This window comes from Undibacterium sp. Tian12W, assembly GCF_049339405.1.
GTDB lineage: Bacteria > Pseudomonadota > Gammaproteobacteria > Burkholderiales > Burkholderiaceae_D > Undibacterium.
This window is the reverse complement of the sequence record NZ_JBMPPK010000003.1, coordinates 1-57671: the sequence shown is the minus strand read 5'-3', so window position 1 is coordinate 57671 and position 57671 is coordinate 1. Positions and strand designations below refer to the sequence as shown.

Below are 57671 nucleotides of genomic sequence, written 5' to 3'. Positions count from 1 at the left end.
GCGCTGCGGTCTATCCAGCGGAAATCTTTTTCCATGACCTTGTGGCCGATCAGGCTGCCTATCCAGTAATTGATAGAGTTACCTGTGATAGACGCTATCACCAGCAAGGCGATCAGCACCCAGACATTGATGGGCGAATCAGGCGCAGCGCACAGCGCGCCGGCGATGAACAGCAGTGAATCCCCAGGCAAGAAAGGGAAAACAACAAAGGCCGTTTCACAAAATACGATGGCGAACAAAATGACATACACCAGTGCACCATACTTTGTAACGAAACTGCCCAGCATTTTATCGACATGTAAAATAATGTCGAGGAGTTGCATAAAATCCATTATTGTCCCAGGGTCTAGATAGTCTGTACATAAAGCCGCCGCAATCATACACCAGACGGCAATGTCTGCGACGCCTGACAGGTATAATCATGGCATGAATTCGAACCCTGCTACCCATCGCCCCATCCTGGCCCTGCCCGACAACCTGATTTCCCAGATCGCCGCAGGCGAAGTCGTGGAAAGGCCCTCTGCCGTTGTCAAGGAAGTGCTGGAAAACGCCCTTGATGCCGGTGCCAGCAATGTCGTCATCCGTCTGGAAGAAGGCGGCGTCAAGCGCATTGCCATCACCGACAATGGCCGCGGCATACCGCCAGACCAGTTGACGCTGGCCGTGGCCCGCCATGCCACCTCCAAGATCGCCAACCTTGATGAGCTTGAACATGTTGCCACTCTGGGCTTTCGTGGCGAGGCGCTGGCCTCCATCGCCTCGGTATCGCTGCTGACGCTGACCACCCGCACCTCCGATGCACCACACGCCTGGCAGATAGAAAACGGCAAGGTCTCACCCGCATCCGGCGCACAAGGCACGACGGTGGATGTGCAAGATCTGTATTACAACACCCCGGCCAGGCGCAAGTTTTTAAAGTCTGAGCAGACAGAATTTGGCCATTGCGCCGAGATAGTGCGCCGTATCGCCCTGGCCAGACCCGATGTCTCGTTTTCACTTAGCCACAATGGCAAGGCCGTAGATCACTGGAATGTCAGCGCCATCGACAAACGCAGTGCGCAGATTTTGGGGGATGCATTCTCGAATGCCCGCCTGTCCCTCGATGAAAGCGCTGGCCCCTTGCGCATACATGGCTTTGTCGGCCTGCCGACAGCATCCAAAGCCCGCGCCGATGCCCAGTTCTTTTACGTCAATGGCCGCTTCGTGCGCGACAAGTTGCTGACGCATGCCGTGCGCGCTGCTTATCAGGACGTTTTGCATGGTGACCGTTATCCATCCTATGTACTGGGGCTGGATCTGGACCCGGCACTGGTGGATGTGAATGTACACCCATCGAAGATAGAAGTACGCTTCCGTGATAGTCGCTCTGTACATCAGTTTGTTTTCCACGCCGTCAGCCGCGCCCTGGCTCAAACATCGGCGACGGCATTTGGTACTGTGCCCGGCCCGATGTCTGCTGGCTCAGGCATCGCTACACCAAATGGTGGAGGTACGCCTTGGATATCCGGTGAGCAAACCACATTTGCGTCGCAGTTTGCCAATCCATCGCCCTATGGTGGTGGGGGTACTGCTGGCGGGAGCGGCTACGGTAATGCCTACCAAAACCCCTACCGCCCACAGCCCAATGGCGGCGTCACCCAAAGCATGGAAAGCTATGGCGCTTTCTTCCGCCCCAATGCCAATGGCGCAGGCGTCAATGAGGCCGGTGCCAGCTATGCACCCGCCAATCAGGTCGCCAACAGCCTGCCAGATGATGATTACCCATTAGGATTCGCCCTCGCCCAGTTGCACGGCGTGTATGTGCTGGCACAAAACAGCAAGGGTCTGGTACTGGTAGACATGCATGCCGCCCATGAACGCATACTCTACGAACAATTAAAAAACGCGCTTGATGAAAACAGCATGCCAGTACAACCCATGCTGATCCCCATTACCTTCTTTGCCGATGCAGTAGAAGTAGGCACAGTAGAAGAACATCAGGACACACTCAAGGCGCTAGGCTTTGACATGGCCGCCATCTCTCCAACCACGCTGGCCGTACGTGCCGTACCAGCGCTCCTTAAGAATGCCGATGCCCAGTCACTGGCACGCGACGTCTTGCGTGAAGTGCGTGAATTTGGCGGCTCACGGGTTTTGATAGACAGGCGCAATGAATTGCTGGGCACCCTGGCCTGCCACACCGCCGTGCGCGCCAACCGCAGCCTGACTGTGCCAGAAATGAATGCCCTGCTGCGCCAGATGGAACATACAGAACGCTCAGACCAGTGCAACCATGGCCGCCCAACCTGGGTGCAACTGGGTTTGAATGATCTCGACAAGATGTTCTTGCGTGGACAGTGATGTGACTAAAAACGTGATCAATAGCGTGCAAACATCCAAAGCAAGCATGAACCAGCCAGCCCAGGCCATCGCCCAGTTTTCGACAGCGCCGCTGTTCTTTTTGATTGCCGCATTCCTGATGCTGCAACCGCTATCGACTGACCTGTACCTGGCGTCCCTGCCCAGTCTGGCGGCAGTGTTTGATGTGCCTGCCTCTACAGTGCAACTGACGCTGTCCATCTTTGTGGCAGGCTTTGGTGGCGCGCAACTGGTCATAGGCCCACTGTCTGACCGCTTTGGCCGCCGCCCCGTCGTCATCGCCGGGCTCAGCCTCTATCTGCTCGCCAGCCTCTTGTGTGGCGCATCGCAAAGCATGGGCATGCTGATTATTGCGCGTTTCCTGCAGGCCCTGGGCTGCTGCTCTGCCGTCATCATTGCGCGAGCCATCGTGCGCGATGCCTATGACCCGCAAGACAGCATCAAGGTCATTTCCAAGGCCAGTAGCTGGGTATCTGCCGCGCCTTTGCTCGGCCCTATCCTGGGTTCATTCCTGCAAGTCAATCTGGGCTGGCGTGCAGCATTCTTTGTGCATGCCCTGCTGGCAGCAGCCTTGCTCATCATGGTCATCTTGCTCCTGCCAGAAACCAATCTGTATAAAGATGCCAGGGCCACCAATGTCAGCGGCTTGCTGCGCAATTACCGCATCGTGCTGGGTGCGCCGGTGTTCTGGGTATATGCATTGCCGGGTGCTTTGTCGTATGGTTCCATCTTTGTGTTTATCTCTGGCGCATCTTTTGTGCTGATCAAGGTATTGCTTCTGCCGACAGCCTGGTTTGGTTATTGTTTTGCCTTTGGCGTATCCGGCTACCTCAGCGGCACCGTGGTCTGCCGCCGCCTGCATGCACGCTTTGGCACCAAAATCACCATGCGCATAGGCAGCAGCCTGTCTCTCGCTGCTGGCGCGACTTTTCTGGCAATGACACTGGCAGGCGTACAGCACTGGACCATGATACCGCCCATCATGTTCATGACCATGGGTGCGCATGGCATCAACTTCCCTATTTCGCAATCCAATTCTGTATCGCCCTTCCCGCAACAGGCCGGCACTGCGGCTGGCCTCATGGGGGCGCTGTATATGCTGGTCGCCTTTATCGTTGGCAGCATCGTTGGTGCCACGCATAATGGCACGGTCTATCCACTTGCCATCATCGCCTGCAGCATGGGCAGCCTCATTTTTATCGCCGCCCGCGCTTTACCAGCATTGATCCCGGCAGAACAACCCGTATGAATATCTCAATTAATAAAGTCATCGCCATCATGGGGCCTACCGCCTCAGGCAAAACTGCTGCCGCGCTGGAAATTGCGCGCCACCACCCGGCAGAAATCATCTCCGTCGATTCTGCCCTGGTTTACCGCGACATGAACATAGGTACGGCCAAACCCAATGCAGCAGAACTGGCCGCAGTACCCCACCACCTCATCGACATCATCGACCCGGCAGAATCCTATTCAGTCGCGCAGTTTCGCAAGGACACACAAAGACTGGTCACAGAGATACAAGCCAGGGGCAAGCTGCCCCTGCTGGTAGGCGGCACCATGATGTATTTCAAAGCCCTGATGGATGGCCTTGACGACCTGCCAGGCGCAGACCCTGCCATACGCGCAGAACTTGATGCAGAAGCCGCCCGCATAGGCGTACCCGGCCTGCACGCCAGACTGGCAACGCTGGACCCCGAAACCGCAGCAAGACTCAAACCACAAGACAGCCAGCGCATACAACGCGCCCTCGAAATCATCGCCATCACCGGCCAGCCCATGTCCGCCCTGCTGGCCAAACAGGAACGCGCCGCCCCGCCCTTCGAAATGCACGCAATCTCGCTGGAACCATCAGAACGCAGCGTACTCCACCAACGCATCGCCCTGCGCTTTGACACCATGCTCCAACAAGGCTTTATCGATGAAGTCAAAGCCCTAAAACAAAGACCAGACCTGCACGCCAACCTGCCATCCATACGCTGCGTAGGCTACCGCCAGGCCTGGGATTATCTCGATGGAATAACCACCCTACCTGAAATGCGCGAACTAGGCATCATCGCCACCCGGCAACTCGCCAAACGCCAGGTCACCTGGCTAAGATCCATGCCAAACCGCATCATCATCGACTGCCTCGCAGCCGATGCCCAGGCACAGATCATGGACAGCGTCAGGCAAGCATTGGCAAGCCCAGAGTGAACCCAGCCAAGTTCACTACAAGCGTTGCTGGGACTGTCGGTGCCAACCTCATTTTTAACAATACGCAGCCTAATTCAGACACAAAACCAGAAATGCTTTGCTTTTTAAGCAAAAATAGCCGCAGTTTCCATCAAAATCTGGTTTTGCATATTGACAGTCAAAAGCCAAACTGACATAATCGCAGGCTTCTTGGTGATATAGCTCAGTTGGTTAGAGCACAGCACTCATAATGCTGGGGTCGGTGGTTCAAGTCCACCTATCACCACCAGAATTTCATCCTTGGACATCCAAAGATGTACAAAAACCCGCTACTAGCCCAGTGCTTTAGCGGGTTTTTTGTCTTCTAAGCGTTTTTTACGTTTATTGACATCCAATTTCTTTGACGGTACTTTTGACAGTACTTTCCCATACCGCCAAAGCAGATACCGTCAAAATGCCTAAACTAGCTCTCCCACTCACTGACATCCAAGTGCGCAATGCCAAATCTAAGGAAAAGCCATACAAACTCACTGATGGTGGTGGGCTTTATCTACTGGTCAACACTGATGGTGCAAGATATTGGCGAATGGACTATAGATTTGCCGAAGTGCGCAGGACATTGGCATTTGGGAAATATCCACAAATATCTCTTGCCGAGGCTCGCGATAAGCGAACTGGAGCCAGAAAATCAATTGATGCTGGAATTGATCCAAACCATGCAAAGCGTATTGAGAAAATTATAAAAACCAAGGCATCAGCAAATACGTTTGAAATTGTTGCTCGTGAATGGCATGCGAACAGAAAAGATCAATGGCAACCCAGGACTGCAAAAAATACTCTGCATAGATTAGAAAAAGATGTTTTCCCTTATATCGGAAGCTACCCAATAGCCGACATCAAATCTCCTGTAATGCTAGACGTTTTACGACGAATAGAAAGCCGTGGAGCAATAGATATGGCTAAGCGTCAACGAATAACCTGCAAACAAATATTTGACTATGCGACTTATACTGGCAAAACAGAGTTCAATCCAATACCTTCGTTAAGTCGCGCATTGAAACCAACTGCCAGAGGACACCACGCAGCCATAACACCAGATGAACTTCCAGCATTTATCCAAGAGTTTGAAAAAATTGAAGGAAGAATGTTTGTGCCAACAAGGGTAATGTTCAGATTGATGATGATGATCTTTGTTCGCACCAGCGAACTCACTACGACAGAATGGTCTGAAATAGACTTAGAGAATGAAAGCTGGGTCATTCCATGGTGCAGAATGAAAATGGGGAAAAAGAAGTTAAATCCGCGCAAGGTGGATCATCATGTGTTTTTACCAAAACAAGGTTGGGAGCTTTTACGCGAGTTGCACGTAATCACGGGCAGAAACAAGTATCTTTTCCCAAATCAACGTGATCACGAAAAACCTGCAACAAACTTCGGCATACTTGCTGCAATCAAACGCATGGGCTATAGCGGCAAGATGACAGGTCACGGGTTTAGATCACTTGCGATGGGCGTAATCAAAGAACGATTGAATTATCGCCATGAAGTTGTAGATCGCCAATTGTCACATGCTTCTGGAGATACCTATGGTGAAGCGTATGATCGCGCAATGTTTCTTGATGAACGCAAAATCATGATGCAGCAATACGCAGACTACCTTGATGCCGCTGGAAAGAAAAATGTCATCTTAGGTAAATTCTCAAGGGCTGCGTAATCTTGAATATGTCTAATTAACGAGTGCAAACGCTGACGGAAAAATTGAAATTAATTTCAATTAATTTGCGGTTTTCTTCAAAACTTGCCAGACCCCTTCTTAGCAAAGTAATCTTTGTCCCGTACCGTTTATTGGAAAACGGTTACGTCCAAGAAGAGGTTTTAAATGACGCAGCAATCAATACTCCGTTTACCAGATGTAATGAAGCGTACAGGGCTATCGCGCTCAAGTATTTACAATGCAATCAAGGCAGGAACCTTCCCGCAGTCTGTATCGCTGGGCGCGCGCGCAGTAGGTTGGTTTTCAAATTTAGTTGATGAATGGATCGCTGCCAGAACAAGCAATGCGATGCAAACAGTCGCATCAAATTCACCGACATGCATTGTGAAGCGACGTAGTCGATAATTATTCCAAAAGTAGTAGTGAAATAAAAAATGCTGGCTAAGTCCTAACCATTTGTCATGAACATTGGCGGCACCAGCATTAACTCAAGCAACCGAACCTGCTACACAGCGCACGATATCTAACAGCGCGCAGGACTAATTCAAATTCCATATTTCTTTGAGCAGCAGCACTACTGCATGGATTACTACCATCGCGGCCAGCTACCGCTTTATTCATTGCAAGCCAGAGAAAGTATAGGTTTCGGCAAAACGTACACAATTCTAATGGCGCGGTCTATTAGAAGGCTAAGTGTACATAAAGATAGGAATGGTAATGTGGGTACAAGAACTAGCTTGTTCATTGATTGGTTAACACAAACTATGAAAATTGAAAGAACTGACCAACAAGAGGTGCGAGAACGATTAATGGAACTAGCAATTGCCGGAGTCGTACTCAGGCCTGATAAAGAATTCAGTGAACTCACTAAATCTTACAAGTACGCGTACCGCATTCCTTTTGGGGAAGGTAAATTTTGCAATATACAAATTGATCCTCGCAAGCCTACGGCGCGTTTTATGAGAATAGAATGGAATCCATCAGCCGCATTGGGAGTATGTCCAAATCCATTTGAAAGAATTTTTCAATGTTTGCGATACTGTATTCCTTCATTCACGATTGATCACATTATGAAGGCGACGGTTACTCGAATTGATTTGTCCTTGAATTTGCGCAGAGTATCAATGGAGTCGCTACTTGTTCATACCATATTGAGAAAATCGGTATCAGGTAAGTACTGTCATCACAAAGAAGAATATCAAAAAAATGGGAAATTGCACTCGATTGAAATAGGCAAGACCAACGGCGATCAGTATCTATTAATTTACAATAAGAATTACGAGCGGGAATGTAAGCAAATTGAAGGAAATCCGCACAGAACTACTTCATCCAATGCCAACACAAGGGCGAACAGAATAAAAGCGGATTGGACGCGATTTGAGCTTAGATTACGTAAGCTTGGCACCTTGGAAAGAATTCATTGCGAAGAAAATCCCTTTGAGGCATATACCGTAATCAATTTCATTAATTGCGGACAGATAAGAAACGATCATATCTGGCACTTCTTCATTGATTCCTGCAAGCTTAGGGGTGCGCAAGCTACCTTATCTTTAATCACCAATCGTCGCGAGCGAAAAAAATTTGCTGACTCACTAAAATCTGCAAATCCACCTGACTGGTGGAATGCCGCAGATATTTGGTCTGAGTTTCCTGACGCGCTCAGAAGGATACTTTTAACGTCGTCGAATTCTCTGGGTTTGCATACAGTTGATCAGGCAGGCGATCAGGAAAATATTGGACTTCAAGGCAATGCGTATCGACGAAGAGAGATTTCCTCCTAATCCTATTAAACATCGAATTTTGAATTATTTGCGAATACTTGCAAGAGATCGGTCATTTGCAATCAATTGCAATATAATCGTTAGTGCGATTTTCCTTTATTTAGTGGAGCAAGAGATAGTCAATTTTTTGTGAACAACTAAATTCAAATTGTACTAATCAAATTTTTCTTAATAGTGTTTCAGCTCAGGCACTTAATGCACATAGTAAAACACAGATATTTTTGCAAAGCGTACTAACCGAAAGACATCACATGCGAATTACTGATATTGCCATTCCTGAAAATGGGTGCATGCAAATCCTCGGAGAAGACCTAGGTATTAAGTCAGCATTGGGGATGCCACGTCTGGGACAATTAGTAGTATTGGCAGGTGCCAACGGCGCAGGTAAATCTAGATTGCTTTCACTAATACGCAAACTTGGTAACTACTATGGAAGTATGCGAGGGTCGAGAGAACTCCTTGCCCATATGAGTAGTCAAGAGGAACAAGTTACTTACTATGAGAACGTCATCAAAAAATATGAAGAAGATTTACGAGATGACCCGACACGCGAGGGAATTGCCGAGCAAATTAGTTTAAACAAAAGCAACCTTGAACAGTTAAAGGTAAATATTGCTGCTGCAAAGGCTGATCTGTCGAAAATGAAGTGGTTTGTCAAGGAGCCAGTTGATGCTGGGGTTGTGCCAGTTTCTTTTGTTCCCACTACATCGACTATAAAAAATGCTAAAACTTTTTCACCTGAACAATTGGAACTGTATACCCATCTTTGCGTTAAGCCAGGGCAAGGCGACACAAGCGAGACCGTTCCTAGCTATCTTCTGCATACAATGCGCAGAGCACGTAACTCCAAGCTCGCTAAACTTGAAGGCACATCGGAACTTGCTGATGAAGAGGCCATAAAAGCAGGTGTGACTTTAGAAAAATTAATCACATTATTATTGGGAGAGAACGCCAATCTTAAGATTGATAGGGACGATAATATTACGATATTCGGGCGATATGATTTCTCTATCGCACTTAGCGACGGGCAAAAAGTATTATTAATATTGGCCGTGCAATTACATGCGCAAAAAACTGATTTAGCAAACGCATTAATATTTTTAGACGAACCAGAAAATCACTTACATCCCGCAGTGTTAAATCAAGTTATAGATGTGCTGTTGTCAGAAGTAAGTGCGGGACAAATATGGATCGCAACTCACTCTGTACCACTTATCGCGAGATTGCTGTCCAATGACCCAGCATGTGTTTGGTTTATGAAGGACGGGATGATTTCACACGCAGGCAAGAAGCCAGAATTGGTATTAAAAGGCTTGTTGGGGGATGAGCAAGAGATTTCCAGATTACGCGACTTTACCGATCTTCCTGCAAAAATGGCGGCAAACAGGTATGCCGCCGAATGCTTATTAGACCCTGCTATTGTTACCGCAAGAACTGGGGATAAACAGCAAGTTCAAATGGTCGAAGCAATAAATGACAGCACATCTGATGTGAAACTACGGGTGCTGGATTTTGGTGCCGGGCAAGGCCGATTGCTTGCTGCGCTGCGTGACGCAGGAAAACTTGATTGTGTTGACTACATCGCTTTTGATATTGAGGGTAGCAGTAACGCTATATGCCAGAGAGAAATAGAAGCGGCGTATGGCATAGCAGAAGTTGAGAGACGTTTTTTCACTGACATTGCTGATGTTATTACGAAATGGAGTGAGGTCGATATCGTAATTATGTGCAATGTCTTTCACGAGATACCACCCGAAAAATGGCTGCATGAGATTGGTTCCGAATCGAGGTTACTTGAACTTATCAAGTCAGATGGATACCTTCTAATTGTCGAAGACCAGCGCATCCCAGTCGGAGAGAATGCGCATGATTACGGATTTCTCGTTTTCAACACTTTGCAATTTCAAAAACTGTTTAGTTTCAAGGGTGATGTCAAGGAAAGCTTATACAAGAAATATGATGCCGACTTGGGAGTTGATGGCAAAGCTGGACGACTTCTAGCACATCGCTTTGCAAGGAGTCTGGTGAGTCAGATAACAGCGGCAAGTCAGAAAGAAGCTATAGCCGATCTCTTTAAGACGGCTGGTAATGAAATGGCAAAGCTAAGGAATAAAGCTAAGAAAGAAACGCCTTCATTTCAGGAAGGTCAGTTGCATGCGTTCTGGATGACACAATATGCAAATGCAACTTTATGGTTGCAAGATCAAGGTGTGATCGAATTTAAATGAAGCGAATCGTCACAATGATGTAGGTGAAGGCACTTATATTTTTGAACGCTCAAGTGCAGTCTGATATTTTTTTATAAAATCAGTCGGATTGATTTCTAGCGCTAGTGCCACGTCGAGAAACTCCGGGAAATCCAAACGTCGTTCCCCACGCTCATACTTTGAAACAAACGACTGATTTTTGCTGAGCTTAGCAGCGATGTCTGATTGGAGCATACCTTTCTCCAACCGTATCGCGGTCAACATTTCCCGGAACAGTTTATATCTTGAGTCATGTATTGGATTTGGCATCTCGCCATTCTGAAACCCAATTTAGACTATCCCAAAACCCACTACGGGTTATTTGTTGGTAAAATACAATGGAATACGAGCATGCTCTTGTAACACACCACAATCTTCCCTTATGGCAACCAAATGACTATTTTGCACTTAGATCACATAGCAGCGCGCAAGATCATTAGCGAGCAGCAAGGCGCGCAATGCACGCGCTGGTTTAAAGGCTATACACGTCCAACCCATGCTGGTTGGTATCAAGTGAAGTCTGGTGACATCCCAAATTCAGCACGCTATTGGAACGGCACGCGCTGGATGCTCTGTTCAGGCAGTTCAAAAAAAGAAGATGTATCTTCGTTCCAGAACTGGATTTGGCGAGGACTGAAGAAACAATCGGCTTTCTAGTCATCGGTAACTTCTACTTTATCTACCCAATTACTTGATAACTTACCTACGAGGGATAACTTATGCATTTAAATAGAATTTCATCGCTGACGGTATTGGCTACGATCTTCAGTATTACTGGCTGCGCGACTTCTTCAATTAGCCATGATGCCGCCAAAGCAGTTCCTGCTGACAGGATATTCTTAACACCCACCATTACAGAGAAGGACAACGCAAAAATCATTGTAGTGAGGGATACGGGCTTTACAGGGGGTGGTGTTTTTCAACATCTATATATTGATGGCAAAGAAGCTGCGCGCTTAAATCCCGGCGAGAAAGCGGAATTCATATTACCCCCAGGAGATCATATTTTGGGCGCAATTCCAACCAATGCATTCGGTCAGGCTTCACTAAATACCATTGATCAAAAATTGGAGTCTGGGAAGAGATATTTTTATCGGATACAAACAGATGGCAATTCATTTCGCACTGTAGTACAGCGCTATCTACCAATGGCGGATAGTGGCAATTAAATACAAAACACTCTCATCATAAAAGAATTGTGTTTTTCAAGTGATCTACTGACAGAGCAAATTTTCTGTGATGATAAATTTAAAAAAATAACTCAAAAGAATCGAGTACTTATTTTTGCGAAAGCAAGAATTGCATTAAGCTTTTTTTCTATTACCATCAAAGAATCTTTGTTCTCATAACCAGCAAAAAACATGGCACCACCGTAGCTAGTAGGATTCAATTCCTTATACTCGTGCCATGCTTCATCAAACGCTTTTTTCTCTTTACCAGCCACAAACGGAGAAAAGTTAGCTACTGCGGCTGCCATAACTTCAAAGTTACTGTTCAACAACCCACTCACATCCGGTGCATCATGAGTAGAATTATGCAGCCTTGCTGCCTCTATTCTTGCAAGAGCAGGAGCAAACGCTGCACGAAAGGAAGTGGCAGCAGTACGATACGCATTTCTTTTATGTACGTACAAAAGCAACCCGCCACCAATCAATGCTGTAATTATCGTAACAATGGCTGGAATGTATTGAGTCATAGGTTTTAAAGGTAAACTTTGATTGGAACAACCTCACCATTAAAACAATAACACAACAAATTGTTAAATTTAGAGCCAAGAAAAATGATGGCATTCCCGTACCAAAAAAAATGCCAATACAACAGTGCATTTTAAAGAGAAATTTTTTTTGACGGTATCAGTAACGGTATTTTAAGAAATTGAATTTACAGAACCCAGTACCTGTAAGGCTTTCAAGCCTATATACAACTCCACCTATCCCACCAGAATTTTCTTGCAGATTACATAGTCTGTCAGAACTAAACCCTATATTAGCGGCCGCTAATATAGGGTTTTAAATTTTTGGAAACAGAATAATTTAATGAATGATGACAAAGTTCACGCAGAAAGATGCTTAAGTTATTATTCTACACAGCAATCAACGTTAGCTCTTCCATTTCGCCAAACCTTCCTTGATATTCTGAAATAGATGTCGTCCATACTGGATTTTTTCCACTGGAAATAACCGCTCGATGGAGGCAACCTATAATACTATTTGAATTTTTAGGCGCGCCATTCTCAAATTCAAGAGAAAGATAATTTCCGTTACGGATTGGTAGGATCAACACTTTATTTTCATAGCAAGAAATCTTGTGATAAGTTTCAGCATGATCCATATATTTTGACTTAAATATTACAATCGGAACAGTTTCTGCCATTAATGCAATTTCTTTGTAACTAGCTATGGTCATTTGGCTTGGTGCTGGAGCAATTAACAAGCGTCCAAACTGCAGAGGGTCGATATTGAGTGCGCTCGCGTTTGCGGCGACAACACATCGTTCGAAGTCATTAAATGAGGATAACTCTAATATATCTATTTGTTCTTGAAACCATTCATTAATTGCTTCTTGTGAGGCATCAATTTCAATCGCATCTCTCTTGGCTGAACGCGGTTTAAAATTCAAGAATCCAATATACTCTGCCGCATATCCACCATGAACTGATGTTGCCAATCCTCCAATGGTTCTCATACCCAACCTGAAACGATCTGATTCTGCGTGAGTTGAAATTGCGGCGAATCCAACTGTGTATCCGTCAGACTTAATAGGCCTTAATCGTCGAGCATTATTTGCAATATATTCTTCGCATGAGCTACCATCAGGTTCGTATTCCACCAATGACAATTTAGTCAGCAAAGTAGCGCCATTGGTCGTTGCCTCATTAAAGGCTTCATGTATTATTTTCTTTGGAAATGTTGGACTTTCAAAAGAAACGCATACGTCAAGACCTGCGACTATAGCTGCAAGGTAATCATGTAATTTCGGGTGGATATTAGGAACACCGAGTATTCCCAAATGAATAGTTACATCGTCTTGATTTTTAATAATTCCGTTTTTTAATTTAAGTCGTACCTGTGTTGATGTTCGAAAATTAAAATTACTGGGCTTTCCTGTCTTTACTATTGGCCGAAATGTTATTCCATTATTAAATATCAAAGTATTAGCTTCATCAATACCTTTATCAAATCGTCTACTGATAACTGTTACCGAATTAGCAATCATAAATGCTGAATAAAATCCAATTCCAAATCGTCCAATTGATTTAAATTTTGACGATCGCAATCCCGGGAACTCTTTTTGTACCAGAACAGATTTCCAAAAACTAGTTCCAAAATCTAACAAAGAACCCGTCAGTACGTCATACGACATTCCTATTCCATCATCCTCAAAAATTAACCAGGATTCATCATTGATAGTGCGGACTTTAATTTCAATTGTACCAATGTATCCTTCATCAATAATCTGTCGCGCAACAATTGCGTCACGCGCATTTTGAATAAGCTCACGCACAACAACCTCAGTTGTATCAGTCCCCTCACCATAAAGTTTTTCACCGCCTAGATTTTTGACAAGCGACTCTATATTGCTAACATGAATTCTGGCACTGCAAGGCACCCAGTCTTGAGCATGTAATAACTTGGCAATCTCAAAAATCGAGTTTGCGCCTTTAATTTTCTTAATTTTAAATTCTGGAGCCGAATTTGGTCGATTCCTATTGTTCAGCAACATATTCGACGCATGGATTTCAGAGTCCACTACCGATATGGCATCAAATGCAATCCACCAAGCATCTGCAGTCTCTATTGGATATGGATTACTTGATGTATAAAGAATCGTTTCACCAGACGGGTCACCATTGTCAAGCGATGGCCCCATCATTTTATTCTGAGCTTGCCAATGCAATTTTGAAATTCCACTTCGTCTAGTCAATGCGTAAAGAAAATCTGGTGCTCGTGAATGATTGATATGAGCGGCGTCCGCACAACGCAATAGGCACGCAATTTTAACTGGATCCACTTGCCATTCAGGTGGAAGTCCAGCAGGGGCATTGTATTGATCTCCGAGTTTTGAAGATAGCAAATCAATATCCCAATGATGGCTAGAGGCAATTTTTCCAGTCAACTCACCAATATGCTGACGTAGCTCGAAGTCGTCGATCAAATAAATTGACTGTCCAGTATCTGGATGCACCCATCCTTTAGTAGCAAGGCTACTTGCTTGATGCGCATGAAGCGCGCGAAGCGCAGAAAAATCCGCTGCGGCTTCCCATAACTCCTTATTTACGTCAGGTGCTCGATCACACTCTACGGCATATGCATCCTTCCATTCAATTGTTTTTCGGACTCCATCCTTTCCGCTGGTATATGCTTCCCAGCACATGGCAGAGTCATGCAAAAGAATTGCTCCACCAAGAATAAAAGCTTCGAGTGGGTTAAGCGGATAATCTTTTCCAGCAACTATATCTGCAACTCCCCATAATCCATCCAAATGAGATATGTCGTGGACAGTCAGACCAGGCAATACTTCAGAAATCTTTCCAACAAGAGATTCAATTTTGTTTCTAAACTTCAAAAATTCCGTGCGAAGACGCTCGCAATGATCTCTATGCTTAAGTAAATTCGACTCACTAAATGCCGTGCGCCAAAGCGCCGTCGCTTCAATATTTTCGATATTCATGGGAGATACATTCCGAGTATAAATGGCAAATCAGTATAGCCTGAAAGGCAAGAAAAAATGCCCTTTTCCATTTGATTTAATTGCCTAAAACAATTTTCCACAAAGCCATTTAACGAAAATTAAATTATTTAAGAAAAAAGCACTTTTTTTAGTTATTGAAAAGTCTAAAAGGAGTTAATTTAAGAAATTCAGAAGATGTAAAATTATGAAATTCACAATCTGTGATTAGTCTTAATAAAATTTCTTTACTCATGGGCGACTCAATGTCACGACCTGTCACAATTACGCTACCTGACCTTGGTTATACTTGATCGTAAAAAACTTAACCACGAAAAAAAGAAGGCCTGATTGCCAGCAACATTGGCGATCAACTTAATGTAATCCGCCTAGTCATGACGCGTCCCCTGCGAAGCCTGATGAATGAACGCATGCTGGAAATGAGTAACGATAGCATTGATGACTGGGTCAAGCTGATCAAACTGATGAGAACTGACCATGCCAGGTTGCGTACGGTACTACTGGGCTATGATAGGTTAATCGATACATTTATGCGGACTGAGAAAGAAACTTTCCCCCAACTGAAGCGATCTGATGCGGGCAACCTTATTTTCACACCTATCAATCTCAGGAGAGAGTACCAATGATGCCATCCACCTCTGGCATCACAAGGGCAGCGACAGTGTTACTTGCCCTGTGCCTGTTATCGGGCTGTACGCTAATTAAGACTGGCATGGCCTTGACGCGTTCTCGCGATGTATTTGTGGTCAGCAAAACCAATGCCGATATACGTTATCTGGCTGGTACCTCACCAGAAATTGCAGAGCAGGTGACGAACCGAGTTGCTGCTGCCGTCAAAGAAGCGCGTGAAGTGGTTGAAAAAGCACATGGTGCAAAGTTTGCTCATGCACCTCAAGTCTACATCTGCCATGCCGATTGCTTTATCCGCTATGTGCCCGTTACCGTCAATGAGCCAGCGGCGCAGTTTGGGGATAGTATTTTTTTGAATATCGACGCTCTGCTAAAAAGAGAAGCACGCGGGGCATTGCCGCTGGAATATATTCTCACGCATGAACTGAGCCATCTCTTGCTATATCAGGTGGCGGGGCCAATTGCCTATGCGCGTGTACCAGCCTGGTTCCGTGAAGGGATTGCCCAGCAGGTGGCGCAAGGGGCAGGTGCTTCAGAGTTTGTCACCAAGCCGGAAGCGGCTCGCATGCTATTGGATGGCAAGCATTTTGATCCGGCAGAAGTGGGCAGCATGTTGACCAACCGGACTGCGCCCAGTTATGGCTTGACCACACCCATGTTTTACCGTCAGGCGCTGATGTTTGTCGATTTCCTCAAGGCCAGCAATCCCACGGCGTTTGAAAAGGCATTGCATGATATTGTGAGTGGCAAGGATTTCCATGACAGTTTTAAGTCCGCCTATGGGGCATCGATTGTGTCATACTGGCCCGCATTTATCACGTCAGTCACCGCCATCATGCCGCTGGCAGAAGCTGACAGTCATTGGCGATATCAATATTTCCCTGTGTGACTACCCCACACAAGGTAAGCAAATCATCATAGAAAACCTGCTGACAAATTCCGAAAAATGCTTGAATCAACTACTTTAAAAGTAATGCTTAACTTGCTATGCACCACCAACACCCTGTGAATTTTCGCGATGTCAGCGATGCCTTGGGGCTTTGGCTTGATGACGTTCCGTTTCCACTTGGGCGCTTAATTCGTGGCGGTAAATTTGACACCATTTCCACACTGGCAGATTTGGGTTCTCCCAAGACAATTATCAATTTGCGTCAAGGACCAGACCCACAACATCTTGGTGCAAAACTGATACACCTTCCTGCAGCAGATTCCGTTGAGAATTACGACACCAGTCATTCAAAGGTACGTCGTTGGATTGCCACGGTCATGGAAGTCTTGGTTGATCCTGCGACTCAATGGCCGGTCTATATTCATTGCACTTCGGGGCGGGATCGTACTGGTGTCGTAGTTGCCGCCACATTGTTACTGATAGGCATCCCTAAAGAAATCGTTGTTGGAGAATTTTTGCTGAGCAGCGATGCCGAACGCGAATCTGTTTTGCAAGCAATTGATGGATTGTGCAATCGCTCATATGAGCCACTGGTCAATTCATATAAACTGAAGCAAGCACTTTTGAGAGTGCATCCAGCTTGAGCTGGAACCCATTTTTAAATTAGTCACTCGTATGCAAGTAGAGGCCTCGCCCATTTTTTGACGCACGATTCAGGGCCTGCGCGAATCCAGTCAACGACTCTCTTTCCTCTGCAAAAGATGGCAACTGAAGAAGGCGCTTCAGCTCACGTCCAAGAATTTCACATTCAGAGGGAGATAGGATTACATACATGCCATAACAGTACCAAGCGCCGCCTTCCCTTGGGCACTGTGTTCTGGGATGTATCTGTCCGTAGCCTCTTCCAAATTTGAATGCAATTAAAATCTGTTTAGCTTCCTCTGAAGAGGATGTTATGAGTTTTTGCAATGATTTTGGATGAAAGAAATCAGGATGCGTCTCAGCTTTGACCTTCAGACTATCAAGTTCAGCTTCATATCCCATAATGATCGCAATAATCCTGTCAGCAAATTTCGCCTGATCAGAATTAAGGGTCGAATAATCGAGGCCATTTTCAATGAAACTACGCCACAGCTGAATGTTTTCTTCAGAAAGAGCGATGTAATAAAAGGGCTCCTTACGTTCCTGCGCAATCAGCTTATCAAGATGCGCAAGATAAATTTTTCTTTGCTTTACATCGCCTTTACCAAAATAAGAGCGCAACCCTTGCCAAGAAAAGCTCTCGTAAAACCAACCTGAATGTCCGGCACATGCATTAGCTGTTGGAAAAAGAAAGGCAATGCAAAGACTAATTTTGACGAATTTCAAAAACCAAGATGACAAAGGCATGGTCAAATCCTAGATGTAAAGCAAAAAAACTGAGCTCATTAACGGTCGCATTTTGCAAAACCTGGTCTATGCAGCATGCTGGAAATGAGCACCGACAGTCGTGATCGGCGCGCCAGGCCAGTCAAACTGACCCGTACTGGCCATACCAGGCTACCTGCGGTGTTATCGGGTTATTATCGGGTAATCGATACATCCATGCAGAAACAGGAGTTTGCGCCATGAGTGCATGACATAGCTTAATATGCTGATCTTGTACATCAATCTTTATATCGCTATCAACACCGCAAATGATAAACGCCAACCGCATTAATTATATCAACACCGCCCTGATTATCCTGTCTTGCGCTGTTGCGTTTGTCATCCCTTTCGAATTATTTTTGTTCTCTTACGCTGTGCTTGGCCCATTGCATTACCTGACCGAGATAGGTTGGCTGCATAAGAAAAATTATTTCACCAAGGGTAAATACGATTTTATTTTTTTGATTGGTCTGTGCTTTGCTCTGCTTTTCTTCCCAGCCCTTGCACATCTGGCTAAGGACAGCACTTTTGTTGCAGACGTATTGGCGTTTGCGGTTTTACTGGCGCTTATTTTTGCGCTTGTCAAAGACAGGCTGTATCGCACCGCGCTTGTGGCCCTGTCCTTGTTGGCTGTGGCTGTCGTGAATAAGTCCCCGGCTTATTTACTCTTGATGGGCATTTTTCTTCCTACTGTTATTCACGTCTTTATTTTCACCCTGGCGTTCATGTTGTTTGGTGTTTTGAAAGAAAAATCGTTTTCAGGATATTTGTCTATCGCAGTTTTGATCGTTTGTGCGGCAAGTTTTTTTATAGTCAGTCCAGAGAGTTTGCAATATACGGTGAGTGCTTATGTCCAAAAATCTTACTTTCAGTTTGAGCTATTGAACTTTAGCCTGATCAATGTTTTTCATCTTGATGCGCTGTCAAAAACCAGCGAGATTTTTAGCAGCAATGCAGGGTTTGTGGTCATGCGCTTTATTGCTTTTGCGTATACCTATCATTACCTGAACTGGTTTTCAAAAACATCCGTCATACAATGGCATAAGGTGCCAAAGAAAACCCTGTTTTTGACGGTGGCGATCTGGCTGTTGTCGATGGCACTGTACGCTTATGATTACAATCTTGGCATGCAGGCCCTGCTTTTCCTGAGCCTGTTGCATGTGTTTTTGGAGTTCCCGCTTAATGTTGTGTCGTTTGCGGGGATAGGGAAGGCGCTGGCCGGGGGTAATCGCACTGCTGCTAGAGTCCCTCCCTTTCAAGGGGAGGGTTAGGGCGGGGATGGGTTTCGGTTGATTGACGGGACATGAATTTGCTACAGAACCCCATTCCCATCCCAACCTTCCCCTTGAAGGGGAAGGCGCTTTAACACAACGATCAATACAAAAAACCGCTTATCAAATACAACTGAAGCGGTTTTTTTATCACACATGTCAGCGCAATCAGCTTTGAATGCTTCTTGGTAGCTGGCTTTACCAGAGGAGGCTAACTCCCTCCCGCTTCCACTGACCACCCTCCCCCAAGTGCCTTGACCAGTTGCACTGCCGCGCGGCGTTGTCGGGTATTGAGATCACGCGTACTGCGTTGCGCTTGCAGGGCGTTGGTTTGGGCGACGATGACGTCGAGGTAGCTGACTGCACCTTGTTTGTAGCGGATTTCTGCCAGTGTCAGGGCGCGTTGGGCGGCGACTGCGCCCAGGCTTTCTTCTTTGGCTGCTTCACCATAATGGCTGAGCAATGCGAGCTGGTCTTCGACTTGCTGGAATGCGCCCAGTACGGTTGTGCGGTAGCGTTGGCCTGCCTCATCAAGTACCGCTTCTGCGCCTGCGACCTGGGCTTTGCGGCGCCCCCCGTCGAACAGACTCACAGCCAGGGTGGGGCCGATTGCCCAGAACAGGTTGGGCATTTCTATGAATTTGGCGAAGTCACTGCTTTGAAAGCCGCCCTGTGCGCCCAGGTTAAGCGAGGGGAAGAAGGCAGTTTGGGCAATGCCGACTTTGGCGCTGGCAGCAGCGATGCGCAATTGGGCGGCGGCGATGTCGGGGCGGCGTTGCAATAATGCGGATGGCAAACCCAGCGGTATTGCGGGCGTGGTGGCTGGTACGACCCTGGGTGCGATGCTGAAGCTGGATGCGTTGGCACCGACCAGGGCGGCGATGGCATGTTCCATCATGGCGCGTTGTGCCTGCACTTGCTGTGCTTGTGAGCGGGCAGATTGCAATTGCGCTTCTACGCGGGCGACGTCAAGGCCGGATGCGATGCCTTCATCATGGCGGCGGTTGATCATATCGACTGCACGGCTGTAGGCGGCGACGGTGTCGCTGAGCATGGCGGCTTCTTCATCAAAACCGCGCAAGGCGACCAGGGTGTCTGTCAGTGTGGCTTGTAATGACAGGCGGGCGGCAGCGAGGTCAGCCTTGGCGGCTTTTTCTTCTGCGACACCGGCATTGACTTGTTCGCGTACACGGCCCCAGAGGTCGATTTCATATTGGAAATCCAGGCCCAGCGTGGCGCTGTTGTATTCATTGGGCGAAGTGGGGCCTAGCACGCGCAGGGGGCGGCGTTCTGACTGGCGGATGCGCTGGCCGTTGAGGGAGGTGCCCAGCGTTGGCAATTCAGCGGCGCGCAACTGGCCCGTGGCTGCCTGTGCCTGGCGGTAACGTGCCAAGGCGCTGGCAAGGTCGGGGCTGTTGTCTATGAGTCGTTGTTGCAGGCTGTTGAGTTCTGCATCACCAAACAGCAGCCACCATTCTTGTGCAGGCAGGGTCAGTGCTGCATCGCTGGCGGATGCCGGTGCTTCTTTATAGGCAGCGGCCAGCGGCATGACGGGTGCCTGTGTGATGGGCGCTTGCGTGCAGGCGGCACACCAGACAGACAAGGCGGCGATGACATAGCGCCTCATGGTTTGGCCTTGGCAGGATTTGCTGCTGTATTTGCTGCTGTATTTGCTGCTGTATTTGCTGCTGTATTTGCTGCTGTATTTGCTGCTGTATTTGCTGCTGTATTTGCTGACAGTTGCACAAGGTCACCATTGCTGATGCCGTCTGGCGGGTTGTTGATGACGCGGTCATTGCGGTCGATGCCTCCAGCGATTTCGATGAGGCTGCCAAAATCACGGGCGATATTGACGTTTTTGAGGACAACGCGGTTATCGCTGCCCAAGGTGGCAACGTGGGTGCCATTCTTGCCAAAGATCAGGGCTGCGGGTGGCAGGTTGATGCTGGCGGTGTTGGCCGCAGACTCAAAACTGACGGTAGCGAAGCCGCCAGGCAGCAGTTCTTTATTGGGGTTTTCAACAGCAAGTTGTACCAGCATGGAGCCTGAGCGTGGGTCTATTGCCTGTGCCAGTGATTGCACGGTGGCGGTGTAGGTGCGGCCCGGGCGTTCACGCACGCTGAGCTGGGCAACGCTGCCGTTTTGCACCATGGCGACCTGGCTTTGCGGTACGTTGACATAGACGCGCAGGCGCTGCACGTCAGAGACGACAAACAATTCGCTGCCAGGCGCACCGCCGACATTGATGAGTGCGCCGGTGTCGGTATTGCGGGCGGTGACGATGCCGTTGAATGGCGCTGTCAGGCGGGTATAGCGTTTGAGTGCCTGCACGCGGTCTACATTGGCTTGCAGGGCATTGACGGCAGATTGCTTGGCAGCGAGGTCGCCGGCTTTTTCATCTGCCTCTTGCTTAGAGACGGCATCGCTGGCCAGCAGTGATTGCCAGCGCTTGGCGGTGCTGGTAGATAGTGCCAGGTTGCTGCGCGCATTGCTGAGTTCTGCCTGGGCTTGCAATAATTGCTGATCGAGGTCGGGGGTGTCGATCTCGGCCAGCAGTTGCCCTGCCTTGACGGCACCGCCGATATCGACTGTCCAGTTTTTGAGGTAACCGCTGACGCGTGCATAGATGGGCACGCGGGCCCAGGCTTCTATGCGGGCGGGCAGTTCAAACTTTGCCACACCTGTGCCAGCAGTCGCCACCAGCGACACCGTGGGCACGGTACTGGCGATAGCACGATCCTTGATTTGTCCGGCTTGTGAGCGGCGTGTAGCTACACCAGCGACGACGACGATGGCGGCAATCACGGCCAGCGAGATGCCCAGGATTTTATAGCGGGCAGATGATTTTGATGAATCAGTTTTCATGAATAAGAAACTCCGGCAACAGTTTGTGGCGGTGATGCCGATGGTGCTGATGGTGCTGATTTAGCACGGCGAGATTCCCGGTCATGCACGAGGCTGAAGACCACGGGAACAAAAACAAGGGTGGCAACGGTGGCGAATACCAAGCCACCGATAACGGCACGGCCCAGCGGGGCGTTTTGCTCACCGCCCTCACCCAGGCCCAGTGCCATGGGCAACATGCCGATGATCATCGCCAGTGCCGTCATCAACACAGGGCGAAAGCGTACGAAACCGGCATCGAGCGCAGCGGCGGTGGCGTCACCCAGTTCTGCCAGGCGTTCACGCGCAAAGCTGACGACCAGCACGCTGTTGGCAGTGGCCACACCCATGCACATGATGGCCCCGGTCAGCGCGGGCACTGACAAGGTGGTGTGGGTGGCAAACAACATCCAGACGATACCCACCAACGCGGCAGGCAGGCCGGAGACAATCACCGCAGGGTCAAGCCAGGACTGGAAGTTGACGACAATCAGCAGATAAATCAGCACGATGGCACCCAGCAAGCCGTACAGCAGGCCAGAGAAGGCACGGTCCATGGTGCGCGCCTGGCCCAGCATTTGCACGGTCGTGCCTTTGGGTACTGTGGCTGACATCTCGGCCACGACACGGCGGATATCATCAGCCACGGCACCGAGGTCACGGTCTTGTGTGGCAGCGTGTATCTGTATCATGTTTTGCACATCGTACTGGCTGACCAGGGCACTGCCGCTGGCGCGTTCTATGCTGGCGAGGCCGCCGAGTGTCGCAGCATCTGCCGTAACACCATTGCCAACAGGCAGGTTGGCGAGTGAAGCGAGTGAGCCGAGCTGGTATTGCGGAGTCTGCATGACGATGGGGTAGCTGACGCCATTTACGGGATTGAGCCAGTAAGTCGGTGCAACCTGGCTGCTGCCGGCGAGGTTGACAACCAGGCTGTTGATGACATCACGCGTCGTCAAGCCCAGCAATTGCGCCTGGGTTCGATCGACATTGACGTTGAACACCGGTGCCTTGTTGGATTGCTGTATGCGCGCATCAGCCACGCCGGGTATGGCCTTGATGCGCTTCAACAGTTGCTGCGCATAGCCAAAATTGGCATCGACATTGCTGCCGCGTATTTGCACGTCGATAGGTGCGGGTGCGCCAAAGTTGAGAATCTGGCTGACGATGTCTGCAGGCGGGAAAGAGAAAGTGGTATCCGGGAATTCACGCGGTAGCGCCTCGCGCAGTTCACGCACATATTCTGCCGTGGGGCGATGGCCCTCACCCAATGCAATCTGGAAATCACCATCTTGCGAACCCATGACACCAGTATTGTTGTAGGTGAGGTTGATACTGCTGGGCGGCAGGCCGATGTTATCGACCATGGTGATGATTTCTTCTGAGGGGATGATGCGGCGTATCGCTTTTTCTATGCTGGCAAAGCGTACGGCAGTTTCTTCTACCCGCGTGCCTACTGGCACCCTCGCATGCATGAGCACCTGGCCAGAATCAACCGAGGGGAAGAAATTGCTGCCGATAAAAGGTAGCAATAAAAACGACAGTGCCACCACCGCCAGGAAACCCACGATAAACGGTTTGCGACGTGTAACTGCGCTTTGCAGCAAACCGCGATAGCCTTCACGCAGGTATTCAAACCTGGCTTCAAAACCACGCTGGAAACGCACCAGCGGATTGCGTGAAGGCACGCCATGGTTGCCATGCACATCGTCGGCAGTATGTGGATGCAAGAGATAATTTGCCATCGTCGGCACCAGCGTACGCGACAGAATGAAGGAACAGACCATCGCAAAAATCACCGCTTCTGCCATGGGCACAAACAAGAAGCGCGATACACCTTCCAGGAAGAACATGGGGATAAAGACGATACAAATACACAGCAGCGAGACAAAGGCGGGCGTGACGATTTGCTGTGCGCCATCAAGAATCGCCGTCTCTACATCCTTGCCCTGCTCCAGGTGCCAGTTGATGTTTTCTATAGTGACCGTTGCATCATCGACCAGAATACCCACAGCCAGCGCTAGACCACCCAGGGTCATGAGGTTCAGGGTTTCACCAAAGGCAGCCAGTGCAATGATGGAACCGAGGATGGACAGCGGGATGGAAATTGCAATAATGACCGTAGAACGCCAGCTACCGAGAAACAGCAAGATCATCACACTGGTCAGCGCAGCAGCAATTGCACCTTCGAGCGCCACGCCACGAATGGCTGCGCGCACGAACAATGACTGGTCATTGATGGCGACTACCTTCAATGCTTCTGGCCAGGATGGTTTCAGGGTGACCAGTTTGGCGCGGATGTTATCGACAATGGCCAGCGTGGATGCTGAACCATTTTTCAATACCGACATCAGCACAGAACGGCCACCATCCACATGCACGATATTGGTTTGCGGCGCATTGCCATCATGCACATCGGCGACATCGCGCAGATAGATGGTGCTGCCGTTGATGACCTTGACCGGCATGCGGCCCAGTTCTTCCAGCGCGGACGGTGCGCTGTTCATTTGTATGGTGTATTCCAGGCTATCTATCTTTTGTGTGCCGACTGGCACCAGAACGTTTTGCACTGCCAGCGCAGTCGCCACATCCTGTGCGGACAGGCCACGCGCCTGCAGGGCAGCGGGCTTCAAGTCAATTTGCACCTGGCGCTGTTTGCCGCCATAAGGCAAGGGGATAGCTGCACCCGGCACGGTGACCAAAGGCGTGCGCACGGTATTCATGCCCAGGTCAAACAGGCTTTGTTCAGACAGGCCCTGCCCTGATAATGCCAATTGCAGGATAGGCACGGTTGCGGCGTTGTAGTTCAGGATCAGCGGTGGCGTGATACCGGCAGGCATCTGGCGCAAGGCCACTTGCGAAATCGCCGTCACCTGGGCATTGGCGACTGCAATATTCACACCAGGCTGGAAGAATATCTTGACGACGCTGATACCAGGGTAGGTATTGGCCTCAATATGCTCAATATCATTGACGGTGGTGGTCAGGCTGCGCTGGAACAAGGTAGAAATGCGTCCCGCCATCTGATCGGGCGGTAGCCCGGTATATTGCCAGGCCACGGCAATGACCGGCATGCGTATTTCAGGAAAAATATCAGTAGGCGTGCGCAATGCAGCCAGCGGCCCCACAATCAGGATGACCAGCGCCATGACGACGAAAGTATAAGGACGTCGCAAGGCGACACGGACTGCATCAATCAGCACATTCAACTCCGCCGGTCTGAGGCCTTAAGGCCCCGGTTGATAAAACAAAATAGAACAAACGATAGAGCAAAAATCGGGAACAAGCTAAGGCAGGCAAACAAGCAAACAGCAAAGCAAGACCCTTACCAGGAAATTGGCAGCGACAAATAGTAAAGCAGATCAGTGCGCTTGATAAGCCGCATAATCTGCATAAGTATATGAATATAGCTCATGAGTAGGTATTCCCTGGCTTTGCGCCTGTCTCATACCCTGTATTGCTACATACTTGCTACATACCGTTACAGTAGCGAGGCGATTTATCCGCTTTAGTGCAGCACCAGAGCCGGGTCAGGTCACTATAAAGTGAGCTCAGCTGGAATTGGTTTTGCCAGCGCAGCCAGGGCGGCCTGAATGAAAGGGCCTTTGGCTTCGGAGTATGCCGCCTTGTCATTGGCATGTGCTTGTGCCAGCTGCAGCTTCAAAGCCTGGTACTGTGAGCACAATTGCGCATCTGTGCGCAGTATGTCCCTGAACGCCAGGTGCTCATTCCAGAACGGCGAACCAGTCACAACCGCATGCAGGTGTATGCGTAGCGAGTCTGCGGGTGATTTGACAAAGTAACGCCGCATGGGCAACTCTTGCTCGTACTTTGGCACATAGACATATCCCAGTTTGGCAAGAGCCGGAATGTTTGCCTCTATCTCTTGCAGTGAACCAGCCCCAAGCAACACATCTATCACAGGTTTGGCTGCCAACCCGGGAACCGACGTGCTGCCTATGTGCTCCATGCTCACGGCAACTGGGGTGAATGCAGCCAGCAATTCACTCTTTGCCTCAAGAAAGAGCGCTGGCCATCCTTTTGAATAGGGCATTATGACGACCTTGGACATACTAACTATTCCTGAGGTGCGTAGCTGCCCTTGTTTTCTTTGATGAAGAGATTCAATTGCTCCAGCAAGCCGGTGCTGGCATTGCGGGTGATGAAATTGAAGGTTTCTGCTGTTGTCCCGTCGATGTGGTGAATATCGGCGAGTGCCAGGCCGCCTGCCACATCGCGGCCAAACTGGCTGCGCAGATATTGGTTGCTGACATCGCCTTCGGCAAAGGCATCGGCGTGGTGGTCTGCGATGAGGGTTCTAACAATATAGGCCTGGGCATCTGGCTGGCCTTCGGCAATGTCATCGACATACAGGATGCTGCAATGGGGGTAACGGGTTTTGGCGTCGATGTCAGCGGTTGATCCACGGGTGACGACGATGGATTTGCCTGAGAGCTTGAGGTAGTCGTCAAATGCAGCCTGGTCGGCGCTGCGCACCAGCAACGACCTTTGCACCTGGAAGTAGGCATCACTCCATGAGCCGCCTGGCCCGGTATCCCGCTTGTCGCGTTTTTGGACACCGGCGGCGGCGATGTCGCACTTATCCTCGTCAGGCATGGTCCAGATGCCGTCAAAATCATGTTCTATGAGAGCAATTTCCAGCCCTTGGGAGATCGCAAATTTTTCCAGGAAAATGACGTCCAGCCCGGTAAGCTGGCCTTGCTCATTCTTATAACAAACCGGGGCAAAGCCGCCATAAGTGCATACAGTTAATTTGCCTGGAACTTTGGTCGTGATCGCTACTTTCGTCATCGCATTTCCTTTTGATTGATGGATGGAAAACTGCTTTACTATGGTTTAGCTATATCTTGCTCTGCTTTATCAAGGCTCTCCAACGTCAGCAACTCAGCTGTTGTCAGGATGCCGATATTGACAATATTGTAGCCTTTCAATGCTTCGCAACGTAGCAAACCTTGCGTACAGAAGCGTATATCCCCAAGGTAGTTTTCGTCTGGATAATAGAAGAACAGCATGTCGCCAGCGCTTTCTATATTCATGGCGCGGTCCAGGACCTCTGCAGGGAATTTTCCTTGGGTAACCTTGAGCAACCACTCACGAAATCTTGGAATGGCGGCGGTCGAGATTTCTTTAGTGACTTTATTGTGTGGAGCATGAAAACCCAGTCTTGTCTTTTCCAGATGCTTGCTGGCAAGCATCCGTCTTTCGGTGCCCGCCATGAAAATGAGCGCGCAGGCAGACATGCAATTGCCATTGACTGCAGTATTGATCTTGCCTTCTGTGATCAGTGCTGCAATGTCATAGGCGGCGCGCATATTGCCACCAGGGCTTTCTGTCATCACGACTGTTTTGACTGGTCCTTCTTCCAGTTTTTTACGGAATAGCTGGCTGTCTTCTGGCACCACCTTGCCAAACAGTATCAGAGTCTGGTTCGACCTGAGCATGGTCATGGCTGTGGCATTGCCGGAAAAAAGCACAGCGCACACGGATAGGAAGGCAAAAAGTTGTTTAAGATTAGATGGCATGGAGATAAGCATTTGTTATTTCGAGAAAAATTTACCTGGTGAAAGCGCGCGCCAATTCCACAAGTACCTGCTGCTGTGAATAAGCGAAATGCTTAACAATATGATATTAGACACTACCTGTTCAATATTTAACAACGCTTTTATTACATTATCTACCGCACAGAAGGAGACAGACACTTCGCTGATAATAGGCATCACTAACAACGCCATCACATCCATATCTTAAAAAAGGTCAAAGCCATGCTCATACTGTCTACCGCCAAGTCGCCTGCTGCAAAGCAAATACTGATCGCTTACGGCGTTGCCTTGCTGGCAGTGCTGGGCCTGGATGCGGTATGGCTGGGGCTGTTGATGACATCCACCTACAAGTCTTATCTGGGCGAGCTGATGCTGGCACAACCCAGGCTGATACCAGCGGCGCTGTTTTATTTATTGTATTCCTTTGGACTGACAGTATTTGGAATTGTGCCTGCATTGCGTGCGCATAGCTGGCAACAAGCCGGGCTCATGTGTGCCTTACTGGGTCTGGTTGCGTATGGAACGTATGACTTGAGCAATTTGGCGACGCTAACAGCCTGGTCACCAGTGTTAACGGCAATTGATATTTGTTGGGGTGCACTGCTGTCATGTATCGCTGGTACGCTGGCATATGTTGCTGCCCGTCGCTTTGGCTGAACGGAATTTCTTACGTTGAAGCCATGCTGTAACCAGCATGTGGCCTAAAGTACAGAAATAGTCTCTCACATGCGGGATCGTGGTACTCAATAGCGTCCACCTTCCCGCTCCACCCGCCATTACCCTGCGCCTGAAAATCAGTAGCTTTGATTGGCGCGCTCCTCACCTGAAAGATCGCGCCATGCTTACGCTGTCACTTGATACAACGCTCACCCTACAACATTACTTGATTGCCTATGGCAGTTCCCTGCTCAGCATGCTTGCGCTGGATGCAGCGTGGCTGACCATGGTGATGGGTCCCTTATATAAATCCCATTTGGGTGACATGATTCTGCCAAAACCAAGGATTGCGCCAGCGGCAGTATTCTATTTGCTCTACGCGATGGGTGTGGTGGTATTTGCCGTGGCACCTGCCTTGGGCCAGCAAAGCTGGACTTGTGCCTTGATGTTGAGTGGATTACTAGGCATGATTGCCTATGCGACCTATGACCTGACCAATCTCTCTACACTCAAGGGCTGGTCGTTGACTTTATCGCTGATCGATATAGGATGGGGTACGTTGATGACGTCCATCGGCGGCACAGTGGCTTATTTTGTCGTCAACCGGGCGTCTTGATTATATTGGCATCTGAATAGCAGCCCGCTTGTCTTCTATAACAAAATAGGTTTGTCCGGCAATTCGTTGATGTTCTCGCCGCTGGCGGGATAATGTGTGTTCAAGTGCATGCCAACAGCCTGTATGCCCTGGATAACACCTTCTTCATAGCGGTCTTGTTTAAAGGCCGCTTCAATCTGGTGGCAGATATGGTTCCATGCATCAATACCGGTTTTACGATAGATGCCGCGATCTGCGATGATTTCTACCTCGCGCTCAGCCAGCAAAACGTAGATCAGCACGCCGTTATTGTGTTCTGTATCCCATACGCCGACCTGGGAAAAAACCTCTATCGCACGTTCTCTGGTCGTTTGGTCTGCAAACACGGCAGCACAGTCAAGCGCACTCTCGATGACGAAACGGATTTCGCCCAGGTGGTTTGCTTCACACTGTTTGATGGCGCGCTCTATGGCGTCCAGGCTTGCAGGCGGAAACGAGCGCTTTAACTGCGAATGCATACTCAGCATATGTTTTGCAATGCGCAGGAAGTTAAGTTTTCTCATATCACCACCGCCCCGATGCACCGCCACCACCAAAACTACCGCCGCCACCGCTGAATCCACCACCACTTCCACCAAAGCCACCTCGTCCTGATCCGCCATAATAGGCACCTATCCCACGCGCACCCAGTACACCACTAAACAGACTGAATAACATGGCGACGATAGCAGCCACTACTGCCATGGAGACTGCGCCTATGACAAACCAGGCAATAACACCGACGACACCACCTGTGATGATGGCACCGGGCAACCTGCCAAAGACGGCACGCAACACGCCGCCAACGACTAAAGCGAGGACAAATAATATGGGTGCATATTGCTGAAAACCTCCGCTATCAACTACACGGCCCGGGCTTTGCACAAGCAAGGGTTCACCATCAATGACACGCATGATCTGATCTGTACCTGCCTTGATGCCGGCATAGTAGTCGCCTTGCTTGAAATAAGGCGTCATGGTCTCGGCAATGATACGTTTGGCTGTGGCGTCATTCAGGGCACCTTCAAGACCGTAGCCGACTTCTATACGCATAGTGCGGTCATTTTTTGCCACCAGCAGGATGACGCCGTCATCCACCTTTTTACGTCCCAGTTTCCATTTTTCTGCCACGCGCAAGGCATATTGTTCTATGCTTTCTGGTGCGGTGGTTGGCACGATCAATACTGCAAGCTGGCTGCCTTTTTTAGTTTCGAAAGCTCGCAGGCTTTGTTCCAGAGTGGCTTTTTGTTCAGCGCTGAGTGTCGCGCTCAGATCCGTGACACGGGTCTGGATGGGTGGGACGGCAATTTGTGCAGCGGCATCAAAGCTCAGCAGCAGCACGCATGCACAAATAAAATATCCGGCTTTTTGCAGGATGCTCATTTTGCGACGCCTGTGTTGGTAGTATTGGCTGCAGGGGCAGCAAAGTCTACGGTCGGCGGCTTGGCGATTTCTTTTTCATTCTCGACTGCGAAGTTGGGTTTGACCTTGTAGCCAAACATCATGGCTGTCAGGTTCGATGGGAAGGAGCGCACCATCACATTGTATTCTTGCACTGATTTGATATACCGGTTGCGGGCTACGGCAATACGGTTTTCTGTGCCTTCCAACTGGGCTTGCAGGTCGCGAAAGTTAGCGTCGGACTTGAGTTGGGGATAATTTTCAGTAACCACCAGTAATCTGGACAAGGCCCCCGACAATTCGCCCTGTGCTGACTGGAACTTGGCAAAAGCTTCCGGATTATTCAATATTTCAGGCGTAGCCTGTATGCTGCCAACTTTGGCACGGGCATTGGTCACGCCCAGCAATACATCTTTTTCCTGTGCAGCAAAGCCTTTGACGGTGTTCACCAGATTAGGAACCAGATCGGCACGGCGCTGGTATTGGTTCAAGACTTCAGACCAGCTAGACTTGACTTGTTCGTCGCCACTCTGGAAACCATTGTAGCCACAACCTGACAGTACCAACATGGCCATCATCGACAATAACAAGCCTAATTTGCGCATTTTAATTTCTCCGTGATTGCAAACGCGCCATCAAGCGCGTGAAATGATTCTTTAACTGGTGATGGTCATAGTGTCAGTTCAAGCCGATGACTTCGGTACGTTGGCGCACAGTGCACTTCATGCAGCATGTAAGTTAGATGCAGACTAGGGCAAATTGCCCTTCAAGCATTGAGGCACAACAAAGTTTGATGAACCAGGATGATCAAAAACAAAAACCCGCAAGGCTTGCACCCCGCGGGTTTTGATCGATGAGCAATGCAAAGCTGGTTTAGTAGCCCTGCACGGCATAGTCAATTAACTCAGGCATGTGTCCTGACTTGATTGCGCAGGGTTTTGATCAGATCATGGTTACGCAGCACGCCCTGATACTGGCGTTCTACCACCAGGCGTACATGGGTAGGCAAATCTTTTTCCAGAGCTTTGCGGTAAGCTTTTACGGCCACGTCTTCACCGCGTTCGCATTCGTTGAGCACTGTTTCATCGTCCTTGCCTGTGACAGCAGTACGGATATTGGTCCACGCACGGTGCAAGGCACCAGATACGCTGCTGCTGGTTTCTGGATCGCCACCCTGATTGCGTACCAGTTCTTGCAGTTCAGAAGCTGCCAGGGCGCATTCACGTCCACGCTCAGCCAGCATGGCTTTGAGCTGTGGATGACGGCCACTTGCATCTTCAGCGCAGACTTTAAAGCCCTCTTCGCCATCTTTGCTGGTTTCGATGAGGTCGTTCAGGGTAGAAATGATGTCGTCGTTGTCCATGATGTTTCCTTTATTGGTAGTGAATTAGCCAGCCTTAGCGCTGTACACACGCCTGCTTATATATTCCTGCTTACATATTTATATCCGCAGACAGAACAGCTTGCCGACAACTTGCCTGTCGCCATGATTACTGACATGACAGGAATTTCGCCAGGGGCTTATATCTCCCGCTGGCATAAGCACATACTAAAACCCGGGGACAATTCGCAGTATCGGACATGGGCTTGCAGGCATGTAGGAGCTCAAGAGATTGCGGCAAACTCTTTGAATCTCTTTGAATTCCACTCAATATGGCTGGAATGTGCGCCTGGGGTGAGCATTCTTTCAGCCACTCATTCAGTCATCAATTCTGCAGTGGTGCTTACTAGAGAACATGGTCGGTTTACTTCATCTATTCCTACAAAGCCTGGCGTCGGCGTCCTATATGGTGTGATCAGGGCCGATGCTAGTATGCAATGCAAGTCGATAACAGTTTTAGCCAGGCGCTGGCTGGAGCTGGCGGATGTAAGAGCTGCCACTGGCTTACCGTATGGATCAGGATTCACCATTTTTCTGGAGAGATCGCAATGAGTATATGTCTATTTAAATGCGGAATATTTTTCTTGCAGGGTGCAGTAAGCGTCGGCATCGGTCACTTACTCGGCAGACAGCAAATGCTTGCCCGCGGTTATCAAAAGATGACCAATGCCAAATGCCAGATCGCCATCGGTGATGCACAAAAGGTGATCAGGCAATGCATCAAGCGCCAGCAAAATAGCCTTACTTCGATTTCCAGATCCTGAATACGGATTATTGCAAGCAAATGAAGCAACTGAAACAAATTAAGCAAATGAACATAACCAGGAGAAATTTATGATACCCACTAAACATTTATTCCTTGTCGCTGGCATTGCCAGCTGGGCTTTGATGACCGCCTTCGGCAAAAAAAGATACCACGAAAAACACGCAGCCAAAAAGCTGCATAAAACCGAAATCAGTACTTGGGAAGGCGAAGGCGGCAATTTACCGCCCAAAGTAAGCCGCCCGACAACAGACAGCACAACGGTGCAATAAGCACAATGAGGCACAACAAGCGCTTTGAGCAATTCAGCTAAGCAACGGCAGTTAAGCAACGCAACTGTGAAAAATCTCGCGCTTCCCTATAACAGTCAACTGGACTTGATCCAGGAAAAGGAGTAATCATGCCTAGCAATACGAGTAATGCGAATAATGCGGCCACTAATACGGCTACGTCGGCAAATGATGGGGCTGTAAATGGCATCAACCATCCTGCTATCCCCTTCCCTACAGCGGATAATCCACCTACATTCGTAGAGCAGGTGCAGGCGAAAACTGCAGAAGCAGTCAAACCAGCGGTTGAAAAACTGAATGTCATCAAAGAGCAGGCTGCCGGCAAGCTGGCTTCAGGCGCGAACCAGGCAGCGTCAAAGCTTGCCGACCATAGTGAAAAACTGTATATCAATGAGGTAAAATTGCTGGACTCCTGCCGCGTCCAGGTCAGAAGGCAACCAATGACGATGCTGGGTCTGGCAGTGGCAACGGTGGTGGCGCTTGGTGTTTTGTTCCGTCAGTCACGCTGAGAGCTCTGGCATCGGTAAAACAGGCAGCAAAGGTATTTACAATAGTTGCTAAATTGCCTTTTTACTGATCCCCAAGCTTTATGATCCTTAGCGAGCAGCAGGACTAGTCTTGCTGCTCTTGTTTCAAACGGGTTGCAAAATTGCCTCTCCTGACGCTCATTACAGACTGGTTTAAGCGAAATTAGTTATCCCCAGATGAGTAAGCATGGCGAGGGGAATTTGATAGTGACTTACCTATATCCTGTGTAGATGCTATGCTATGGTTATGGGCAAGGATATTTCACAATTTTTGCAACTGTAGGGAAATTGCTAAAATTCCCTCCCCAAGAGTAGTTGATGATGCTTTGTGATGCCGTATTGAAACTAGTTTCAATCATTCGAGCATTCCCAAATTGAAGGAAGAAAATGATACGTATTGCAGTTTGTGATGACCACCAGATTGTACGGGCCGGTTTCAAGCAGATCTTTTCAGAGGTCAGCGACTTTGAAGTCGTGGCCGAGGCAACCACAGGCCGTGAAGCGCTGGAAATCGCCAGGAAAGAAGCTTGCGACGTCATGCTGCTAGATATCAGCATGCCTGACCAGAGTGGCATAGACACCCTGCGTACCATCAAGCAAGGGCAGCCAGACTTGCCTATCCTTATTTTAAGTGGCTATCCAGCACAGCAATACGCAGTGAATCTCTTGAAAATGGGAGCTAACGGCTACCTGAATAAGGAATGCGATGCCCACGAGCTCATCAAGGCTGTCAGGACTGTTTCTACCGGCCGCCGTTATGTCAGCGCTGATGTCGGTGAAATCCTGGCCCAGGGCTTCGATCATGATGCAGAAACTGCCTTGCATACTGATTTGTCTGACCGCGAGTTCCAGGTATTTTTAAGACTGGCCAAAGGCGAATCTGTCTCTGATATTGCGCTGACACTGTCGCTCAGCGTAAAAACCATCAGCACCTATCGCACCCGCGTCATGGAAAAAATGAATTTGCAGTCAAACTGTGACCTGACGTATTACGCAATGAAGAATAATCTACTGGAGTGAGCTGGCCAGCGCCAGATTCAAAACAGAGTCAGAGTAGAGGAAGAGTAAGAGTAAGGAAGAAGCTACTACGGTAGCTACTTTTTCGACATTTAATTAATCACAATTAATGAGATTAATTAATAAGATTAATGAGAAGATTAATGAGCCAGGGCCTGGATGTGGCCCACCAGATTGTCCATTTCACGGGATTTATCAAAAAAACCTTCAGCACCCAGTGACATGGTGCGGGTTTTCAAGGCATTGCTGGGATTACTGGTAAATACCAGCCGTGAGCCATATTGACGGCCATCATTTTTCAAGCCGGACAATACAGCCAGACCACTGCCTTCGCGCAAACCTATATCGACAATGGCAACGTCCCACTCAATAGAGCGCAATTGAAACAAGGCCTCTTGTTCACTTTCTGCAAAACCGATGACTTCTATATTTTCCGTCTGCTGCAATACCTCGATGAGCACAGAACGGATGCGCTGCGCGTCTTCGATTAAAAATACTTTTAATTTCTTCTTGTCGTTCATTTTGTTCCACACTCTTACGAACTGAAACTCGCGCTGATAAATGCATTTATAAGACCGCGTATCCCAGAGGCCCACTACAATTCATTTTAAGGAGACTCATGCGGATTAGCAATAAGCTTTCGCGGAATTGCTTGTAGGAATAAGACTACCTATTTAAGTTTCCGGGGCTACAAAATTTTACTGTAAACTTGCGACACATAATTTATCAATTCAGGTATTGTTTTTCATGGCCCGCAAGTGATGAAAACCCTGGTTTACAACGACAGAAAAAGGGGAGAAAAAATGACTGACTCCAATTTTCTTCCGCAATCACATGCTGTTTGCAGGCGCTATTTGAGGAAATTTTCATGAAAAAAAACGCATCGACTTCCATCCCGCTTTACATCACTTTTCTGTTCGTGACCTGTCTCGTCGTCCTGATCGGCAATGCCTATTCAGCATACCAGAATATGGAAAAGCTCAAGTTCAACAATGATTGGGTAGAGCATAACTGGAGTGTCAAAGACAAGCTCAAGAATATTAATTTGCTCATCATGGATTCTGAAAGCAGTTTGCGTGGTTATTTTATGTCCGGCAACGAAGTCTATTTGCGCCCAATGCAAGTCGCACAGAGCAAGCTGGAAAATGATTTCAAGGAACTCGAAAGGCTGTTGCAAGACAATCCTGCCCAGATCAAGAACCTGGCAGAGTTGCGCAGATTGTATAGCAGTAAAACCAAGATATTTGAATCAGCCCTGTCGACCTATAGAGAATTTGGGTTGACGGGAATAGTCGAGATATCCAAGGCTGGTGATGGACGGGAAGTCATGGATGAAATCCGCCTGCTCGATATCATCATGGAAAAGGAAGAAAACGAGGTTCTCGCCGCCAGGCGCCAGAATTTTTACAAGGACTATAAAGATGCCCTGTTCTTTGGTACGGCGACCAACAGCATAGCATTACTGGTATTGATACTGTTTTACCGCCTGATCTACCGCAGTTTCTACAAACAGCGCGGTATAGAAAATGCCTTGAAGATAGCGAATGACAATCTTGAGAGTACGGTCTTGAAACGTACTGAACAATTATCGGTGCTGTCACATCACTTGTTGAATGTATCTGAAAAAGAAAAAGCCAAGCTCGCGCGGGAATTACATGATGAAATGGGTTCGAACCTGACAGCGATCAGCATGGATATTTCAGTCGTGACAGAAAAGCTCAAGGACAAGGAGCCAGATCTGGTCAAGCAATTGCAAAGAACCAAGCGCGCCCTGCTCGATACGGTGGATATGAAGCGCCGTATCATAGAAGATCTGCGCCCCAGCATGCTCGACAACCTGGGTCTGTCTGCATCAATACAGCATTATTGTGAAGAGACGACAGCCATGGCTGGTTTGGCTTACGTGACCGATATTACAGAAGATTTCGATACCATAGACCCGGCCTGGTCTATCGCCTTGTTCCGCATTACCCAGGAATCACTGAATAATGTCATCAAGTATGCCCAGGCTACCGAGGTCAAGATCAGCTTGAAACGTACTGACAAGGGTTTATGGCTGCAGGTCCGTGATGATGGTATAGGCATACAAAAAGAGGCTCTGACCAAGCCCAAATCACATGGCATATTGGGTATGCGTGAGCGTGCCTTGCTATTGGGTGGCAGTTTCTCTGTCAAGCCGGGTGAGAAAAATATTGGCACTGTCGTTGAAGCATTTATTCCTTTCAAGACGTAAAAAAATCCCGTTACCTGGGTAACGGGATTTTGGATTTTACGGTCAGAATATCAGGCTTTTGCTTTCGTCTTATGCATTCTATTATGCGCCCTAGTCTGACCAGCCAGCTCTCGCCATTTATTTTAAACTTAATTCAAGCACTATCGTGCCATGGCTGTTGAAAGTATTTGGTCAAATTCTTGTTTGGACACGCGGTAGCATTCGCCGGCATGCATCTCCAGGCCTTCACGGTCGAGCATGGTGATATTGCCGCGTTTGTACTGGATCAGGCCTTCGTGCTGCAATTTACCAGCTGCCTCGGTAACGCTTTCACGACGTACACCCAGCATATTGGCGATCATCTCCTGGGTCACTTTGATTTCATTGCAATGCAGGCGATCGAGCCTGTCAAGCAACCAACGTGACAATTGCTGGTCTATCGAATAGTGACGGCCACAGACAGAATTTTGCGCCATCTGGGCAAACAGGGCCTGCGTATAGCGCATGAGGATATGCTGTAACTTGCCACATTTGGCATACGCCTCTTTCAAGACTGAAGCTTTAAGCTTGTAGGCGTCGCCAGCACATTGCACCATCGCTGTACCCAGAGCACGTTCACCCATGACAGCAGAGATACCAAGCAAACCTTCGTGACCAGTCACGCCGATTTCTGTGACATCGCCATCAGCCAGTACGTATAACAAGGCGACTACAGCCGTAGTAGGGAAATATACATGGGACAATTTAGCGCCGTACTCATACAGTTCTTTATCGAATGGCAAATGCACCAGTTCGAGATGCGGCAACAGGAATGCAAGTTCTTCTTCAGGCAATGCCGCCAGAATATCGTTTTGCATAGGTTCATCAAGCAAACCAACATCAGCCCGTGTTGGTGTTGTGTAATCTACGGAATACCTGCGATGTAAATTCCCGCCAGAGATCAGCGATGGATGTGGGGTCATAGAAACTTGTGTGTGAGCGATATTCATTTTTGTTCCTCTTTTTCAAAGACATCCAATTTCGTTCCGTACTACGCCATTCATGCTTACAATATTTGCGGGTACAGAGTTTATTTTCACGACATCGACACCAGTTACTTTTTAATTTCTGATGTCTTTCGAACTGATTACACTTTAGTTTGTTATCCGTGAATCTGGCATCAGAGAGTCTGGCAGCAGCTTGTACGCTGAACGCGCTGCAAAATGTGGGACTTGTCCTACAAGAACGATGCATCGCTGCATGAAATCTGTTTTTTTTAGCGGTTTGCACAGTGCGTATGGTGCGCACGGTGCGCAACGGTGCGATAACGCACCGACAGATGGAATCGTGAAGCTCATGATGACCCACATCACAACAGTGGAGAATGATCATGAATATCTGCAAGCAAACCGTCATCGCCGCAGCTTTTGCCGCCTCTGCCGTACTCTCAGGATGTGGCAGCAGCTCACCATCCACCATGACTGGCTACCCAGCCTCGCAGGTGGGATATAGCAGCTACGGCGTGATTGAATCAATTCAAGTAGTCCAGGTCAGTAATGAAAATAAAGGCCCAGGTGCAGGCGCAATAGTCGGCGGTATCGTTGGTGGTATATTGGGTAACCAGGTAGGTGGCGGTCTGGGTAATGCTGCTGCGACAGCCGCTGGCGTTGTTGGTGGTGCGATTGTTGGTAACAACATAGAAAAAAATAATCGCAACCCGCAAGTGCGCGAGGCATACCAGATCAGTGTGCGGCTGGAAAACGGTGTATATCAAAGCATAGTTCAGGACAATATTGTTGACCTGCGTGTTGGTGCCCAGGTGTATGTCAAAGACAACCACGTCTATCGCAATTAAGAACTAAGTACGGCATTAGATGCAATGCCGGGTTTGACAAAATAAAAAGCCATTCCAGTGATTTGAAGGAATGGCTTTTTTAATGTATGCAAGACTGCCCTAAATAACTTATATGTCAGCCAGCAAGCGCTTATTCACTCAATAGTTCTGCCGCAGCCTGCATGCCATCTATATGTTCTGCCATGACCTTGACCACGACGATAATTGGCACACCGAGCAGCAAACCCCAGGCACCCCATAACCAGCCCCAGAACAGCAAAGAGATAAACACTGCCGCCGTATTCATTTGGGTGATACGGCCCGTCATCCAGGTCGTCACCACCGTGCCTACCAGCACAGCGATCGCCACAGAGATACCTGCCACCAGCAGCGCCATCGAGATGGTGCCAAACTGTACGTAGGCAACCAGGCAAACTGCCAGCGCCATTAAAATCGACCCAAAATACGGGATGACATGCAGCAGGCCACCTGTGACTGCCCAGGCGCCGGCATTGTCCAGGCCTATCAGGTGAAACGCTATCCATGTCAGGAAAGCCAACAGGCCATTGGTGATCAGCAGCATGAACATGTATTGTTGCACCGAAGTGTTGATCTTGCTGAGTATCTGCACGGTAATGCGCTTCTGCGTCAGCGAAGGCCCGGTAATCTTGACCAGCTTTCTCTTGAATTTATCGCCGGACAGCAGCAGGAAGAAAATAAGAAACAGCATCATGACAGTCTGCCCCAGCAAATCCATGAAGCCCAGAGAGCCGGCCAGCAAGAGCTCGCGCAATTTCAATACCGGGGCTTCATTGACAACCGTCTTCTTTACAACCGGCTGGCCACCTGAAGTCGCCTGGCTGGTTGCTTTTTCTATTTCTGTTGCCGCTGTCTGCATCTTTTGCATGAGGCCAGCCTGCCCTATCTTCAACTTGCTCATTTCGCCGGAAAACTTGCGGGTCGCCACCGGCAACTGGTCAAGTATGGCGTCAAACTCTGTATGCAATGAATTGACCTGGGTAGCAATAACGGTAAGCATGCTGGCCATGACTATGCTGGTAGCAATCACGCGCGGCAAGCGCAGGCGTTGCAATGCATCGACCAATGGGGACAAGGTATAGGCAATGAAAATGCCAAAGGTCAGGGGAATGAAAAAGCGTTGCGCGGCACGCAAAGCAAAGATGAGAGCAACCGTTGCCAGTATGGTCAGCGCAAGACCGCGTGCATTGACATGTATGCCGGGAATCAGCTGAGCGGGCGCATCGACACTTGCAGGTACTTTGATTTCAGCGACTGGAGTATCGGCGATTACCTGGTCATTATCATCAGCCAATCTGGCTGAGCTATTGGAGGTATTGGCAGGGTCGATGCCAGAAGGTAAGTTGGGTAGAGGTACATCCATCGCTTTTGTCCATTCATTTGCATTATTTTGATTATTGAATTAGCGATTTGCGAGATGCTACAGATAAGCTGAAATACATAAAATTTCCGGGCTCAAGCACCCTGCAAACTGGTGCCTAAGCCCGGGAAACGGACAGTAGCTTAGTGCTTCTGTTCGTCCTTCAGGGATTCCTTGATGTTACCAATTGCTTTTTGCATGCTGCCTTCTACTTGTTTGGCAGCGCCTTTGACTTGCTGTTCTTTGCTACCGACCAGCTTGCCTGCTTCTTGTTGGACTTTACCTGCCACTTTTTTTGCTGCGCCTTTGACTTGATCTGAATTCATCATGAAGCTCCTGTAATAAAATGGGGGGACTACAAAAAATTACTTGTATCAGGCTAAGTTTCAGTATTCATCAAAATTAGCATCAAATTAGCCTTGGCTATTACCTGAATACCACCTGAGTACTACCTGATTGTTGCCTGATTGTTGCCTGATTGTTGCCTGCTTATTGCCTGATAAAAGTAAATTCAGTTTATGTTGAGAAAAACACTGTGTCAGTGCGTTAGGCAACACATATAAAAAAACTCCACAATCAGTCCAGTTATTAACCAAGCTGCTTGCGGAGCAAGTGGCAATCACGTCTGGCTGTCACGTAATTGCCTGCAATCGAACAACAGCAAATGCAGATTGAATTGAAATTTTCTGCGACCTGCTGGTCCTGTGCTCCTGTAGCGTTCACTTGTAACGACTACCAATAATCACCATTGATCACCATCAAGACCGGGCTTTGAGCAAAGCTGCGCAGAACCCGTGACCTGATGACCAGATGGCCTATTTATTTAACGCGTATATCGTTTTTGACCGATTTAACGCCTTTGACTTCACTCGTCACACTGACGGCCTTGCTGGAAGAAGCTGGATCAGCAACGAAGCCACTCAACTGGACTATGCCTTTATAAGTCTCAACATTGATTTCACTTGCTTTCAATGTTGGCTCATTGACGATGGCGGCTTTCACTTTAGTCGTGATGAGCGTGTCATCTATGTATTCGCCGGTGCTTTCCTGCTTTGCAGTTGAAGCACAACCGACCATCAAAACCATCATGCTTGCCAGAAAAATGCCAGTGATTTTTTTTACGAAGTTATTCATTTTTATACTCCTTGATTAGGATTTCACTTGTTTATATGCCAGACGGAAAAGTTGCTATAGATGCCTGCACTTACAATATCAACTGTCTGTGACCTTCAGTGTTACCCGCCAGTCTTTGAGAGTGATTTTTATCGTTCAGGCATGGGATGTATCGTAGCAGCGGCTATGGCTGCCAGATATAGGACGCTGGACTGCGAGTTTGTAGGACTTAAGGAAATGCAGGCAGGCAAGAGTTTTCCACCTGCCCTGCATTGCCTTGCAATATGACCCGGCCAAAGCTGAGAATTTTTATCTTTTTGCGTTCAAAAGTTGAGCTGGTGCTCTCTCAAAATAAGAGATGGCAGCATCGTGAAATACATAGAGCACCTGATCAGGTGCAAAATCTTCAAAAACAAGTTTCTTCAAACTGGCCCGCTCAGCCTCTGTCAGCAGATTGATATTATTCATGGACAGGTGCCAGACCTCGCCATAGTATTCGGCAAAAAAACCAGCGACGCCATGCCCAAAAGAATCCGAGATCAGTAATAGTCTGGGCCCCTGTTTTTTATCATGCCGGTAACGGCTGACATCGCCCAAGGAGGCAGCGACACCCTTCCATTCAGGGAAGCAGGCAACTCCAGCACAAGCAATAATGTCTGCCACGGCGTAATCAGGCTCACGGGTTGGCACATTCAGTGTGACGCCAGGCAAGAATTGCTGTATGTCTGAGGGCCGGTCATGCAACTGGCCAGATAAGGTAATCAACCTCGGATGTTTAAAATATTTTTCAGACAGCCATTGCGCCAAGGCTTGCGGGCCCATGCCTGTCCAGTGAAAAGTATTTTTTGGATACACTTCGGTTTTGGCCTTGAGCGCCAGCATCTCTGACAGGGGATAGATCACTCTGCCTGTCAGGCCTGGTTTTTGATCAAGACTGGCAATCACGCCTGGCAAGGTGGGGGTATATAACTGGCACTGGCTTTGCAACCAGTCCGGCATTTTCTCTGCATAGACGATGGGTTTGGTAGGCACCATGAGCAAGTAACTATCGGCCTTGGTCTGCAAGGCGGTTTGCATGAAGCCGGATGCAGTTTCCACCATGCCGGCACGGTCTTGCGCACTCACATTTTTACCGCACAGGAAGTGCACCATGCCCAAAGGTGTATTGGCAGCATGGGAGTTAAAGAAGATATATCCATCTTTGCCTGCAGTCAGTTGCACGGCATTAATATCCCGGAGCAGGTGATAACGCAGGCCGTTATTCCATGCGACCAGTTGACTCCTGAGACCAAAGTGATCGTTCAGATAGGCATCTGCCACGGATGGGAATTTCAACACATCTGCCATGTTCGCCGGCAATACCGGTGCGCTTGCCAGCACGCGATTTTCCGTGTTGCTACCCTGCCATTTGCCACTCAGGTGAATGAGGGCTGGCAGTATCAACAGGCCAAAGAAAGCAAAGATAAAGATTACCCTGCTATAAAATCGCTTTTTATAGGTAGTGGATGATGTGGCTGGACTGGATGGTTTCATCTTTAGCTTCCAGTCTCAAAAACGGAAATAAATAAAAGGATTGTAAGCCCCGGTCGCCAGGCTGACTGCCGACAAGACAAACAGCATCAGGCTCAGAACGGGCGCGGCCACCCTGACGGCTGCCAGTGGTTTATTCAGTGCCTGCACGATGGGAGTAGAAACCAGGATACCTATGCACAGAGCCGTGACGACCGTGCCATTCATAAAACTCATGACGGGGGCGACCGCATTGTCTGCGGGCATGCCGCCTGCCATGGCCTGCAGGTAATGCAGGGCCTGGGCAAAACTGTCGCAACGGAAAAACACCCAGCCCACCATCACCACCAGTATCGTATACACATGTCTGCATGCTCTGGGCAAGGCTGCTAGTACTTTTTGCAGGCCGCTACGTTCCAATACCAAAAAAACGCCGTGATACAGGCCCCAGGCCACAAAGGTCCAACTGGCGCCGTGCCAGAGCCCGCACAGGAAAAACACGATAAACAGATTGCGGTAAGTCGCAAGACTGGAGCCACGGTTACCGCCAAGAGGTATATACAGATAATCACGGAACCAGCGAGACAGGCTCAGATGCCAGCGTTGCCAGAACTCGGTGATGGATTGCGCGACATAGGGATAATTGAAATTGCGCGGAAACGTAAAGCCAGTGACCAGGCCCAGGCCTATCGCCATATTCGAATAACCAAAGAAATCAAAATAGATTTGCAGGGTATAGCAGGTGATGCCCAGCCAGGCGCTGGCCAGCCCCAAAGTCTCTGGTGCCAGTGAAAATATCTGGTCAGCAGGCAAGGCCACACTATTGGCGATCAAGACTTTTTGCGCGAGACCGAGAATAAAAATCTTGATACCCAGTTCCACCCTGCGCACAGTATGGTGACGCTGGTGTAATTGCCTGGCGATGGTAGAGAAACGGATAATGGGCCCGGCAATCAGTTGCGGGAACATGGTGATATACATGGCAAGGGCAAACAGATTCTTTTCATGCGCCGTTTTCTTGCGATAGACATCCACCAGATAAGAAATCGCATGGAAGGAAAAGAAAGAAATACCCAGCGGCAGCGTGACTGCCTCTGCCATGGGCATGGCGATGCCCACACCATTCAGCACTGCATACAGACTATCCAGCGCAAAATTGAAATATTTGAAGTAGACCAGTAAGAGCAGATTAAAAGCTATGCCTGCGATGAAGATGGATTTTCCTGTGCCACCTTTTTCCTGCGCCCGGCCCATGCCCAGCCCGCACAGATAATTGAGCAAGATGGAAATCAATAATAAGGGCAGGTTCTTAGGTTCGCCCCAGGCATAAAATATCAGGCTGGCGAGCAGCAAGACAATATTGCGGATATGACGAAACGGCAATGCAAAATACAAGACGAGAAAGATCGGTAAAAAATAAAATAAAAAACTAACCGTACTAAAAACCATGTTTTGTACTTTCTCTTGTGCTTGCTTATTTGTACTTATTTTTTTGTACTTGCTTATTTGTACTCTGTGATCACTGCGCCCGCCATTTCCATATATGGTGTGCGCATCAGCGAAATATGTGTCTGGTGCGGGATTTTAATGCCATGTGCTGTAAAAAAGAAGCACAAGCCTGTTTTTACCTGTGGGTCAGGCATTTTACTGTTCCTCCGCAATCAAAATAAATCAGAGCCATACCGAACAGTGTCAGCGATACTTTTTTATTTTTCTGGCTTACTCTGCAGGCTTGGTTTGCAGCATTACAATGGCACGCATGACTACAGAAACCACGATGCCGAGTCCCCCTCTTACCCCGGCCCAGGAGTGGTTTGGTGAGTCTTTCAATAATTTGCATCCTCTACTGCAGCAAATCCATATCCATGGCGGTACGCTGCAAGGCGAGATAGATATCAAGCTGGGCAAGGGTCTGGCTGGCTTTCTGGGACGCAGGCTGGCAAAGAAGCTAGGCGTGCCGACCAAACACGCCCGCTCAGGCTACAAGGTCAGTATCAGTCATGCGCCAGGGAAATTGATTTGGGCCAGAGAATTCATTGCGCCGGATGGCAAGGTAGAAAAACTGGTCACTGTGTTTGCACCGCATGGCCAGTATCCACATGCTTATTGGCAAGAGAGCACAGGACTGATGCATTTCCGCCTGACGGTAGATATTCTTGAAGGCGGCGGCTGGAGCTGGCGCGTTCTTGCGGCGCATCTGCATGGCATACCCTTGCCTGTGAAGCTGTTTCCGCAATCGCAGGCCTATAAAGGCATAGAAGATGGCCGCTATCGTTTTTATGTAGGCTTTGTCATGCCTGGCCTGGGCTTGCTGCTCAGCTACTCTGGTTTGCTGGAACTTGTACCTGCAATGGCTTCTGCATCGCCAGCAGATAGCCTACTCCCATGAAACCATGCAGGCGAAAGCGCTGGGTCAGCGGGTTATAGCCGAGGCCATGCTGGTCCTGCAAGACCAGGCCACCGGCGGTTGCCATGGCGAGCAATTCGGCTGGTTTGATAAATCGCGCATATTGATGCGTACCTCGCGGTAGGATGCGCATGAGATACTCCATCCCCACAATCGCCAGCGCATAACTAAGGGGATTGCGGTTGATCGTTGAGAAAAATACCCAGCCACCAGGTTTGACCATCTCTGCACAGGCCTGGATGACAGCAGCGGGAGATGGCACATGCTCCAGCATTTCCATGCAGGTAATGACATCGTAATGTCCAACATGTTGCGCGGCCCATGCCTCGGCACTGCTTTTGGCATAATGCACATCCACGTCCTGGCCTTGCGCATGCCACTCGGCGATTTGCAAGGGTTTATCAGCCAGGTCTATGCCTGTGACTTTGGCACCCTTGCGCGCCATGGACTCTGCCAAAATGCCGCCGCCACAACCCACATCCAGCACCTGCTTGCCTGGCAGTTGAACCAGGCGGTCTATCCATGCCAGCCGGTGTGGATTAATTCTGTGCAAGGGTTTGAATTCTGAATTCTCATCCCACCAGCGGCTTGCCAGGCTATTGAAACGTGCCAGTTCGGCTGGGTCAGCATTGCTTGCTATCGTACGAATTGTGCTCATGACATTCTCTATTGATTGATGATAATCGAATCAGGGTCTTACCAGTGACCGCGCCTGCGGTTCCAGCGGTACAGGTGTCTGGCGATGAAGTTATACAGTGGCCGCGTCAAAAAACTCAGCCTTAGTGTCAGCCAGGCCAGCCAGCGACGGCCACTAGTTTGCGACCACAAGGCAGCCAATGCCTGCTCACCCGTCAGTAGTTCGCCATTGGCATTGCGCACATGCAGGCGCTCGCGTACGGTTTCCAGCTCGCTGTTGATTTCCTTTACTGCATTAGGGTCAGTATGCACATCTACCCAGTTGATCTTGCAAGTCTGCATACGCCCACGCTGATCGCGTATGCCAGCATCACATACAGGGCAGGCACTGTTGTAATAGACCGTCGTGCTGCCTGCAATGTCTTTGTCAGTTTCCATGATACCTGTCTGCCTTTATTCAGTTCACGATTCAAGCATATACCTTATTTAGCTAAATGTCTAATTATCTAATTAACTTCACGATTACCGGCTAAAGTGCTAAGATGAGTCATCAACAGTTCTTGCTAATTATGGAAAAAGTATTTGAAGCCCTGGCGTCGACGCCACGCCGGAAGATTCTGGCTTATTTATCGGAGACAGAATTGTCTGCCGGGGAAATTGCTGCGCGTTTCGAGATGACCAAACCGTCCTTGTCCAAGCATTTGCGCATACTGGAATCAGCAGGATTGATTGCCAGTGACAAGCGCGGGCAATTTGTTTTCTATCGTTTGCAGGGGGACAATCTGGCAAATACGCTGGCTAGTTTCATGCAGGCAGTGTGCCCTGTATCCAAGTCCCTGAAAAAAGAAAGCAAGGCTTTGGCGGTGAAAAAGTCTGTTGGAAAATCCGTTGAATAATCTGCTTTAGAATCCGCTTAAAAATCCGCTTAGTAATCTACTTTAAAATTCACTTAAAAATCCACTTACTCGCGCGCGGCAGGCAATTCACTTTTTTTCGTTTTTAACGGTAGCTGCGGCTTGGCAGTGACTCTGCTCAACAAGGCAGGAGGCGTCAAGGGAAGATTTGGCCCGGCAAATAATTTCTTGACCAGATAGGCCATGCGGTTTTTCTGGAAGTCGTCATAGCCACTTAATACACGCTCAACTGTTGCAAGCTGGTGTTCCAGTTCTGTGCTCACCATGGGTGAAATCCAATCTGTACGCCATGTCATTATCGCGCCACTACCCAGCTCAAGATGACCCAGCACCGGATTGTCGCCCAAAATTTCGCAGGCCAGCGCGTGGCTGAAATCCTCGGCATAAAACTTTCTTAAAGTTCCCAGTCCAAAATCGATAAGATATTGTTCATCGACTATGCAGACAGCATGACCTTCCTTTTGCTGCTCATGCGCAAAACCCTTGTAGCCTATGTAAAAAACACCGTTATTTTGCATGATTTCGGCATAGCATCCCTGGACTCTGGCGGCATAGCCTTTTTTTGACAGTATGTGCGCCAACATGGCAGACATCACGAAACAGCAACTACCGTATTGCTTGAAAAAATCGAGAATTTCAAAATCATCTGCAACCTGCCTCAAGTCATGGGCAAGTTTGCGGTCTTTTACTACTTGTATAAATGCGGTGTTCATTGTTGCGAATGACGACAATGAATGAAAATTCATGCATCATCAAAATGATATATTTACAAAAAGTAATAATATAAAATTCACAATGATTTGTACGTGATAAATCGTAATTACTTGTAAGCAGATGTTTCTACCTGGCTGCTATTTTCCTTCTATTTCCAGCTGACTCAGGCTAGCAGAGTTGTGCAACAAAACCAGCCATGGCTTAGCGCGGAGCCTCAACCAGCATGCTGGTGATACGCCTGACCAAAGGTAAAACCAGCAACAAAGCGGGGAAAGCAAACACCCACGACAATGCCCAGGAACCCATCCAGATTTGCAGGAAGTGATCTACCAGGCCGACACTACGCAAGGTACTGATGAAAGAAACGATAAAGGTCATCAGTATGGATAACAGCAAGGGCATGACAAATCCTGCATAAGATGCTGGCAATTTACGCATGTGATCAACCAGGAAAATAATATTGAGTTTTCATAAATCCCCACGAGCCCGCAGGTCTGTTCAGCGCGCTGCTGATGCAGATTGCCAGCAATGTGCAAAGGATTTGAAAGAAAGTTAGCAACTCAGTGTAATTGCCCACCAAGCAAAAGTAAACAAGGGACAGATAAGAGTTCATGCTTGCCTTGCCACTGCTATTGCGTGTAATTTGACGGCTTTTCTGTCGCTGCAAGCGCTTATGATCCTCCAAGAAAATTTACAGCAAACCTTTTATCAGGCAAATACTGCGGCTATTGACTACCCATCTCTGCAAGAAAACCTTGATTGCGAAGTCTGCATCATAGGAGGTGGTTTTGCTGGCCTGGCAACGGCAATGGGATTGCTAGAGCGTGGAGTCAGCAATATCGCCTTGCTGGAAGCGGAAGTGATAGGCCACGGTGCATCAGGCCGCAACGGTGGTTTTGTGTTTGGCGGTTTCAGCCTCGACAATGCAAGCCTGATCAAACAAGTTGGACTTGAGCATGCACGCAAGCTGTATCAACTGACGCTGGATGCAGTTGCTCTGATACGGCAACGCATCACGCAACATCAGATGGAGTGCGACATCGACGACAACGGCGTCTTGCTCGCCAACTGGTTTGATGATGCAAAAAAACTCCAGCAACAAAGAGATTTCATGCTGCGCGAATTTGAAGTCGACTGGACACCGTGGTCACGGGAACAGACCCGTGCCGTGTTGCATACCGAGCGGTATTTTGGTGCCCTGCATGAGCAGAATGCATTTCATTTTCACCCGCTGAAATATGCCCAGGCGATGGCCAGGGTTTTGAGCTCCGGGGCCGTGCGTATCCATGAGCATAGCCGCGTAAGCACGATTGATGCTGGTAGTGCTGAAAAGATCGTACGTACTGCAAATGGCTCGGTGAAGGCACAACACGTAGTCGTCTGTTGTGGTGGCTATATAGAAAAACTTTATCCACAATTGGGGCGCTCGGTACTGCCTATCGCCACCTATGTCATGGCGACTGAAAAACTGGGCGACAAACTGGCAAGCGCGATGCAAACCAGCGCTGCGGTTTATGATACCCGCTTTGCCTTTGATTATTACCGGCCGCTGGCAGACAGCCGCCTGCTCTGGGGCGGGCGTATTTCCATACGTGACAGGCAGCCCGCCGAAGTCGCTGATTTGCTTTACGGTGACATGCTTAAGGTGTATCCGCAACTGGCTGGAACAAAGGTCGAATATGCCTGGAGCGGCCTGATGAGCTATGCCCAGCACAAGATGCCACAAATTGGCTGCCTGCCTGACGGTATCTGGTATGCCATGGGTTTTGGCGGCCATGGCATAGCACCAACCACGCTGGCTGGCGAAGTCGTGGCGCAGGCAATCGCCCGCAAGCAGGCTTTACCTCATGGACTTGATCACTACGGCTTGCCACCCGCTTTTGGCAGCCTGGGCTTGATGGCAGCGCAATGCGCCTATTGGTATTATGAATTGCGTGACTGGCTGCGTGAATAAACAGTTTGCTAGTGCAGACCATGTCGCATATCCAAAGATGCGGTAAGATCACGCCATGAAACCACATCTTGTTGTCGCCCTTGCCTATGATCAATTGTGCACCTTTGAATTTGGCTGCACGGTTGAACTGTTTGCCCTGAACCGTCCGGAACTGGGTGTGGACTGGTATGAGTTCGCTGTCTGCGCTGCGGAACCCGGCAAGTTGCGGGCCGCCGGCGGTATCACGGTAGAAGTGCCATATGGTCTGGACATGCTGGATCAGGCCGACACTATCATCATCCCTGGCTGGCGTGATGCTGATGAAATGCCACCGCCAGCTTTGCTGGAAAAAATCCGCCTCGCACATGCGCGTGGTGCGCGTATCTGCACTATCTGCTCTGGCGTATTCATCCTCGCTGCAGCTGGCATACTCGATGGCAAAACCGTCACTACGCACTGGCGCTATGCCGAAAAACTGCTGAGACGTTATCCAGAAATCACAGTGCAGGCAAATGCCTTGTATGTAGATCAGGGGCAGATCATGACTTCGGCAGGTTCTGCCGCCGGGTTGGACATGTTGCTGCATCTGGTGCGCAAGGATTATGGTGCGAAAGTCGCCAATATGGTCGCGCAACGCCTTGTGGTACCGCCGCATCGCGAAGGTGGGCAGGCACAGTTTGTACCACGCCCCATGCCCGCAGATGAACATGCACGTCTGGCCAAGTTAATGGACTGGGTCAGGTCCAACCCTGCCCTGCCACATAATCTGGCCTCAATGGCCAAGAAAGCAGCCATGAGTACCCGCACGCTGCAACGTCATTTCAAAGACAGCACAGGCATGGCGCCGGGTGAATGGCTGATATGTGAACGCGTTGCCATCGCCAAGGAATTGCTGGAGTCACCAGCAAGCAGCTTGCCGCAGGTCGCCGAGCTGGCAGGCTTTGGTTCAGAAGAATCCCTGCGCCGCCATTTCCGCCGCATCGTTGCGAACAGTCCCGGCAATTATCGCAAGCAATTTTCTATTGATACACAAACACTTGCCTAGCTGTTGCAGATTTGCGCTGCCCAAAAAAAGGGCTGCACGGTCAGCATGCAGCCCTGTCAAGCGCTCTGCAAAACATTTACTTCATTAGCTCACCAAACCATGCACCGTAGGCTGGTAATTCCACAAGACCATCGGTGACTTGTCCCGGCAAGCCAGTGTCCTTCAATTGTGCGGCATTCTGAGTTGCAGGCCAGTTGAAACTGACAGGCTGGCTCCCGAGGTTGAATGCCGCCAGCAGACTATCGCTGCCAGCCAGGTCACGACGTATCGCCAATACAGGTTCAGGGGCATCGAAGAAACTGATCTCGCCTCTGCTAAGCTGCGGGTATTTCTTGCGCCAGGCCAGGATATGGCGGGCAAAATTCAAGACAGACTGATCTTCCTGATCTTGCGCAGAAACTGCATGGGCAGCATGCTCCGCCGGAACCGGCAACCATGGTTTGCCAGAACTGAAACCGGCATTTACCTGATCTGCCTGCCAAGGCATGGGCGTGCGGCAACCGTCGCGGCCCTTGAATTCTGGCCAGAAAGTAATGCCGTACGGGTCTTGTATATCTTCATAGGCGATGTCGGCTTCCGTCAGCGCCAGCTCATCCCCTTGATACAGACATGGCGTGCCTTTCAAGGTCATTTGCATGGCCAGCAGCATTTTGGCAAATTGCGGTGTTGCCTCTGGCCCACCCCAGCGTGTCATGACGCGCACAGAATCATGGTTACCCACAGACCAGGATACCCAGCCACCCTTGACGCGCGCTTCGTATTCCTCCACTTGCTGGCGTATGTAGGCAGCAGAGTACGTCGCCGTCAGCAAATTGAAGCTATAGGCCATCTGTAATTTATTGCCATCGGCGGTGTAATCTGCCATCACGGCCAGCGAATCATCGGCCCCGACTTCACCGATGGCGATCGCGCCATATTCATTCAACAAGCTGCGAATTTTTTCCAGGAAGGCCAGATTCTCTGGCTGCGTCTTGTCGTGGATATGCGCCTGCATGCCATAGGGATTATTGTCCTGCACGGTCTTGTTATCGCGCACCTGACTGGGTGGATTATCCCGCAAAGCCTGGTCATGGAAATAGAAATTGCAGGCGTCGAGACGAAAACCATCTACACCACGCTGCAGCCAGAAACGCATATTATCGAGATGCGCCTGCTGCACTTCAGGATGGTGGAAATTCAGGTCAGGCTGGCTGACCAGGAAATTATGCATATAGTATTGACGACGGCGTGCATCCCACTGCCAGGCAGAACCACCAAACACAGACAGCCAGTTATTCGGCGGTGAACCGTCTGCCTTGGGATTGGCCCACACATACCAGTCGGCCTTGGGGTTGTCACGGTTCTTGCGGCTTTCGACGAACCAGGGGTGCACTTCCGAACAGTGCGACAAGACCTGGTCTATCATGATCTTCAAACCCAGTTCATGCGCGCGCTTGAGCAAGACATCAAAATCAGCCAGCGTGCCAAAGATGGGATCGACATCACAATAATCTGCCACGTCGTAACCAAAGTCCTTCATCGGCGAAGTGAAAAAAGGCGAAATCCAGACGATATCGACGCCCAGGCTGGCGATGTAATCAAGTTTGGAAGTAATGCCAGGCAAGTCACCTATGCCATCGCCATTGCTGTCTGAAAAACTGCGCGGATAGACCTGGTAAATCACGGCATCACGCCACCAGTCATTTGCTTGCACTGCCAAAGAATTATTCATGGATTTGTAATTTCGTTTTAACCACTAGATCAAGACCTCTCAACACAGAGGCACAGAGACACAGAGAAGATCAAAGAGAGCAATCATGTGAAACGTAAAGAAGAAGTATTTATTTAATCTGATTAAATAAAATTTTTCCTCAGTGTTACCTCTGTGCCTCTGTGGTGAAAGGTCTTTTCAAATTTTAGGCGACACAGTCTGACAAGGACAGTCGTTCATTCAATATCGCAGACACACCCAAAAATGCGGGATACTCTGCCGTGATCAGATAAGTCGGTATTTGTGCCAAATAATCTGCAAAACGGCCTTTCGCTTCAAAGCGCTGGCGAAATGCTGATTGCGCAAAAAATTCACCCAGGCGTGGCACGATGCCGCCACCTATATATACGCCACCAGTCGCACCAAGGGTCATGGCCAGGTTGCCGGCGATGGTACCCAGCATCGCACAAAAATAGTCCACAGTACGGGTGCAGATGATGCAACTGCCATCAAGTGCACGACGGGTAATGTCGGCCGCGTTCATTTCTTCAGTATCGGCTTGTTTATCCATTTGCGCCAGGATGCGGTACATCAATTCCAGACCCATGCCTGAGATCAATCTTTCGGCAGAGACATGCGAATATTCTTTCCAGACCTCGCGCAGGATTTCTACCTCTATCTCATTGCTGGGAGAAAAACTCACATGCCCCCCTTCGCTGGACAATGCTACCCAATGCCCGCCAGATGGAATGATGCCAGACACACCCAGACCAGTACCGGGACCGATCAAACCTATGGCGCGGTCAGCCTGAGCCTGGCCACCACCTATCTGCACACGCTCATGAGCGGCCAGATGTGGCAAGGCCATTGCCAGTGCAGTGAAATCATTGACGACTACCAGATTGTCAAACCCCGCCGCCTGCTGTAAAGCGGCTATGGAGAAAGTCCAGTGGTGGTTGGTCATGCGCACCACATCACCATCGACAGGATTGGCAATGGCGATAGCCGCATTTTTTACCGGCGACTGGCATACAGCCAGCACTTCAGGACTCGATAAATAGGCGGCGATGGCAGACTGCAAGTCAGGATAGGCATTGCATGGCAATACAGCAATGGCAGTAAATTCGTGGCTCTGCATTTCCAGTGCGAAACGCGCATTGGTGCCACCTATGTCAGCCAGCAAGCGCGGAGCTGCATTGCATGATTTTTTTTGATTATTACTCAACATCTCACCATTCATATTTTTTGCGCCTGAGCGGGGCCGAAATAAGAAAACAGGTCGCCATCAGATTTTATGTAGCAATACTACATACATCAACACCTCATGTCTAACAAATTTGCGATTATTAGGTTAAAATTTGAAAAAATATTGGCGCGAAGTTGACTTTAGCCACAATAAAACCGGTAAAACCAGCCGTAAACTTGATTTTATTTATGTAGTCACACTACTTTTGCGATTCAAACATATCTACAATCAGAGTAAAGAAGCTTGTTTTACCCAGGAGACTGTTTTGTTTTTTGAACAAACTACTGCACGGGCAAAAAGCTGCGGCAGCTTTTTAATGGCGTGCGTACTCACGACTTGTGCCACAACTTGTGGCAGCCATGCTGTCGCCAGCAATGCGCCAGACGCAGGCCTTGCTGCATGCAATGCAGGTCCGTTTGAAAGCACATTATCGCCAGCCGCCATGCCAACCACAGACGCGCGCGCCTATTGGCTTTCCAACAAACTGATACGCTGGCCTGGCCGGGCAACAGACAACAAAGTCAGGCTATACATCTCCAGGACAGGACAACTCAAACTCAGCAAGGGCAACAAACCAAGCGGCTTTGATGAAGTGATTGCACTGACCGGATCGGACGCGACACTCGACACCGATATTGCAAAACGCTTTACCTATACTGAACCGGGAAAAGTATATGAGCTTGCACATATCAGTTTGCAACAATTGCGTTCATTGCAGCAATCACAAGTAATAATCGTCGCAGAAGATAATGAAGGCCGGGTTATCGATTACACCGGCCTGCAAATTGCCGGAGCGCTCGATGACTTATACAAGACAGCAGGCAGCCTCAATGATTACGGCGCCAACATTCGCAAGGCAGCAGTTACCAATAAAACGCAGACACGATTCCGCGTCTGGGCACCGACGGCGCAACGTGTTTCGATTTGCCTGTATCCAGATGGCAAAGCCAAATCTACCAGCATACTGCCCATGCAATCCGATGCCGATACTGGCAGCTGGAACACCAGTGTCAAGGTGGATTTATCCGGCAAGTATTACACCTACCTGGTCGATGTTTACGTACCCGGCAGGGGCCTGGTGCGCAATCGCGTTACCGATCCCTACTCCATCAGCCTGACGACAGATTCAAAGCGCAGTTACATCGCTGACCTGTCTTTCAGCAAATTAAAACCCCTGGGCTGGGACGAGCAAACGCCAAATACCAAAGTAAAAAATCAAACTGACATGCAAGTCTATGAATTGCATGTACGGGATTTTTCCATCAATGATGCAACGGTGAGACCAGCCTGGCGCGGCAAATACCTGGCTTTTAGCGAAGCCCATTCAAACGGCATGAAGCACTTGCAGGCTCTGAGTGCAGCGGGCATGACGGACATACATTTGCTCCCTGTCTTTGACTTTGCCACCGTACCTGAAGCAGACTGCCAGACACCCATCATCAAGGGCAAGGCAGATGGCGAAGAGCAACAAAAAATCGCTACGCAATATGCCGACAAGGATTGTTATAACTGGGGTTACGAACCCTATCACTATAATGCGCCCGAGGGTAGCTATGCCACTGATGCCAGCGATGGGGCCAGGCGCATCATGGAATTCAGAAAAATGGTCATGGCCTTGCACAATGCCGGTTTGCGCGTGGGCATGGACGTGGTTTACAACCATACTGCAGGGGCTGGACAAACTGCCTACTCAGTATTGGACCGCATCATCCCCGGCTACTATCAGCGCCTGAACCAGCTCGGACAAATAGAACGCTCCACCTGCTGCGACAATACCGCAACAGAAAATCTCATGATGGCCAAGCTGATGAGTGATTCTGTACTGTTGTGGACGCAGCATTACAAAATAGACTCTTTCCGTTTTGACTTGATGGGACACCAACCCAGACAGGTGATGGAAGACATGCAAGCCAGGCTGTTGCGAGAAACCGGACGCCAGATCCAGTTCCTCGGAGAAGGCTGGAATTTTGGAGAAATTGCCGACGGCAAGCGCTTTGTCCAGGCATCGCAGTTGTCACTGAATGGCAGCGGCATAGGCAGCTTCAGCGACCGTGCCCGCGATGCCATACGCGGCGGCGGCCATGGCGATGCAGGCGTAGGCATAGTCAAAAACCAGGGTTACATCAATGGTTTGGTTTATATGCCAAACACCCTGGCAGACAAGGCCATGCCACAGCAGGATCTTTTGCGCGCGGCCGACATGCTCAGGCTGGGCCTGGCAGGCTCAGTACGCAACTTCAGCATGCAAACCTTTGATGGCAAGACCAGGCAATTACAGGACATCGATTATGCTGGTCAGCCTGCAGGCTATGCCAGCCAGCCTGGCGAAGTCGTCAACTATGTAGAGAACCACGACAACCAGACCCTGTTCGACATCAATGCCTATCGCCTGCCGCTGGACACCAGCAGCGCAGACCGCGCCCGCATTCAGGCTCTGGCCCTGGCAACAACAGCGTTCAGCCAGGGCGTGGCCTACTACCATGCGGGTGTCGATATCCTGCGCTCCAAGTCCATGGACAGCAATAGCTTCAATTCCGGTGACTGGTTTAACCGGCTGGACTGGAGCTATGGCGACAATTATTTTGCGACGGGCCTGCCACCAGAAAAAGACAATGCCCAGTTTTACCCTTACATCAAGGCGGTACTGAAACAGGCGAATATTAAACCGACCCGCGCAGATATTGCCTATAGTCGCGATCAATTCCGTGATTTATTGCAGATCAGGGCCAGCTCCAGCCTGTTCAGATTATCGACTGCGTCTGATATTGCACAGCGCCTGCATTTTTATAATACCGGTCCCGCGCAAAACCCCTTACTGATCGCAGCGCATCTGGATGGCAGGCAATTGGCAGGGGCGAACTTTGATTCTGTCATGTATTTCATCAATATCAGCTCACAGACGCAATCATTAACCCTAGAAGGACAAAGCCAGCGCAGCTATCAATTGCACCCCACACATTTGCTTACACAAGCAGCAGATAAACGTGTGGCAGCAGAAGCGAAGTATGAGAGTATCAGTGGGCGATTTACGATTCCCGCTCTGAGTGCGGTGGTCTTTGTAGGACAATAGGAAGGCAAGTGCAAGGCAGCAAGATCTTTTTTGGAGCACAGCTTCATGAGTGCAATCTTGGTTTTAGTGCGCAACAGGGATTATGCAGTGCAAAGTTCTTCCATACAGATGCCTTATTGATGCAAAAGCTGACCTTATACATGGTTCAGATATTGCTTATTGCTTGACTGTTTTGACATTGAAATACACAAGGAAATTTCGCTAGACAGGGTACAAATCAGGCAGTACAGATTATTTAAGACAGGGATTCATATGCTTGCTACAAAAAATATGAAAAGTTTTCAGTCAAGAAACGCAAATTTAACACCAACAGCGGTTATTATTACCGCCTTCATATTCTAAGATCGAGGAGACAGCCGGAATGGATTTTTCAAATCGCCAGCAAGAGCCGGGGAAGAAGTTTATAGGCTTGGGGCTGGTTATCGCATTTCACGTACTGGTGGTATATGCCCTGGTATCTGGATTGGCGCGCAAAGCGATGGAAGTGGTGATCAAACCAGCAGAGGTCAAGCTGGTAGAAGAAGTGAAGCCGCCACCACCGCCACCAGACACACCGCCACCACCGCCACCGAAATTGTTGGCCCCGCCGCCACCGTTCATTCCGCCACCGGAAGTCCAGGTACAGCCACAGCCACAACAAACGCCAGCGATTACTGCGGTCTCCAATGTCAAGCCAGATAACCCGACCTTGAACAAGGCCCCGCCAGTGGTAGCGGCACCGACAGAAGCCAAGGCCACAGGCCCGGTCACCATACCAGGCGTGATCGACTTCAACGTCGGTGGATGCAAACCGGAATATCCACGCGCCTCCCTGCGCAATGAAGAAACCGGCACCGTCCTGTTGTCCGTATTGATCGGCGCAGATGGTACAGTGGCCGACGTCAAGATCGACAAATCCAGTGGATTCCGCGGTCTCGACAATGCGGTTAAATCCCAGTTGATGTCAGGTTCCTGCAAAAACAAACCAGGTACCGTCGATGGCAAACCACAACAGACCTGGGCCAAAGTCCAGTATGTATGGAAGCTCGAGTAATCAGGAATCCCAGGCAAGAGCAGTTGATCTACCAGACTGCTCTACCCAAGAAAATGAAGCAAGAGATGGTTCAGATCGATTCGTAAAAGATAAGTACCAGGCAACAAACAAACCAAGTAATACATAAGTAATACATAAAAACAGCAGTAAGCAATACCAACCTTATTTTGTTAAAAGGAAGCACCTCAATGAAAACCCGTTTCTCCGCATTCCTGGCTGCAACACTCCTGGCCTTGACAGCCGCCGTTGCCGTCGCCCCTGTTTCTGCACAGGAATCCGCCTCTGCAGCTGCCTCCGCTGCTGCCCCGGCACCAGCACCTGCTGCTGACGCAGCCCCGGCACCAGCCGCTCCAGCTGACGCTGGCGCCCCAGCAGCACCAGCAGCTGCCAAAGAAATGGTAGACAACCCATACGGTCTCGATGCTCTCTGGAAAACCGGTGACTTCGTTGCCAAAGGCACACTCATCATCATGGTCATCATGTCCATGGGCAGCTGGTACATCCTCATTACCAAAATCATTGATCAAGTCAAACTGTCCGGCCAAGCCACAGATGCCCGTTCCAAATTCTGGAAAGCAGCTTCTGTACAAGCCGGTGCCGCTTCTTTGAAAGAAGGCAGCCCATTCCGCTTCATCGCTGACTCTGGTATCAAAGCCACAGAACACC

At 49.1% G+C, this 57671-nt stretch carries 55 protein-coding genes, 1 tRNA gene and 1 pseudogene (1 of these 57 running past the window's edge); 29 read left to right on the top strand and 28 right to left on the bottom strand.

Translation table 11 applies throughout. The features are described 5' to 3' along the window. Positions 1-332, bottom strand: the 5' portion of a protein-coding gene (locus tag ACO0LI_RS04390; protein WP_423031147.1) for a DedA family protein. The gene continues 322 nt to the left of window position 1, outside the view; only the first 332 of its 654 coding nucleotides appear in the window; its start codon is at positions 330-332; its stop codon lies beyond the left edge, outside the window. A 94-nt stretch (positions 333-426) separates the two neighbouring features. Here ACO0LI_RS04390 and mutL point away from each other — a divergent pair, with 94 nt between their 5' ends. The 8 genes from mutL (at position 427) to ACO0LI_RS04350 (ending at position 10253) form a co-directional block, all read left to right on the top strand. Next, entirely contained in the window at positions 427-2340 is a 1914-nt protein-coding gene (mutL, locus tag ACO0LI_RS04385) for a DNA mismatch repair endonuclease MutL (protein ID WP_423031146.1), read from the top strand. A gap of 1 nt (position 2341) precedes the next feature. After that, a complete protein-coding gene (locus tag ACO0LI_RS04380; protein ID WP_423031144.1) occupies positions 2342-3607 on the top strand; it encodes a multidrug effflux MFS transporter in 1266 nt (421 codons plus the stop codon). Next, positions 3604-4551 (top strand): tRNA (adenosine(37)-N6)-dimethylallyltransferase MiaA, encoded by a 948-nt coding sequence (gene miaA / locus ACO0LI_RS04375; protein ID WP_422953603.1) that lies wholly within the window; start codon positions 3604-3606, stop codon positions 4549-4551. The genes ACO0LI_RS04380 and miaA overlap by 4 nt, the downstream gene beginning before the upstream one ends. Before the next feature lie 191 nt (positions 4552-4742). Next, positions 4743-4819, top strand: a tRNA-Met gene (locus ACO0LI_RS04370). A 123-nt stretch (positions 4820-4942) separates the two neighbouring features. Beyond that, a complete protein-coding gene (locus ACO0LI_RS04365; protein WP_423031142.1) occupies positions 4943-6244 on the top strand; it encodes a tyrosine-type recombinase/integrase in 1302 nt (433 codons plus the stop codon). A 165-nt stretch (positions 6245-6409) separates the two neighbouring features. Next, a complete protein-coding gene (locus tag ACO0LI_RS04360) occupies positions 6410-6649 on the top strand; it encodes a helix-turn-helix transcriptional regulator (protein WP_423031140.1) in 240 nt (79 codons plus the stop codon). A gap of 176 nt (positions 6650-6825) precedes the next feature. After that, positions 6826-8025: a hypothetical protein gene (locus tag ACO0LI_RS04355; RefSeq protein ID WP_423031138.1), complete on the top strand. Its 1200-nt coding sequence runs from the start codon at positions 6826-6828 to the stop codon at positions 8023-8025. 251 nt (positions 8026-8276) lie between these two features. After that, positions 8277-10253, top strand: coding sequence for an AAA family ATPase (locus ACO0LI_RS04350; RefSeq protein ID WP_423031136.1), 1977 nt, complete (start codon positions 8277-8279; stop codon positions 10251-10253). 33 nt (positions 10254-10286) lie between these two features. Here ACO0LI_RS04350 and ACO0LI_RS04345 read toward each other — a convergent pair whose 3' ends face one another. Beyond that, positions 10287-10496 (bottom strand): helix-turn-helix domain-containing protein, encoded by a 210-nt coding sequence (locus tag ACO0LI_RS04345; RefSeq protein ID WP_423031523.1) that lies wholly within the window; start codon positions 10494-10496, stop codon positions 10287-10289. 168 nt (positions 10497-10664) lie between these two features. On the opposite strand from ACO0LI_RS04345, the gene ACO0LI_RS04340 reads away from it, so the two are divergent. Further along, the gene (locus ACO0LI_RS04340) at positions 10665-10928 is read left to right on the top strand and encodes a hypothetical protein (RefSeq protein ID WP_423031134.1); all 264 of its coding nucleotides are present in this window, start codon (positions 10665-10667) and stop codon (positions 10926-10928) included. Between the two features lie 62 nt (positions 10929-10990). Then, the gene (locus ACO0LI_RS04335; RefSeq protein WP_423031132.1) at positions 10991-11440 is read left to right on the top strand and encodes a hypothetical protein; all 450 of its coding nucleotides are present in this window, start codon (positions 10991-10993) and stop codon (positions 11438-11440) included. 92 nt (positions 11441-11532) lie between these two features. Here the strand turns inward: ACO0LI_RS04335 and ACO0LI_RS04330 are convergent, their stop codons facing one another. Together ACO0LI_RS04330 and ACO0LI_RS04325 are read right to left on the bottom strand one after the other, a co-directional pair. Next, positions 11533-11967 (bottom strand): hypothetical protein, encoded by a 435-nt coding sequence (locus tag ACO0LI_RS04330; RefSeq protein ID WP_423031130.1) that lies wholly within the window; start codon positions 11965-11967, stop codon positions 11533-11535. A gap of 386 nt (positions 11968-12353) precedes the next feature. Further along, positions 12354-14942: an HD domain-containing protein gene (locus tag ACO0LI_RS04325; RefSeq protein ID WP_423031128.1), complete on the bottom strand. Its 2589-nt coding sequence runs from the start codon at positions 14940-14942 to the stop codon at positions 12354-12356. Between the two features lie 640 nt (positions 14943-15582). Between ACO0LI_RS04325 and ACO0LI_RS04320 the strand changes: the two genes are divergently transcribed. Continuing rightward, on the top strand, positions 15583-16479 hold the full coding sequence (locus ACO0LI_RS04320) for a hypothetical protein (protein WP_423031126.1): 897 nt from the start codon (positions 15583-15585) through the stop codon (positions 16477-16479). Positions 16480-16595: 116 nt separating this feature from the next. Continuing rightward, the gene (locus ACO0LI_RS04315; RefSeq protein ID WP_423031124.1) at positions 16596-17123 is read left to right on the top strand and encodes a tyrosine-protein phosphatase; all 528 of its coding nucleotides are present in this window, start codon (positions 16596-16598) and stop codon (positions 17121-17123) included. A gap of 19 nt (positions 17124-17142) precedes the next feature. Here ACO0LI_RS04315 and ACO0LI_RS04310 read toward each other — a convergent pair whose 3' ends face one another. Next, positions 17143-17868 carry a hypothetical protein gene (locus ACO0LI_RS04310; protein WP_423031122.1) on the bottom strand — a complete coding sequence of 242 codons (726 nt, stop codon included), beginning with the start codon at positions 17866-17868 and terminating at the stop codon, positions 17143-17145. Between the two features lie 84 nt (positions 17869-17952). Here ACO0LI_RS04310 and ACO0LI_RS04305 point away from each other — a divergent pair, with 84 nt between their 5' ends. Further along, complete coding sequence (locus ACO0LI_RS04305) at positions 17953-18090, top strand: hypothetical protein (RefSeq protein ID WP_423031120.1); 138 nt, start codon at positions 17953-17955, stop codon at positions 18088-18090. Positions 18091-18155: 65 nt separating this feature from the next. Then, entirely contained in the window at positions 18156-19157 is a 1002-nt protein-coding gene (locus ACO0LI_RS04300; protein WP_423031118.1) for a hypothetical protein, read from the top strand. A 211-nt stretch (positions 19158-19368) separates the two neighbouring features. Here the strand turns inward: ACO0LI_RS04300 and ACO0LI_RS04295 are convergent, their stop codons facing one another. From ACO0LI_RS04295 to ACO0LI_RS04270, 6 genes are all read right to left on the bottom strand, one after another. Continuing rightward, positions 19369-20784 carry an efflux transporter outer membrane subunit gene (locus ACO0LI_RS04295; RefSeq protein WP_423031116.1) on the bottom strand — a complete coding sequence of 472 codons (1416 nt, stop codon included), beginning with the start codon at positions 20782-20784 and terminating at the stop codon, positions 19369-19371. After that, on the bottom strand, positions 20781-22022 hold the full coding sequence (locus ACO0LI_RS04290; RefSeq protein WP_423031114.1) for an efflux RND transporter periplasmic adaptor subunit: 1242 nt from the start codon (positions 22020-22022) through the stop codon (positions 20781-20783). Before ACO0LI_RS04290 ends, ACO0LI_RS04295 begins: the two co-directional genes overlap by 4 nt. Continuing rightward, on the bottom strand, positions 22019-25240 hold the full coding sequence (locus ACO0LI_RS04285) for an efflux RND transporter permease subunit (RefSeq protein WP_423031521.1): 3222 nt from the start codon (positions 25238-25240) through the stop codon (positions 22019-22021). Before ACO0LI_RS04285 ends, ACO0LI_RS04290 begins: the two co-directional genes overlap by 4 nt. A 338-nt stretch (positions 25241-25578) precedes the next feature. Continuing rightward, positions 25579-26094, bottom strand: coding sequence for a GrpB family protein (locus ACO0LI_RS04280; RefSeq protein WP_423031112.1), 516 nt, complete (start codon positions 26092-26094; stop codon positions 25579-25581). Between the two features lie 23 nt (positions 26095-26117). Next, complete coding sequence (locus ACO0LI_RS04275) at positions 26118-26852, bottom strand: substrate-binding periplasmic protein (RefSeq protein WP_423031110.1); 735 nt, start codon at positions 26850-26852, stop codon at positions 26118-26120. Positions 26853-26890: 38 nt separating this feature from the next. Then, a complete protein-coding gene (locus ACO0LI_RS04270; RefSeq protein ID WP_423031108.1) occupies positions 26891-27508 on the bottom strand; it encodes an ATP-dependent Clp protease proteolytic subunit in 618 nt (205 codons plus the stop codon). A 315-nt stretch (positions 27509-27823) separates the two neighbouring features. Here ACO0LI_RS04270 and ACO0LI_RS04265 point away from each other — a divergent pair, with 315 nt between their 5' ends. After that, positions 27824-28258 (top strand): DUF2177 family protein, encoded by a 435-nt coding sequence (locus ACO0LI_RS04265; protein WP_422953611.1) that lies wholly within the window; start codon positions 27824-27826, stop codon positions 28256-28258. 79 nt (positions 28259-28337) lie between these two features. Continuing rightward, entirely contained in the window at positions 28338-28874 is a 537-nt protein-coding gene (locus ACO0LI_RS04260) for a DUF2177 family protein (RefSeq protein ID WP_422953612.1), read from the top strand. 35 nt (positions 28875-28909) lie between these two features. Here the strand turns inward: ACO0LI_RS04260 and ACO0LI_RS04255 are convergent, their stop codons facing one another. The 4 genes from ACO0LI_RS04255 to ACO0LI_RS04240 all read right to left on the bottom strand — a co-directional run bounded on the left by ACO0LI_RS04255 (position 28910) and on the right by ACO0LI_RS04240 (position 31656). After that, positions 28910-29380, bottom strand: coding sequence for a TPM domain-containing protein (locus ACO0LI_RS04255; protein ID WP_423031106.1), 471 nt, complete (start codon positions 29378-29380; stop codon positions 28910-28912). A 37-nt stretch (positions 29381-29417) separates the two neighbouring features. Continuing rightward, entirely contained in the window at positions 29418-30275 is an 858-nt protein-coding gene (locus tag ACO0LI_RS04250) for a TPM domain-containing protein (RefSeq protein WP_423031104.1), read from the bottom strand. Then, on the bottom strand, positions 30272-30898 hold the full coding sequence (locus ACO0LI_RS04245) for a LemA family protein (RefSeq protein WP_422953615.1): 627 nt from the start codon (positions 30896-30898) through the stop codon (positions 30272-30274). Before ACO0LI_RS04245 ends, ACO0LI_RS04250 begins: the two co-directional genes overlap by 4 nt. Before the next feature lie 299 nt (positions 30899-31197). After that, positions 31198-31656 carry a PA2169 family four-helix-bundle protein gene (locus tag ACO0LI_RS04240; RefSeq protein WP_422953616.1) on the bottom strand — a complete coding sequence of 153 codons (459 nt, stop codon included), beginning with the start codon at positions 31654-31656 and terminating at the stop codon, positions 31198-31200. Between the two features lie 455 nt (positions 31657-32111). Between ACO0LI_RS04240 and ACO0LI_RS04235 the strand changes: the two genes are divergently transcribed. The 4 genes from ACO0LI_RS04235 (at position 32112) to ACO0LI_RS04220 (ending at position 34274) form a co-directional block, all read left to right on the top strand. Beyond that, complete coding sequence (locus tag ACO0LI_RS04235) at positions 32112-32438, top strand: hypothetical protein (protein ID WP_423031102.1); 327 nt, start codon at positions 32112-32114, stop codon at positions 32436-32438. 70 nt (positions 32439-32508) lie between these two features. After that, positions 32509-32709, top strand: a complete 201-nt coding sequence (locus ACO0LI_RS04230; protein ID WP_423031101.1) for a hypothetical protein — start codon at positions 32509-32511, stop codon at positions 32707-32709. Positions 32710-32837: 128 nt separating this feature from the next. Then, entirely contained in the window at positions 32838-33236 is a 399-nt protein-coding gene (locus tag ACO0LI_RS04225; protein WP_423031099.1) for a hypothetical protein, read from the top strand. A gap of 405 nt (positions 33237-33641) precedes the next feature. Beyond that, positions 33642-34274 carry a response regulator gene (locus ACO0LI_RS04220; protein WP_422953620.1) on the top strand — a complete coding sequence of 211 codons (633 nt, stop codon included), beginning with the start codon at positions 33642-33644 and terminating at the stop codon, positions 34272-34274. Between the two features lie 137 nt (positions 34275-34411). On the opposite strand, the gene ACO0LI_RS04215 is transcribed toward ACO0LI_RS04220, so the two are convergent. After that, a complete protein-coding gene (locus ACO0LI_RS04215; protein ID WP_422953621.1) occupies positions 34412-34792 on the bottom strand; it encodes a response regulator in 381 nt (126 codons plus the stop codon). A gap of 347 nt (positions 34793-35139) precedes the next feature. On the opposite strand from ACO0LI_RS04215, the gene ACO0LI_RS04210 reads away from it, so the two are divergent. Then, a complete protein-coding gene (locus ACO0LI_RS04210) occupies positions 35140-36504 on the top strand; it encodes a CHASE3 domain-containing protein (RefSeq protein WP_423031097.1) in 1365 nt (454 codons plus the stop codon). 140 nt (positions 36505-36644) lie between these two features. Here ACO0LI_RS04210 and ACO0LI_RS04205 read toward each other — a convergent pair whose 3' ends face one another. After that, a complete protein-coding gene (locus tag ACO0LI_RS04205; RefSeq protein ID WP_422953644.1) occupies positions 36645-37340 on the bottom strand; it encodes a Crp/Fnr family transcriptional regulator in 696 nt (231 codons plus the stop codon). Positions 37341-37852: 512 nt separating this feature from the next. Between ACO0LI_RS04205 and ACO0LI_RS04200 the strand changes: the two genes are divergently transcribed. Next, on the top strand, positions 37853-38317 hold the full coding sequence (locus ACO0LI_RS04200) for a glycine zipper 2TM domain-containing protein (protein ID WP_423031095.1): 465 nt from the start codon (positions 37853-37855) through the stop codon (positions 38315-38317). A gap of 130 nt (positions 38318-38447) precedes the next feature. Here the strand turns inward: ACO0LI_RS04200 and ACO0LI_RS04195 are convergent, their stop codons facing one another. The 5 genes from ACO0LI_RS04195 to ACO0LI_RS04175 all read right to left on the bottom strand — a co-directional run bounded on the left by ACO0LI_RS04195 (position 38448) and on the right by ACO0LI_RS04175 (position 43712). After that, positions 38448-39698 carry an AI-2E family transporter gene (locus tag ACO0LI_RS04195; protein ID WP_423031093.1) on the bottom strand — a complete coding sequence of 417 codons (1251 nt, stop codon included), beginning with the start codon at positions 39696-39698 and terminating at the stop codon, positions 38448-38450. A gap of 140 nt (positions 39699-39838) precedes the next feature. Continuing rightward, positions 39839-40021 (bottom strand): CsbD family protein, encoded by a 183-nt coding sequence (locus ACO0LI_RS04190; protein ID WP_422953627.1) that lies wholly within the window; start codon positions 40019-40021, stop codon positions 39839-39841. A 493-nt stretch (positions 40022-40514) separates the two neighbouring features. Next, positions 40515-40829 (bottom strand): BON domain-containing protein, encoded by a 315-nt coding sequence (locus ACO0LI_RS04185; protein ID WP_422953628.1) that lies wholly within the window; start codon positions 40827-40829, stop codon positions 40515-40517. Between the two features lie 288 nt (positions 40830-41117). Then, a complete protein-coding gene (locus tag ACO0LI_RS04180) occupies positions 41118-42341 on the bottom strand; it encodes a hypothetical protein (protein ID WP_423031091.1) in 1224 nt (407 codons plus the stop codon). A 15-nt stretch (positions 42342-42356) separates the two neighbouring features. After that, entirely contained in the window at positions 42357-43712 is a 1356-nt protein-coding gene (locus tag ACO0LI_RS04175; protein WP_423031089.1) for an MBOAT family O-acyltransferase, read from the bottom strand. 364 nt (positions 43713-44076) lie between these two features. On the opposite strand from ACO0LI_RS04175, the gene ACO0LI_RS04170 reads away from it, so the two are divergent. Continuing rightward, on the top strand, positions 44077-44706 hold the full coding sequence (locus ACO0LI_RS04170; protein WP_423031088.1) for a DUF4166 domain-containing protein: 630 nt from the start codon (positions 44077-44079) through the stop codon (positions 44704-44706). On the opposite strand, the gene ubiG is transcribed toward ACO0LI_RS04170, so the two are convergent. Continuing rightward, positions 44633-45382: a bifunctional 2-polyprenyl-6-hydroxyphenol methylase/3-demethylubiquinol 3-O-methyltransferase UbiG gene (ubiG, locus tag ACO0LI_RS04165; protein WP_423031086.1), complete on the bottom strand. Its 750-nt coding sequence runs from the start codon at positions 45380-45382 to the stop codon at positions 44633-44635. The genes ACO0LI_RS04170 and ubiG overlap by 74 nt on opposite strands. A gap of 38 nt (positions 45383-45420) precedes the next feature. Beyond that, complete coding sequence (locus ACO0LI_RS04160) at positions 45421-45798, bottom strand: thiol-disulfide oxidoreductase DCC family protein (RefSeq protein ID WP_423031084.1); 378 nt, start codon at positions 45796-45798, stop codon at positions 45421-45423. Between the two features lie 104 nt (positions 45799-45902). Between ACO0LI_RS04160 and ACO0LI_RS04155 the strand changes: the two genes are divergently transcribed. Next, complete coding sequence (locus tag ACO0LI_RS04155; protein ID WP_423031082.1) at positions 45903-46256, top strand: metalloregulator ArsR/SmtB family transcription factor; 354 nt, start codon at positions 45903-45905, stop codon at positions 46254-46256. Positions 46257-46321: 65 nt separating this feature from the next. On the opposite strand, the gene ACO0LI_RS04150 is transcribed toward ACO0LI_RS04155, so the two are convergent. After that, positions 46322-46987, bottom strand: coding sequence for a hypothetical protein (locus tag ACO0LI_RS04150; protein ID WP_423031080.1), 666 nt, complete (start codon positions 46985-46987; stop codon positions 46322-46324). 202 nt (positions 46988-47189) lie between these two features. Next, on the bottom strand, positions 47190-47426 hold the full coding sequence (locus ACO0LI_RS04145) for a DUF2798 domain-containing protein (RefSeq protein ID WP_423031078.1): 237 nt from the start codon (positions 47424-47426) through the stop codon (positions 47190-47192). 235 nt (positions 47427-47661) lie between these two features. Between ACO0LI_RS04145 and ACO0LI_RS04140 the strand changes: the two genes are divergently transcribed. Both ACO0LI_RS04140 and ftrA read left to right on the top strand, forming a co-directional pair. Beyond that, positions 47662-48942 carry an NAD(P)/FAD-dependent oxidoreductase gene (locus ACO0LI_RS04140; RefSeq protein ID WP_423031076.1) on the top strand — a complete coding sequence of 427 codons (1281 nt, stop codon included), beginning with the start codon at positions 47662-47664 and terminating at the stop codon, positions 48940-48942. Positions 48943-48997: 55 nt separating this feature from the next. Continuing rightward, a complete protein-coding gene (gene ftrA / locus ACO0LI_RS04135; RefSeq protein ID WP_423031074.1) occupies positions 48998-49966 on the top strand; it encodes a transcriptional regulator FtrA in 969 nt (322 codons plus the stop codon). 76 nt (positions 49967-50042) lie between these two features. Here ftrA and ACO0LI_RS04130 read toward each other — a convergent pair whose 3' ends face one another. After that, entirely contained in the window at positions 50043-51677 is a 1635-nt protein-coding gene (locus tag ACO0LI_RS04130; RefSeq protein WP_423031072.1) for an alpha-amylase family glycosyl hydrolase, read from the bottom strand. Between the two features lie 184 nt (positions 51678-51861). After that, positions 51862-52884, bottom strand: coding sequence for a glucokinase (locus ACO0LI_RS04125; protein ID WP_422953640.1), 1023 nt, complete (start codon positions 52882-52884; stop codon positions 51862-51864). Positions 52885-53167: 283 nt separating this feature from the next. Between ACO0LI_RS04125 and ACO0LI_RS04120 the strand changes: the two genes are divergently transcribed. The 3 genes and pseudogenes from ACO0LI_RS04120 to ACO0LI_RS04110 all read left to right on the top strand — a co-directional run. Next, positions 53168-55972 (top strand): alpha-1,6-glucosidase domain-containing protein, encoded by a 2805-nt coding sequence (locus ACO0LI_RS04120; RefSeq protein ID WP_423031070.1) that lies wholly within the window; start codon positions 53168-53170, stop codon positions 55970-55972. A gap of 361 nt (positions 55973-56333) precedes the next feature. Then, the gene (locus tag ACO0LI_RS04115) at positions 56334-57005 is read left to right on the top strand and encodes an energy transducer TonB (protein WP_422951108.1); all 672 of its coding nucleotides are present in this window, start codon (positions 56334-56336) and stop codon (positions 57003-57005) included. Positions 57006-57193: 188 nt separating this feature from the next. Then, positions 57194-57671 (top strand): annotated as a pseudogene (locus tag ACO0LI_RS04110) (MotA/TolQ/ExbB proton channel family protein); the annotation flags it as partial.

Excerpts from the sequence above, each read along its gene's own strand:
- mutL (WP_423031146.1), top strand. The coding sequence starts at position 427 with ATGAATTCGAACCCTGCTACCCATCGCCCCATCCTGGCCCTGCCCGAC.
- miaA (WP_422953603.1), top strand. The coding sequence starts at position 3,604 with ATGAATATCTCAATTAATAAAGTCATCGCCATCATGGGGCCTACCGCC.
- ACO0LI_RS04360 (WP_423031140.1), top strand. The coding sequence starts at position 6,410 with ATGACGCAGCAATCAATACTCCGTTTACCAGATGTAATGAAGCGTACA.
- ACO0LI_RS04355 (WP_423031138.1), top strand. The coding sequence starts at position 6,826 with ATGGATTACTACCATCGCGGCCAGCTACCGCTTTATTCATTGCAAGCC.
- ACO0LI_RS04350 (WP_423031136.1), top strand. The coding sequence starts at position 8,277 with ATGCGAATTACTGATATTGCCATTCCTGAAAATGGGTGCATGCAAATC.
- ACO0LI_RS04345 (WP_423031523.1), bottom strand. The coding sequence starts at position 10,496 with ATGTTGACCGCGATACGGTTGGAGAAAGGTATGCTCCAATCAGACATC.
- ACO0LI_RS04340 (WP_423031134.1), top strand. The coding sequence starts at position 10,665 with ATGACTATTTTGCACTTAGATCACATAGCAGCGCGCAAGATCATTAGC.
- ACO0LI_RS04335 (WP_423031132.1), top strand. The coding sequence starts at position 10,991 with ATGCATTTAAATAGAATTTCATCGCTGACGGTATTGGCTACGATCTTC.
- ACO0LI_RS04330 (WP_423031130.1), bottom strand. The coding sequence starts at position 11,967 with ATGACTCAATACATTCCAGCCATTGTTACGATAATTACAGCATTGATT.
- ACO0LI_RS04325 (WP_423031128.1), bottom strand. The coding sequence starts at position 14,942 with ATGAATATCGAAAATATTGAAGCGACGGCGCTTTGGCGCACGGCATTT.
- ACO0LI_RS04320 (WP_423031126.1), top strand. The coding sequence starts at position 15,583 with ATGATGCCATCCACCTCTGGCATCACAAGGGCAGCGACAGTGTTACTT.
- ACO0LI_RS04310 (WP_423031122.1), bottom strand. The coding sequence starts at position 17,868 with ATGCCTTTGTCATCTTGGTTTTTGAAATTCGTCAAAATTAGTCTTTGC.
- ACO0LI_RS04305 (WP_423031120.1), top strand. The coding sequence starts at position 17,953 with ATGAGCACCGACAGTCGTGATCGGCGCGCCAGGCCAGTCAAACTGACC.
- ACO0LI_RS04300 (WP_423031118.1), top strand. The coding sequence starts at position 18,156 with ATGATAAACGCCAACCGCATTAATTATATCAACACCGCCCTGATTATC.
- ACO0LI_RS04295 (WP_423031116.1), bottom strand. The coding sequence starts at position 20,784 with ATGAGGCGCTATGTCATCGCCGCCTTGTCTGTCTGGTGTGCCGCCTGC.
- ACO0LI_RS04290 (WP_423031114.1), bottom strand. The coding sequence starts at position 22,022 with ATGAAAACTGATTCATCAAAATCATCTGCCCGCTATAAAATCCTGGGC.
- ACO0LI_RS04280 (WP_423031112.1), bottom strand. The coding sequence starts at position 26,094 with ATGCCCTATTCAAAAGGATGGCCAGCGCTCTTTCTTGAGGCAAAGAGT.
- ACO0LI_RS04275 (WP_423031110.1), bottom strand. The coding sequence starts at position 26,852 with ATGACGAAAGTAGCGATCACGACCAAAGTTCCAGGCAAATTAACTGTA.
- ACO0LI_RS04270 (WP_423031108.1), bottom strand. The coding sequence starts at position 27,508 with ATGACCATGCTCAGGTCGAACCAGACTCTGATACTGTTTGGCAAGGTG.
- ACO0LI_RS04265 (WP_422953611.1), top strand. The coding sequence starts at position 27,824 with ATGCTCATACTGTCTACCGCCAAGTCGCCTGCTGCAAAGCAAATACTG.
- ACO0LI_RS04255 (WP_423031106.1), bottom strand. The coding sequence starts at position 29,380 with ATGCTGAGTATGCATTCGCAGTTAAAGCGCTCGTTTCCGCCTGCAAGC.
- ACO0LI_RS04250 (WP_423031104.1), bottom strand. The coding sequence starts at position 30,275 with ATGAGCATCCTGCAAAAAGCCGGATATTTTATTTGTGCATGCGTGCTG.
- ACO0LI_RS04245 (WP_422953615.1), bottom strand. The coding sequence starts at position 30,898 with ATGCGCAAATTAGGCTTGTTATTGTCGATGATGGCCATGTTGGTACTG.
- ACO0LI_RS04240 (WP_422953616.1), bottom strand. The coding sequence starts at position 31,656 with ATGGACAACGACGACATCATTTCTACCCTGAACGACCTCATCGAAACC.
- ACO0LI_RS04235 (WP_423031102.1), top strand. The coding sequence starts at position 32,112 with ATGCAAGTCGATAACAGTTTTAGCCAGGCGCTGGCTGGAGCTGGCGGA.
- ACO0LI_RS04230 (WP_423031101.1), top strand. The coding sequence starts at position 32,509 with ATGATACCCACTAAACATTTATTCCTTGTCGCTGGCATTGCCAGCTGG.
- ACO0LI_RS04225 (WP_423031099.1), top strand. The coding sequence starts at position 32,838 with ATGCCTAGCAATACGAGTAATGCGAATAATGCGGCCACTAATACGGCT.
- ACO0LI_RS04220 (WP_422953620.1), top strand. The coding sequence starts at position 33,642 with ATGATACGTATTGCAGTTTGTGATGACCACCAGATTGTACGGGCCGGT.
- ACO0LI_RS04215 (WP_422953621.1), bottom strand. The coding sequence starts at position 34,792 with ATGAACGACAAGAAGAAATTAAAAGTATTTTTAATCGAAGACGCGCAG.
- ACO0LI_RS04210 (WP_423031097.1), top strand. The coding sequence starts at position 35,140 with ATGAAAAAAAACGCATCGACTTCCATCCCGCTTTACATCACTTTTCTG.
- ACO0LI_RS04205 (WP_422953644.1), bottom strand. The coding sequence starts at position 37,340 with ATGCAAAACGATATTCTGGCGGCATTGCCTGAAGAAGAACTTGCATTC.
- ACO0LI_RS04200 (WP_423031095.1), top strand. The coding sequence starts at position 37,853 with ATGAATATCTGCAAGCAAACCGTCATCGCCGCAGCTTTTGCCGCCTCT.
- ACO0LI_RS04195 (WP_423031093.1), bottom strand. The coding sequence starts at position 39,698 with ATGGATGTACCTCTACCCAACTTACCTTCTGGCATCGACCCTGCCAAT.
- ACO0LI_RS04190 (WP_422953627.1), bottom strand. The coding sequence starts at position 40,021 with ATGAATTCAGATCAAGTCAAAGGCGCAGCAAAAAAAGTGGCAGGTAAA.
- ACO0LI_RS04185 (WP_422953628.1), bottom strand. The coding sequence starts at position 40,829 with ATGAATAACTTCGTAAAAAAAATCACTGGCATTTTTCTGGCAAGCATG.
- ACO0LI_RS04180 (WP_423031091.1), bottom strand. The coding sequence starts at position 42,341 with ATGAAACCATCCAGTCCAGCCACATCATCCACTACCTATAAAAAGCGA.
- ACO0LI_RS04170 (WP_423031088.1), top strand. The coding sequence starts at position 44,077 with ATGACTACAGAAACCACGATGCCGAGTCCCCCTCTTACCCCGGCCCAG.
- ubiG (WP_423031086.1), bottom strand. The coding sequence starts at position 45,382 with ATGAGCACAATTCGTACGATAGCAAGCAATGCTGACCCAGCCGAACTG.
- ACO0LI_RS04160 (WP_423031084.1), bottom strand. The coding sequence starts at position 45,798 with ATGGAAACTGACAAAGACATTGCAGGCAGCACGACGGTCTATTACAAC.
- ACO0LI_RS04155 (WP_423031082.1), top strand. The coding sequence starts at position 45,903 with ATGAGTCATCAACAGTTCTTGCTAATTATGGAAAAAGTATTTGAAGCC.
- ACO0LI_RS04150 (WP_423031080.1), bottom strand. The coding sequence starts at position 46,987 with ATGAACACCGCATTTATACAAGTAGTAAAAGACCGCAAACTTGCCCAT.
- ACO0LI_RS04145 (WP_423031078.1), bottom strand. The coding sequence starts at position 47,426 with ATGCGTAAATTGCCAGCATCTTATGCAGGATTTGTCATGCCCTTGCTG.
- ACO0LI_RS04140 (WP_423031076.1), top strand. The coding sequence starts at position 47,662 with ATGATCCTCCAAGAAAATTTACAGCAAACCTTTTATCAGGCAAATACT.
- ftrA (WP_423031074.1), top strand. The coding sequence starts at position 48,998 with ATGAAACCACATCTTGTTGTCGCCCTTGCCTATGATCAATTGTGCACC.
- ACO0LI_RS04130 (WP_423031072.1), bottom strand. The coding sequence starts at position 51,677 with ATGAATAATTCTTTGGCAGTGCAAGCAAATGACTGGTGGCGTGATGCC.
- ACO0LI_RS04125 (WP_422953640.1), bottom strand. The coding sequence starts at position 52,884 with ATGTTGAGTAATAATCAAAAAAAATCATGCAATGCAGCTCCGCGCTTG.
- ACO0LI_RS04115 (WP_422951108.1), top strand. The coding sequence starts at position 56,334 with ATGGATTTTTCAAATCGCCAGCAAGAGCCGGGGAAGAAGTTTATAGGC.